Raw genomic sequence first — 55259 nt, 5'->3', positions numbered from 1 at the left:
CGGCGGCGGGCGGGCGCGGCGTGACCATCGAACGCACGGCCCATGGCATCGCCCACATCACGGCACCGGACTACGAAGGCATCGGCTTCGGCGTCGGCTACGCGTACGCGCAGGACAACGTCTGCCAGATCGCCGACCACCTGCTCACGGTACGCGGCGAGCGCTCGCAGTTCCTCGGACCGGAGGGCATCGGCCAGCTCGGCCTGGGCCGCATGCCGAACGCGCAGATCGATCTGTTCGTGCGCGCCCACATGGACGACGCCGCGCTCGCGCGCGCCGCGGCCACCGTCGACCCCGACGCGCAGGCCTCGTCGCGCGGCTACATCGCCGGCTACAACCGGTACCTGCAGGACACGGGCCCGAACGGCCTGCCCGAAGCCTGTCGCGGCAAGCCCTGGGTGCGGCCGATGGTGCCCACCGATCTGTGGCGCGGCACCGAGTTGTCGATGATCCAGGGCGGCCTCGGCGCGCTGGCCGGCGCGGTGCTCGCGGCCCGACCGCCGGCGCCGGGCACCCGAAGCGGCGAGGCACCGGTCGACCGGCAGCAGGCCGTCGCGGAGATCGGCCGCTACAGCTTCAACGCCAATCCCGAAGGCGGCGAGCTCGGCTCCAACGGCTGGGCCTTCGGCCGCAACGCGACGCCCGACGGCCACGGCGTCCTGCTCGGCAACCCCCACTTTCCCTGGACCGGCACCAACCGCTTCTGGGAAATGCACCTGATCATTCCCGGCAAGCTCGACGTGATGGGCGCGGGCATCGGCGGGAGCCCGATGGTGGTGATCGGCTTCAACAAGGACGTGGCCTGGACGCACACGGTCTCGACCGGCAAGCGCTTCACGCTGTACGAGCTGAAGCTCGACCCGAGCGATCCGACCACCTACATCGTCGACGGCCAGCCGCGCAAGATGACGGCGCGCACGATCAGCTTGCCCGCGGCCGCCGCAGCCGGCGGCGCGGCGCCGGCGCAAAAGACTTTCTACGGCACCGAATGGGGCCCGGTCCTCTCGCTGCCGCGCGCGGGCCTGGGCTGGACGGCCGCCAAGGCCTACGCGATCCGCGACGTCAACACGCTCAACGTGCGCTCGGCGCAGAGCTGGATGCAGATGGCGCTGGCGCACGACGTGGCCGAACTGCGCGCCGCCATGGACAACCAGGGCATGCCGTGGGTCAACACCATCGCCGCCGACCGCGACGGCCATGCGATGTATGCCGATCTCTCGGTGGTGCCCGATGTGTCGGCCGAGATGCTCAAGGCCTGCGCGCCCTCGCCCGCCGCGGCGGCGCTGCTCGACACCGGCCTCGCGGTGCTCGATGGCTCGCGCTCGGCCTGCGCCTGGCACCGCGACAGCGCCGCCGCGATGCCCGGTGCGATACCGCCCGCGCGCATGCCGGTGATCGTGACGCAGGACTGGGTGCAGAACAGCAACGACAGCTTCTGGCTCAGCAACCCGCACATCGCGCCGCCGGCCGGTATCTCGCCGCTGGTGGGCGCCATCGGCACGCCGCAGCGGCTGCGCACGCGCAGCGGCATCCTCGAGATCGAAGGCCGGCTCGCCGGCAACGACGGCCTGCCGGGCAATCGCATGGGCGCGGCCGAATTGCGCAGCGTGATCTTCCGCGACAAGAACCTGGCCGGCATGCTGGTGATGGACGACCTCGCCGCCGCCTGCGGCGCCGACGCCGCGGCGCTCACGCCCGACCAGACGCTGGGTTGCCGCGTGCTGGCCGCATGGGACCGCACCAGCGACAGCGCCTCGAAGGGCGCACCGCTCTTCCGCGAGTTCTGGCGCAAGGCCAAGGATGTGCCGAAGGTGTGGCGCGTGCCCTTCGACGCGGCGCGTCCGGTGGTCACGCCGGCCGGCCTCGACATGGCCACGCCGGCCACGCGCGATGCCGTCTTCAAGGCGCTCGGCGATGCGGTCGGCATCGTGCGCACCGCGGGTTTCGCGGCCGACGTGCCGCTGGCCGAGGTGCAGACGCGGATGGTGCGCGGACAGAAGGTCACGCTCCACGGCGGCGATGAATTCGAAGGCGTGCTCAACAAGGTCGAGAGCCAGGGCCAGTCGCTGATCCGGCCCACCGGCTACCAGGTCAACTTCGGCACCAGCTACATCCAGGCCGTGAGCTTCGACGACCGCGGCCCGGTGGCGCAAGCCCTGCTGACCTACGGCCAGAGCAGCGACCCGGCCTCGCCGCTCGCCTACGATCAGCTGCCGCTGTTCTCGGCCAAACAATGGCTGCCGCTGCCTTTCCATCGCGCCGACATCGACGCCCAGCGCGTGGGCGCGCCCCTCCACCTCGCCTATTGAAACCATGCACGACGGACTCCATGAACTCGTTCGGCTCGCAGCCCAGGTGCCGCTCGCACCGGCCTGCGACCACTTCTACTTCCTGCGCCACGGCCAGACGCCGCGCAATGCGCAGCGCATCTTCCAGCCCGTCGACGAGCCGTTGAGCGACCTCGGCCTCGCGCAGGCAGCGCGCGCCGCCGAGCTGCTGGCCGGCGAGCCGATCCAGAGCGTCGCGTGCAGCGATGCGAAACGCGCCTTCGACACCGCGCACACGGTGATGGGCCGCCATCGCAACCGCGCGCTAGCGCCGCTGGTGCTCGAAGGCCTGCGCGAACGCGACTTCGGCGCGCTGATCGGCACTTCTTCCGCCGCGCTCGACTGGGCCTGCGAACCCGAGGGCGGCGAGACGTTGGCCCGCTTCGTCGAGCGCAAGCGCGTCGCGCTCGACGCGGCGCTCGCGCTTCCCGCGCCGGTGCTGGTGGTGGCGCATGGCGGATCGCTGCTGGTGCTGGCGGCGATGCTCGGCGTGCCGATCGACTTCGGCGTGCTCGGCAATGCGCAGCCATTGCGTTTCGCGCGCAGCGGCCCCACATGGGGCGTGGCGGCGCTGCTCGCGCAAGCGGACGATGGCGCCGCCCTGGCCTGAACCGGCCACCACCTGCATACCCAAACACCATGGATTTCAAGGACTACTACAAGACCCTCGGCCTCGAGCGCGGCGCCTCGGAAGACGAGGTGCGCAAGGCCTACCGCAAGCTCGCGCGCAAGTACCACCCCGATGTCAGCAAGGAAGCCGACGCCGAAGTGCGCATGCGCGACATCAACGAAGCCAACGACGTGCTGCGCGACAAGGAAAAGCGCGCGGCCTACGACCAGCTCGCCGACCACGTCGCACGCGGCGGCAGCCCCGACGGCGGCTTCCAGCCGCCGCCGAACTGGGACGAGGGCTTCGAATTCCATCGCGGCCCGGGCCAGGGGCCGGCCGACCATGCGGACTTCAGCGAGTTCTTCTCGTCGGTGTTCGGCGCGGCCGAGCGGCGCAGCGCCGAGCGCCGCCACCACCGCGCGCGCGGCGAGGACCATCACGCCGCGATCGAGATCGCGCTCGAGGATGCGCTCAAGGGCGCCGAGCGCGAGATCACGCTGCGCTCGCAGGAGATCGATACCCAGGGCCGGTCCGAGTGGAAGACGCGCACGCTCAGCGTGAAGATCCCGCCCGGCGTGCATCCGGGCCAGTACATCCGCCTGGCCGGCCAGGGCATGCCGGGCATCGGCGGCGAAGCGGCGGGCGACATGTACCTCGAGGTACGCATCGCGCCGCACAAGCTCTACCGCATCGAGGACCGCGACATCTACATGACCTTGCCGATCACGCCGACCGAAGGCGCGCTGGGCGCGAAGATCGAGGTGCCGACGCCGGGCGGCGGCGTGGTCGAGGTCACCGTGCCGCCGAAGGCGCGCAACGGACTCAAGCTGCGCCTCAAGGAGCGCGGGCTGCCGGGCAAGCCGCCGGGCCATCTCTACCTGCTGCTGGAGATCGCATTGCCGCCGGCCGACACCGACGCCGCGCGCAAGGCCTACGAGCAGCTCGCGCAGGCCGCCCCCTTCAACCCACGCAGCCATCTGGGAGTGTGATGAGCATGGCCACCGTTTCCGTCACCACCACCGCACTGGGCGCCTCGCATCCGCTCGCGGCGCACGAGCTTGCGCACGCCTGCGGCGCGGAGATCGCCTGGGTCGTTCAACTGGTCGAGGTCGGCGTCATCGCATCGCGTGCGCCGGCCCAGCGGCCGGACGACTGGCGCTTCGAAAGCGCCGACCTGCAATGCGCGCTCACCGTGCGCCGGCTCGAACGCGATTTCGGCGTCGGGGTCGAAGCCGCAGCGCTGATCGTCGATCTGGAGCACGAGGTGCGGCGCCTCAAGGCCGTGCTGCGTGCGCAGGGGCTTGGCCGGGAGATCTGAACCCCGGCCGGGCGCCTTCAGGCTTCGTATTTCTTCTCCAGCGCATCGAGCGCCGGCTTGCCCACCAGCCGTTGCCGCTCGGCGAAGGACACGACCAGCGCCGGATCCTCGTCGATGCGCCGCGTGTCGCGCAGCACCGTGAGTGCCTTCTGCATGCCCGCCACCGCGCCCTGCAGCGCGGCGTTGGCATAGAGCACGATGCCGTAGCCGAGGCCGCCGAGTTCCTCGGCGCTGAAGATCGGCGTCTTGCCGCCGATCACCATGTTCATCAGCTGCGGCCGGTCCAGGCGCCTGGGCAGCGCGCGGATCTCGTCGGCCGTGGTGACGGCTTCGACGAACAGGATGTCGGCACCGGCCTCGCTGAACTGCTGCGCGCGCTCCACCGCGGCCTCGAAGCCGTGCACCGCGGCCGCGTCGGTGCGCGCCATGATCAGCAGGTCGGGATCGTGCCGCGCATCGACCGCGGCCTTGATCTTGCCGAGCATCTCGGCGGTGCCGATGACCTCCTTGCCCGAGAAGTGGCCGCAGCGCTTGGGGCTCACCTGGTCCTCCAGCTGGATGCAGTCGGCGCCGGCGCGCTCCAGCACGCGCACCGCGTGGCGCACGTTGAGCGCGTTGCCGAAGCCGGTGTCGGCATCAACGATCAGCGGCAGCTGCACTGCGTCGCGGATGCGGGCCGTATGGTCGGCGATCTCGTGCAGGCCCATGAAGGCCTGGTCCGGCAGGCCGAACCACATGTTGGTCACGCCCGCGCCGGTGACGTAGATCGCCTCGAAGCCGAGGTCTTCGATCACGCGCGCCGAGAGCGCATTGAAAGCGCCCGGCACCAGCACGCCGCGGCGCGCCTCTGCCAGGGTACGAAGGGTCTTGCGAGAAGTCATGGATTCAATTTTCATCAGATATCAGATGCGGAGTGTGCTGGCCCCTTCCAGAAATACAGCGGATCCGGCTCGGCCGGTCCGCCGGTATTGCCCCCGGCCGGGGGTTGGCGGCCACACGAAGTGGGCAAGCCTGGGGGCGAGCCTAATCCTCTTTCATGCCGGTGGCCTTGACCACGCCGCCCAGGCGTGCACGCTCCTCGCCGACGAACTTGACGAAGGAGGCGCGCGTGCCGCCGATGGGCTCGATGCCCATGCTCTTGAGGTGTTCGACCGTGGCCGGCGTCTTCATCGCGGCATCGATCGCGGACGCCATCTTGTCGAGGATCGCATCCGGCGTGCCGCGCGGCGCATGCACGCCGGCCCAGTGGGCGATGCGGATGTCGGGGAAGCCCTGCTCGACCGCGGTCGACAGGTCGGGGTAGGCCGAGATGCGCTGCGTCCAGGTGTCGGCCAGCGCCTTCAGCTTGCCGCTCTTGATGTAGGGCAGCACCACGATGCTGGCCTCGGAGGTGGCCTCGACCTGGCTGCCGAGCACTGCGGTGATCGACTCCGAACCGCTCTTGTACGGCACCAGGTCGAGCTTGGCGCCGTACTTGGTCGTGAGCAGGCCTTCGACGAAGTGCGGCGTGCTGGCGGTGCCGGCCGTGGCCCAATGGAAGCCGGTGGATGACTTCTTCGAGGCGGCGATGAATTCCTTCAGATCCTTGTAGGGCGCGTCGCCTGGCACCACGATGACGGAAGGCGCGAGGCCGATCATCGCGACCGGCACCAGTTGCTCGTCCTTGTAGGGCATGCTCTTGCGGACCATGCTGTTGGACACCACGCCGGCCGCGCTGACCAGGAAGGTGTAGCCGTCGGGCGCGCTCTTGGCGACGATCTCGGCGCCGAGCACCGTGCCCGCGCCGGGCTTGTTGTCGACCACCACCGGCTGGCCCAGCGCCTTCGACGCCCCCTCGGCCGCGGCGCGCGCCATCAGGTCATTGGCGCCGCCGGCCGAGAACGGCACGACCAGCCGGATCGGCTTGGTGGGCCAGGTCTGCGCGGCCGCGCTGCCTGCGGCGAAGGCGGCGGCAAGGCCGACGAGGAGTGAGAGGCGGCGGAATGAATGCATGCAATGTCTCCTGGTGTCCGATTCATGTCGAGGCGGCAATGATGCCACCGCGCCCATCGCCCGCGCCCGCCGCGCTCAGATCACGTAGAGATCGACGTACTCGTTCACCGGCATCGCCTCCAGCGCGCGCTGGTCGAGCGAGACGGCGAGGATCGCGTCCTGCTGCTTCTTCGGAAAGCGCCGCGCGAGGTTGGTGCGGAACTTGGCCTCGAGCAGCGGGATGCCGTCCCGGCGGCGGCGCTGGTGGCCGATCGGGTATTCGACCGCGAGCTCGGGCAGGCTGCTGCCGTCGTTGAATTCCACCGTCAGCGCGTTGGCGATGCTGCGTTTGTCGGGGTCGTGGTAGTCCGCGGTGTAGCGCGCGTCTTCCACGCAATGGATCTTCGCGCGCAGCACATCGATGCGCGGGTCGGCCGCGACGCCAGCCTCGTAGTCGGCGGCGGTGAGGCGGCCGAAGATCAATGGCACGGCGACCATGTACTGGATGCAATGGTCGCGGTCGGCCTCGTTGTTGAGCGGCCCCTGCTTGTCGATGATGCGGATGCAGGCCTCGTGCGTGCGGATGGTGATGCGCCGGATGTCCTCGACCGACTTGCCGGCCGCCGCGAGCTGACCGTGCAGCGTGACCGCGGCCTCGACCGCCGTCTGGCTGTGGAACTCGGCCGGGAAGCTGATCTTGAACAGCACGTTCTCCGCCACGTAGCTGCCGTAAGGCCGCTGGAAGCGGAAGGGCTGGCCCTTGAAGAGCACGTCGTAGAAGCCCCAGGTCTTCGCCGTGAGGGCCGAGGGATAGCCCATCTCGCCGGTCTGCGCGATCAGCGCCAGCCGCACCGCGCGGCTGGTGGCATCGCCCGCGGCCCAGCTCTTGCGGCTGCCGGCATTGGGCGCGTGGCGGTAGGTGCGCAGGCTCTGGCCGTCCACCCAGGCCAGCGAGACCGCGGCCAGCGTCTCGTCGCGCGTGAGGCCCAGCAGTTGCGAGACCACCGCGGTGGACGCCACCTTGACCAGCAGCACGTGATCGAGGCCGACCTTGTTGAACGAATTCTCCAGCGCGATGACGCCCTGGATCTCGTGCGCCTTGATGATGCCGGTCAGCACGTCGCGCATCACCATCGGCTTCCTGCCCGCGGCGATGGCCGTGCGGCTGAGCCAGTCCGCCACGGCCAGGATGCCGCCAAGGTTGTCGCTCGGATGGCCCCATTCGGCGGCGAGCCAGGTGTCGTTGAAGTCCAGCCAGCGGATCAGCGCGCCGATGTTGAACGCCGCCTGCACCGGATCGAGCTGGAACTGCGTGCCCGGCACGCGCGCCCCCTGCGGCACCGTGGTGCCCTTGACGACCGGCCCCAGCAGCTTGCAGGCTGCCGGGTACTCGAGCGCTTCCAGTCCGCAGCCCAGCGTGTCGATCAGGATGTTGCGGGCCGTGTCGTAGGCCAGGTCGGAGCGGACCTCGTAGCCGAGCGCGTAGTCGACGATGTCGACGATGACGGGGTCCCATTCGGGACGGATGTTGCTGACGTGGGTGGACATGCTTTCTCTCTGCATTCAGCGGCGCTCGGCGATCGGCACGAAGCTCAGATCCTCGGGGCCAGTGTAATTGGCGCTCGGCCGGATGATCTTGTTGTCGATGCGCTGCTCGATGATGTGCGCCGCCCAGCCGCTGGTGCGCGCGATCACGAACAGCGGCGTGAACATCGCGGTCGGCACGCCCATCATGTGGTAGCTCACGGCGCTGAACCAGTCGAGGTTGGGGAACATCCGCTTGGCGTCCCACATCACGGTCTCGACGCGTTCGGCGATGCCGAACATCCGGGTCGAACCCTCTTCCTGCGACAGCTGCCTCGCGACGCGCTTGATGACCTCGTTGCGCGGATCGGCCACGGTGTAGACCGGGTGGCCGAAGCCGATCACGACCTCCCTGGCCGCGACGCGGCGGCGGATGTCGGCCTCAGCCTCGTCGGGCGAGTCGTAGCGCTTCTGGATCTCGAAGGCCATCTCGTTGGCGCCGCCGTGCTTCGGCCCGCGCAGCGCGCCGATGGCGCCGGTGATGGCCGAGTACACGTCCGAGCCGGTGCCGGCGACCACGCGCGCGGTGAAGGTCGAGGCGTTGAACTCGTGCTCGGCATAGAGATTGAGCGAGGTGTGCATCGCGCGCTCGCGGCTCGCCGACGGTTTCTCTCCATGCAGCAGATGCAGGAAGTGCGCGCCGGTCGATTCGTCGTCGGTCTCGACCTCGATGCGCCGGCCCTGCGTCGACCAGTGATACCAGTAGAGCAGCATCGAGCCGAGCGAGGCCATGAGCCCGTCGGCGATGTCGCGCGCACCGGCCAGGCCGTGATCGTCCTTCTCCGGCAGCACGCAGCCGAGCGCCGAGACGCCGGTGCGCATCACGTCCATCGGATGGGTGCTCGCCGGCAGCTGCTCCAGCGCCGCCTTCACGCTGGCGGGCAGGCCACGCATCGCCTTCAGCCGGTTCTTGTAGGCGCGCAGCTCGGCCGCGGTCGGCAGCTTGCCGTGCACCAGCAGGTGCGCGATCTCCTCGAACTCGCAGACCTCGGCGATGTCGAGGATGTCGTAGCCGCGGTAGTGCAGGTCACGGCCGGTGCGGCCCACGGTGCACAGCGCGGTGTTGCCGGCCGTCACGCCCGAGAGCGCGACGGATTTCTTCGGCTTGAAGCCGGCCTGTGGAGTTTCGGTCATGCGGGTTCCTTGAAGGTGTCTTCGCAATTTACGCAATATCCGCTTCATAATGAAGACCTGAATTGGCGAATCATTGCGAATGGCGTCAACCGTTCTTGCGAATATTGCGAATATGAAAAAGACCTTCATGGGCGTGCGCCTGCGCCGCCTGCGCGAGGAGCGCGGCCTGAGCCAGGTCGCGCTGGCGCAGCGGCTCGGCCTGTCGCCGAGCTACCTCAACCAGATCGAGCAGAACCAGCGGCCGCTCACCGTGCCGGTGCTGCTCAAGGTCAGCGCGGCCTTCGACATCGACGTGCAATCTTTCTCGGACGACGAGGAAGCCCGGCTCGTGGCCGGCCTGCGCGAGGCGCTGGCCGACAACCCGGGCGGCGAGCCGGTCTCGCTCGCCGAGATGCGCGAGATCGCGACCCAGATGCCGATGGTCGGCCACAGCCTGATCGCGCTGCACCGGCGCCATCGCGACGCGATGGAACGCATCGAGGCCATGGCCGCCGGCCTCGGCGACGGACGCGGTGACCTCGCGCAGGACCGGCCGATGCCCTTCGAGGAAGTGCGCGACTTCTTCTTCGCGCGGCAGAACCACATCGCCGCGCTCGACGATGCGGCCGAGTCGCTCGCGGCCGAATGGCGGCTGCGCGAAGGCAGTCCCGGCGACCGGCTGGCGCAGCGCCTGCTGACGCAGCACGGCGTGCGCGTGGTGCCGGCCGAGGATGGTGCGTCGAACGACCAGCGCCGCTACGACCCCGCCACCAAGGTGCTGCGCCTGTCGCCCTATCTCGAGCCCGGCCAGTCCGCCTTCCAGCTGGCGACGCAGATCGCGTTCCTGGAGATGGATGAGGTGCTGCAGGACCTGGTGGCTTCGGCCAAGTTCTCCAGCCCCGCGGCGCGCGCGCTGGCGCGCATCGGCCTGGCCAACTACTTCGCGGGCGCCCTGCTGCTGCCCTACGCGGATTTCCTCGCGGCGGCCGAGGCGCTGCGCTACGACATCGACCAGCTCGCGCGGCGCTTCGGCGTCGGCTTCGAGACCATCTGCCATCGGCTGTCGACCCTGCAGCGGCCCGAGGCACGCGGCGTGCCCTTCTTCTTCGTGCGGGTCGACCGCGCGGGCAATATCTCGAAGCGGCAGTCGGCCACGCATTTCCATTTCTCCAAGATGGGCGGTACCTGCCCGCTGTGGAACGTGTACGAGGCCTTCGCGCAGCCGGGCCGCATCCTGCCGCAGCTCGCGCGCATGCCCGACGGCCGCGCCTACCTGTGGATCGCGCGCACCATCTCGCGCGGCCAGCTCGGCTATGGCTCGCCGAACAAGACCTTCTCGATCGGCCTGGGCTGCGACATCAGCCATGCGTCGCGGCTCGTCTATGCCAAGGGCCTGGACCTCGGCGACCCGGAGGTGCCGACGCCCATCGGCATGGGCTGCAAGGTGTGCGAGCGCGCGGCCTGTCCGCAGCGGGCCTTTCCGTTTGTCGGCCGCCCGCTCGATGTCGACGAGAATCAGAGCCGGTTCACGCCCTACGCGGTGGCACCGGCCAGAACCGACGGCACCCGGCGCCACGCAAAGTAGGCGCCGACCGGCAGACACCGGCGCAGCCGGTGTGCAGAGTCGCCGCACTGTATTGCCCAATCACCGGGAGCTGTTGGATGTCCGTGGTCTGTGCCGTGTGCAACACCGAGAATCGCGACAACGCCATGTTCTGTCATGGTTGTGCGGGCAGGCTGCCGGCCTTTGCTGCCACCGGACCCTCCGCGCTCGCGGCCATGCGCGTGAAAGGACCCGCGGGCGGCCCGGACAGCGAACACCCTCCCGCCCCCGAACGCATCGTGCTGCCGACCGAACAGCCCATCGTGTGGATCCGGGTCGGACTGCTGGCGTTCGCCGTGCTGCTCTGCTTTGTCGGCTGGACCGCGTACGTGACGCGCCGTGCACCAGCGCCGGCCGTGGTGCAGGCGACGGCACCCACCGCCCCGTTGCCTGCGGTGGTACCGCCCAAGGCGCCGGACCCGGTGCCGCTGGTCTCGTCGCTGTCTGCCGGCGAGGTGGTGGTCGAGCCCGGCGCGCCCGACCCGGTGGCGCCGGTCCCCTCGGCGCCCGAGCGCGCGCAGCCGCCGCGCGCCGCGCCACACGCGCGCGCGGAACCGATGGACCCGCGGCGCGGCTGCGAGAGCATGAACTTCATCTTCGCCGCGCGCTGCGAAGCCTCTCACTGCGACAACCCTGCGTACAGCCGGCATCCGCGCTGCGATCGGGTGCGCGAGGAGCGCCGGCGCGACGAGGCGCGGCGCAATCCGACGCTCGGCTACTGAGGGCCGCGCCTCGCGTGGCCGGCATCAAGCCGCCGCCAACTCCTCGCGCAGCTGACGCGCGGCCGCCACCATGTTCGCCAACGCCGCCTCGGTCTCATGCCAGGCGCGCGTCTTGAGCCCGCAATCCGGGTTGATCCAGAGCCTGTCGGGCGGCACCACCGCCGCCGCCTTGCGCATGAGGCGCACCATCTCGTGCGTGGCCGGCACGCGCGGCGAATGAATGTCGTAGACGCCGGGGCCGATCTCGTTCGGATAGGCGAAGGCGCCGAAGCCGCGCAGCAGTTCCATGTCGGAACGGCTGGTCTCGATGGTGATCACGTCGGCATCCATGGCGGCGATCTCGGGCAGGATGTCATTGAATTCCGAATAGCACATGTGGGTATGGATCTGCGTGCGGTCGGCCACGCCCGAGGCGCTGATGCGGAAAGCACGGGTGGCGCCGTCCAGGTAGGCCTGCCAGCCCGCACGGCGCAGCGGCAGCCCTTCGCGAATCGCCGGCTCGTCGATCTGCACGATGCCGATGCCGGCCTGCTCGAGATCGACCACCTCGTCGCGGATGGCCCAGGCGATCTGTTCGGCGGTTCGCGCGCGCGGCTGGTCGTCGCGAACGAAGGACCACTGCAGGAGGGTGACCGGCCCGGTCAGCATGCCCTTCATCGGCCGCGACGTGAGGCTTTGCGCATAGGCGGTCCATTCGACCGTCATCGGCGCCGGCCGCGCCACGTCGCCGTAGATGATGGGCGGCTTGACGCAGCGCGAGCCATAGGACTGGACCCAGCCGTTGACGGTGAAGGCGAAGCCGTCGAGCTGCTCGCCGAAGTACTCGACCATGTCGTTGCGCTCGGCCTCGCCATGGACCAGCACATCGAGGCCGAGCGCTTCCTGCTTGCGCACAGCGAGCGCGATCTCGGCGCGCATCTTCGCGCGGTAGCCGGCGGCATCGAGCGCGCCGCGCCGGAAGGCGGCGCGCGCGGCGCGGACCTGCGTCGTCTGCGGGAAGGAGCCGATGGTGGTGGTGGGCAGTGGCGGCAATGCGAAGCGTGCGCGCTGCACCGTCTGGCGCGCGGCGAAAGGCGTGGCACGGCGATCGTCGCCGGCCACGCGGCGCGCCAGGCGCAGCGCCACGTCGGCGCGGTGCACGCGCGGGCTGGCGCGGCGCGCGGCCACGGCGGCGCGTGCGGCCGCGAGTTCGGCTTGCACGCCGGCCTCGCCGCCATCGATCGCGGCGCACAGCACGCGCAACTCGTCGAGCTTTTCCACCGCGAACGCGAGCCAGGATTTCACCTCGGGATCGAGCCTGTCCTCGCCCGCAAGGCTGAACGGCACGTGCAGCAGCGAGCACGAAGGCGCGAGCCAGAGTTCGCCCTGGTGCTTGGCCGCGACCGGGCGCAGGCGCGCCAGTGCCGCATCGAGCTCGGTCCGCCAGATGTTGCGGCCGTCGACGATGCCGACGGACAGTACCTTGTGCGCCGGCAGCCAGTCGGCCACGCCGACGAGTTCATCGGGTGCGCGCACCGCGTCCACATGCAGACCCGCCACCGGCAGCTGGCAGGCCAGCCGCAGGTTGTCGGCGAGCGGCGAGAAGTAGGTGGCGAGCAGCAGCTTCGGCGCGCTGCGCGCGAGCTGCCAGTAGCTGCGCTCGAAAGCATGGCGCCAGGCATCGGGCAGGTCGAGGCCGAGGATCGGTTCGTCGATCTGCACCCATTCGACGCCCTGCGCCTTCAACCGCGCCAGGATCTGCTCGTAGACCGGGAGCAGCGCGTCGAGCAGCGTGAAGCGGTCGAAGCCGGCCTCCTTTTCCTTGCCGAGCCAGAGGAAACTCAACGGCCCGAGCAGCACGGCCTTGACCGCGTGGCCGGCCTGCTGCGCCTCTGCGACCTCGTCGAACAGCCGGAACGACCCCAGGCCAAAGCGCGTGGCCGCGCCGAACTCGGGCACCAGGTAGTGGTAGTTGGTGTCGAACCACTTGGTCATCTCGAGCGCGAGACTGCCGTGCCCGGCATGCGTGCAATCGCCTTCGTGTTCATGTGCGTGCGGCTCGGCCGCCACGCCGCGCGCCATCGCGAAGTAGCGCGAGAGCTCGGGCGCGTCGCCGCGGAAGTCGAAGCGTGCGGGCTCGCAACCCAGCAGCTGGATGTGGTTGGCGACATGGTCGTAGAACGCGAAATCGCCCACCGTCACCCGATCGAGCCCGGCGTCGCGCTGGGCCTGCCAGTGGCGCGCGCGCAGCCCGGCGCCGGCCGCTTCGAGCGCGTCGCGATCGAGCTCGCCGCGCCAGTGTTGTTCGAGGGCGAACTTGAGTTCGCGCTGCGCGCCCATGCGCGGAAAGCCGAGAGTGTGGATGCGTGTCATCCGGCAATGGTCGGCGTTTCGGCCCTATGATTCAAACGAAAGCTTTTGCCAGTCAACTTGAATTTCATTCATGGCTCCATCCATCCTCGAGATCCGTCACCTGCGCACGCTGATCGCCCTGCGCGACACGGGCAGCCTGGTGCGCGCCGCCCAGCTGCTCAATCTCACGCAGTCGGCGCTGTCGCACCAGGTCAAGCTGCTCGAAGATCGCTATGGCGCGGCGCTGTTCGAGCGCAAGTCGCTGCCGCCGCAGTTCAGCAGCGCGGGCCTGCGCCTGCTGCAGCTCGCCGATGCCGCGCTGTCGCTGGTCGAAGAAACGGAACGCGACATGGCGCGGTTGGCGCAGCGCGGCAGCGGCCAGCTGCGCATCGTGGTCGAATGCCACACCTGCTTCGACTGGCTGATGCCGGCGATGGACGCATTTCGCAGCCACTGGCCGGAGATCGAGCTCGACATCGTCTCGGGCTTTCATCCCGACCCGATCGCGCTGGTGCTGCAAAAGCGCGCCGAGGTGGCGATCGTCTCCGAGCAGGACACGGCCGAGTCGGTCGACTACCACCCGCTGTTCCGCTTCGAGATCATGGCGCTCCTGGCCAACGACCATCCGCTCGCGGCGCGCACGCATCTCACGGCGCGCCACTTCGCAGACCAGACGCTGATCACCTACCCGGTGCCGGACGACATGCTCGACATCGTGCGCCAGGTGCTGGCGCCGGCGGGCGTCGAGCCGGCGCGGCGCCGCACCACCGAACTCACCGTCGCGATGCTGCAGCTGGTGGCCAGCGGCCGCGGCATCGCGACCTTGCCGCTGTGGGCCGTGCAGGGCTACCTGGACCGCGGCTACGTCACGGCCCGACCCGTGGGTCGCAAGGGCCTGACCGGCGAGCTGCATATGGCCTGCACCGCGGCGACCTCGGCCCAGCCATGGCTGGAGGATTTCGTTCGCATCACGCGCGAATCCTGCTTCAAGAGCCTGCCGGGCATCGCGCTGCTGTGATGAATGCGCGCGCCCGCGCGGCGATCAGCCGCCGGCCTTCTGCACCAGCTTGATCACGCTCGAGAAATCGAGCGCGCCATGGCCGGCCAGGCTGTGCGCCGCATAGAGATTGCGCGCCAGGCCGCCAAGCGGCGTGGCGGCGCGCACGGCCGCCGCGTTCTCCTGTGCCAGGCCCAGGTCCTTGAGCATCAGGTCGGTGCCGAAGCCGCCGGCATAGCCCTTGGAGGCCGGTGCGGCCTCCATCACGCCGGGCAGCGGGTTGTACTTTTCGAGCGCCCAGTTGCCGCCCGAACTGCGCCGCATGATCTCGGACAGCACCTTGGGGTCGAGCCCGTTGGCGACGCCGAGCGCGATCGCTTCCGAGGTGCCGATCATGAGGATGCCGAGCAGCATGTTGTTGCAGATCTTCGCCGTCTGGCCTGCGCCCGCGGTGCCGGCGTGGAAGATGTTGGCGCCCATCTTCTCGAGCACGGGGCGCGCGCGTTCGAGGTCCGCTTCGGATCCGCCGACCATGAAGGTCAGCGTGCCCGCGACCGCGCCGCCGGTGCCGCCCGAGACCGGCGCGTCGATCACCGCCACGCCGCGCTTGGCGCCCGCCTCCGCCACCTTGCGCGAGGTCGCCGCGGCGATGGTGCTGCTGTCGATGACGAGCGTGCCGGGCGCGATCTGCTCGAGCAGGCCGCCCTGGCCGCCGTTGCCGAAATAGAGCGCCTCCACATGCTGGCTCGCGGGCAGCATGCTGATCACCACCTCGGCGCCGGCCAGCGTGGCGGCCGCCGAGCCGGCGATGGACACGCCGTCGGCCGCGAGCTTCTTGCAGGCTTCGGCCGACAGGTCGAAGGCGCTCAGCGCGTGGCCGGCCTTGTGCAGGTTCAGCGCCATGGGTCCGCCCATGTTGCCGAGGCCGATGAATGCGATCTTCATGTGTGTGTCTCCGTGGATGGTGTTCAGGTGAGTGCGGCCAGCGGGTGCGGTCCAGGGGTGCGCGGACGCAGATGGTCGTCGATGAATTCGTGCGTGACTTCCTCGAGCGTCGCGGGATTCCAGCGCGGGTTGCGGTCCTTCTCGATCAGCAGCGCGCGGATGCCTTCGCGGAAGTCGGCATGCGCGCAGGCGCCCAGCGACGCCCAGTACTCGAGGCGGAACACCTCGGCCAGCGACATGTGGTGCACGCGCTGCCACAAAGCGAAGGCCAGCGCGGCCGAACTCGGCGAGCCCTTGACGAAGGTCGCGGCGGCGGTCTGCAGCCACGCATCGTCGCTGTGCAGCGCGCGCAGCCGCTGCGCGATCGCGAGCAGGTCGTCGCCGGCCATCAGCGCATTGATGGTGTCGAAATGCGCGCGCACGACCGAACGCTGCGGCTCGGCGCTCGCCGCATGCGGTTCGAGCAGGCGCGAAAGCGTGGCGCGATCGGCCTGCGCGTCGCCCTGCCAGTGGACGCGGGCGATGGCGTCGAGCACCTGCGACTTGTGCTCATGTGCGATGCAGACGTCGGCCAGGCCGCAGAAGATCGCATCGGCCGCGTTCAAGGGCGCGGCCGTGAAGGCGAGGAACAAGCCCACGCGCCCCGGCATGCGCCGCAGGAACCAGCTGCCCGCGACATCGGGATAGAGGCCGATGTTGATCTCGGGCATCGCGAGCCGGCTCTTTTCCGTCACCACGCGGTGCGATGCACCGGCCATGAGGCCGATACCGCCGCCCATCACGATGCCGTGGCCCCAGCACAGAAAGGGCTTGGGGTAGGTGTGGATCAGGTAGTCGAGCTCGTACTCTTCGCCGAAGAAGCTTTCGGCGTAGGGATTGCGTTCGGCCCCGTACTGGCCCAGCGTCGCATACAGCGGGCGCAGGTCGCCGCCGGCGCAGAAGGCCTTCTCGCCCGCGGCCTGCAGCATGACGCCGGCGATGCCCGCATCCTTGGCCCAGGCGCGCAGCCGCGGCGTCAGCAGGCGCACCATGTCGACCGACAGCGCGTTGAGCGAGGCCGGCGTGTTGAGCGTGGCAATGCCGAAGCGCTGCCCGCCGGCGGTGTTGATTTCGTCGAAGAGGACTACGGCGTCGGTCATCGGATGTCGTTGTCGCTTTCCAAAAGCTTGCGCGCAATGATCACGCGCATGATTTCGTTGGTGCCTTCGAGGATCTGGTGCACGCGCGCATCGCGCACCAGCCGCTCCAGCGGGAATTCGCTCAAGTAGCCGTAGCCGCCATGCAGCTGCAATGCGTCGTTGCAGACGTTGAAGCCCGCATCGGTCGCAAAGCGCTTGGCCATCGCGCAGTAGGTGCTGGCGTCCGCATGGCCGGCGTCGAGCTTGCTCGCGGCGAGGCGCACCATCTGGCGCGCGGCGACGAGTTCGGTCGCCATGTCGGCCAGCTTGAACTGCAGCGCCTGGAAGCTCGCGAGCGGCTTGCCGAACTGCTGGCGCTCGTGCAGGTAGCGGCGCGCCGCATCGAGCGCGCCCTGCGCCGCGCCGACCGAGCAGGTCGCGATGTTGATGCGCCCGCCGTCGAGCCCCTTCATCGCGATGCGGAAGCCCTCGCCTTCGCTGCCGAGCAGGTTCTCGGCCGGCACGCGCACGTTGTCGAAGTTGATGGTGCGCGTGGGCTGGCTGTTCCAGCCCATCTTGTGTTCCTTCTTGCCGTAGCTGATGCCCGGCGCATCGGCCGGCACCGCGAAGGCCGAGATGCCACCCGCGCCGCCGGCTCCGGTGCGCGCCATCAGTACCAGCACGTCGGTCGCGCCGGCGCCGGAGATGAAGGCCTTGCCGCCGTCGATGACATACTCGCCGCCCTGCAGCTCGGCGCGCGTCTTGAGCGAGCCGGCATCCGAGCCCGCGCCCGGTTCGGTCAGGCAGTACGACGCCAGCTTGCGGCCGCTCGTGAGGTCGGCACCCCAACGCTCGCGCACGGCGGGGCCGCCCCAGGTGCCGAGCATCCAGGTCGCCATGTTGTGGATCGTGATGAAGGCCGTGGTCGACGGATCGACCGCAGCCATCTCCTCGAACACCAGCGCGGCATCGAGACGCGGCAACGCAAGGCCCTCGATGCTTTCGGGGGCATAGAGGCCGCAGAAGCCGAGTTCGCCGGCCTTGGCGATCGCCTCCTTCGGGAAGATCGCCTCCGCATCCCAGCGCGCCGCATGCGGCGCGAATTCGGCCAGTGCGAATTCGCGCGCCGTCTGCGCAAAGGCCCGTTGCTCTTCCGAGAGTTCGAAGTCCATGCGCCCGAGATTACTTCAGGCTGATGGTCGTGTTGAGGCCGTGCGCAGTGCTGTCATCGAACCAGCGCGCGGTCACCGTCTTGGTCTGCGTGTAGAACAGCACGACCTGCTTGCCGTACGGCCCCAGGTCGCCGAGCTTGGACGCGCGCGAACCGGTGAAGGAGAACATCGGCACCGGCACCGGGATCGGCACGTTGATGCCGACCTGGCCGACATCGATGTCTTCCTGGAAGCGGCGCGCCGCAGCGCCCGACTGCGTGAAGATCGCGGTGCCGTTGCCGTTCGGGTTGGCGTTGATGAGCTCGATCGCCTCGTCGATGCTGTCGGCGTTGGCCAGGCACAGCACCGGGCCGAAGATTTCCTGCTCGTAGATGGTCATGCCGGGCTTGACGTCGGCGAACACCGTCGGTCCGACGAAGTTGCCCTTCTCGTAGCCGGGCACGGTGGGCTTGCGGCCGTCGAGCGCCAGCGTGGCGCCGTCGGCCACGCCGCGTTCGATCAGGCCGTTGACGCGGTCGTAGGCCGCGCAGGACACCAGCGGGCCGACGTCGACGCCCTTCTCGATGCCGGCGCCGATCTTCAGCGTTTTCGCCTTGGCGACCAGGTCGGGCACCCATTTCTGCGCCTCGCCGACCAGCACCGCGACCGACACCGCCATGCAGCGCTGGCCCGCGGCGCCGAAGCTCGCACCGGCCAATGCGTTGAGCGTCTGCTCCTTGTTGGCGTCGGGCATGACGATGGCGTGGTTCTTCGCGCCCATCATGCATTGCACGCGCTTGCCGGCGAGCGTCGCACGGTTGTAGACGTGCGTGCCGACCTTGGTCGAGCCGACGAAGGAGATCGCCTTGATGTCCTTGTGGTCGCAGATCGCGTTGACCACGGCTTCGCCGCCATGCACGACGTTGAGCACGCCGGCCGGGATGCCGGCTTCGAGCGCGAGTTCGCACAGGCGCATGGTGACCATCGGGTCCTGCTCGGAGGGCTTGAGCACGAAGGTGTTGCCGGTGACGATCGCCATCGGGAACATCCACAGCGGGATCATGGCCGGGAAGTTGAAGGGCGTGATGCCGGCGCAGACGCCGAGCGGCTGCAGCAGCGTGTAGGTGTCGACACCGTTGGCCACGTTGTTGGCCATCTCGCCGAGCTGCAGGTTGCCGATGCCGGCGGCATGCTCGACCACCTCGAGGCCGCGGAACACGTCGCCCTCGGCGTCGGGCAAGGTCTTGCCCTGTTCGGCCGTGAGGATCGCGGCCAGCTCGGCCATGTTCTCGCGGATCAGCTGCTGGTACTTGAGGAAGATGCGCGAGCGCGCGCCGATCGGCGTCTTGCGCCAGGTCTTGAAGGCCTCCTTGGCGGAAGCCACGGCGGCATCGACCTCGGCCTGCGTGGCGAAGGGCACGCGCGCCAGCACCTGCTGGGTCGCCGGGTTGACGATGTCGCGCCACTCGCTGGTTTTGGATTCGACGAACTTGCCGCCGATCAGCAATTTGACGGTCGCGACCTTCGTCGCGGGGGTGGTGGTGGCGTCCATGAACTTGTCTCCTGAAGAAAGGGTGCAGAAGGCGATCCTAGCTTTGCAGTTTTGCGCAAGCAATAGACAAATACGCACCCGCGATCTGCATAATTGCAACGCATGGACTGGGACAACCTGCGCTTCTTCCTCGAGCTCGCGCGCTCGGGCACCCTGATGAGCGCGTCGCGCCGGCTCGCGGTCGATCACACGACGGTCGCGCGCCGCATCCAGGCCCTCGAAAAGGAGGTCGGTACGCCGCTCTTCTCCCGTGAAGCCGATGGGCATCGGCTGACCGAAGCCGGCCGCCGGCTGCAGCCACAGGCGGAGGCCATGGAAAGCGCCTTCCGCACCGTCGAGAGCGCGACGCCGGCTTCGCACGAGGGGCTGTCGGGGCTGGTGCGCATCGGCACCACCGAGGGCCTCGGCACGGTGGTGCTGGCGCCGCAGCTCGCGCTGTTCGCGCAGGCGCACCCCAAACTCGTGATCGACCTGCTCGCGATGCCGCGGCTGGTGCACCTTTCGCGCCGCGAGGCCGACATCGTGATCTCGCTCGAACGGCCGGCCCGCGGGCCGGTGGTGGTGACCAAGCTCACCGACTACACGCTGCGGCTCTATGCGTCGGCGCGCTATCTGGCGGCGCACCCGCGCATCGCCACGCGCGAGGATCTGCGCGGCCACACCTTCATCAGCTACGTGGACGACCTGCTCTTCAGCAAGGAGCTGCAATTCCTCGACGAGCTGTACCGGCCCGATTCGTTCGCCCTGCGCAGCACCAGCATCCTGGCGCAGCACCGAGCCACGGCGGCGGGCGCAGGCATCGCGGTGCTGCCGGCCTTCATCGCCGAGAGCGACAAGTCGCTGCGCCGCGTGCTGCCCGAAGAAGCCAACTTCACGCGCACCTTCTGGATGTCGGTGCCGGCCGAAACGAAGCACCTCGCTCGGATGCAGGCCACCTGGAACTTCCTGCGCGAGACGGTGGAGGCACAGCGCGCGCTGCTGCTGCCGGCGTCGGCGAGGTCATTGCCATCGGCGTCCAGGCAGCGCCGCCCGAAGGCGACTGAAACAGCGCCGTCCAAGGCGTGATCGGTCGGAGAGAGCCTCGCCGTTGGCCCGTCGTTGGCTCTCTGAACCTCTATGCACCGAGGCTCGAAAGGAGAACACTGCCACCCAGGTCAAGCATGCTGCCCACTCCGGCGCGGCGGCTGCGCCCCCCGATATCGTTTCCGTCCTGCGCTCATGCACGTCATCGATCATTCCACCCTGCCTCGGCTGCACGGAGTCGGCCGCCGGCGGTTTGCAGCCGCCAGCCGACAACTGGGCTCGGGCTTCGAACTCTGGATCGAAACACTCGACGTCAACGCGCGCGCGGACCTGGAGCCGCAACACAGCGATCGCGTGGTGCTGGTGCTGGCAGGGTACGGCAATCTCCATCTGGAGAGCGGCCCGCAACGCTTCCATGCGCCTTGCAGTCTGATCCTGCCTTCGGGTGCCGAATGCCAGCTGGTGAACATCGGCGCCGAACCGATGGAATACGTGATGGCCTTCGCGAGTCCGCCGCTGGCCCCGTCCGCGCAGCCCATGCCCGATCGCTGAGCCCAGCGCTCGCCGATACCGGGTGCCCCCGTATTGGCCCACGGCGGATGTGCCGCTTGGCTCCTCTGGGCGATGTGCAATTCAGCGCCGCCGCGAATACTTCATCCATGCGCACCAGCGCCCATCGACCGGAGTATCACGTGAGCCACGCCGCCGCCATTTCGATCCAGGATTCGGGTTTCGTACCGGTGCCTCGTGCGACCGCGCCCGCGAAGCTGGTCTCGCCGGACGCAGCCGCGAAGCGCAGCCCGCTGGGCCTTTCCATCACGGCACTCCCGCAGAGGCTGTCGCGCCGAACCCGGGTCGTCTCGATCGGACTGCTGATGGTGGCCACGAGTTTCGGCCTGTCGATGCTGATCGTCGCCATCGGCTCACTCTGAGACGCATCGCGCGCCCCGCAACTCAAGGCCACACAGGCGGATCACTTCCCGGCGGCATCGAAGGACGCGGCCATGCGGCCGGCGTACGCGACAGCTGGGCGCTGTGACGCATTGCACGCAATTCACCGAATCCCGAGGTCGAGGTCTCGAGCCAGGGCGCGAAGTCGGGCCGCGCCACCGCGAGTCCGTGCGGCACCCGGCCCAGGCCGCGCAACCAGTGCCCCGTCTGCGCGAGGGAGACCTGCACGTGCCAGCTGCCGCCTTCGCGCAATTGACGCCACAGCGCCGCCGACGCACCCATTGCGATCAGGTAGCCGGTCGCCTGGTCGAGGATCTGCATGGGCAAGGGACGGGGCTTGCCGTCGCCCGCGGCTTCGCCTTCGGCATGATTGAAACCCATCGCGGTCTGCACCAGCGAATCGAATCCGCGCCGCCCGGTCCAGGGCCCCTCGGTGCCGTAAGCCGTAAGGGACACGCAGACGATCCCCGGCCGTGCCCGCGCCAACGCCTCGGGACCGAAGCCGCGCGCCGCGAGGCCACCCGGCCGATAGCCCTGGACGAAGACATGCGCCTCGCGCAGCAGCCCCGCCAGCGCGTCGCGGCCCTCCTGGGTTTCGAGGTCCGCATGCGCCGACAGCTTGCCGCGGCTGGTGTCGGCGATCGACACGATATTGGGAAGCCTGGGCGAATTGATCAGCATCACGTCCGCACCGTAGGCCGCCAATGCGCGCCCGCCCACCGGACCGGCCAGGATGCGGGTGAGGTCGAGCACGCGCACGCCGGACAACGGCCGTGCCTGCGGCCCGAGCGCGGGCAGGATCTGCGGCGGCGCATCACCGATGCGCTCGATACGAAACAGCGGCAGCGATGCCACCGCGCGGCCCTGGGCCGTGGCATCCCATTGGTCGAAGCTGCGCAGCGCGGTGGCGACCATCCCGGCGGCCGCTGCCGCATCCTCGAAGTCGAGTGCGCGCCAATGGCGCATCGCGGTCTCGGCGTCGGCCCGCCGGGCGGCGGCCGGGTCGAGGCCCAGCAAGCGCAGCGCACCATCGCGATGGTGCGCAAAATTGGCATGGACGCGCACCGCGCCATCCGTACAGCGATAGAGCCCCGAGAACGCGTCCCACGGATTGGGTGCCTGGCCATCGATGCTGAACCAGCCCACGCATTCGAGCGCGGCATGCAGCATGTCGACGCCGACCTCCTGCCGCGGCGCACCCCGCGTGTGGCCCAACTCGCAGGCGGCCAGCGCAGCCGCGGCGATGGTGCTCTGCGCGGCCGTGCCGACGGCGAACGACGAGGGCAGCACCGGCTCCGAGCCGCTCAGCCGGGCATGCGCCAGCGCTTCGGGCGGCAAGCCAGCCTGCCGCCAGATCCCGTCCAGCGCCTGCATCGCGTCCATCGTCAGGGCCGCCTCGCGGTCAATGGATCAGCTTGGTCCCGGTCTTGGCCTGCAGCGCCTCGAAACTCACGCCCGGCGCCATCTCGACCACCTTCAGGCCCTCGGGCACGACGTCGAGCACGGCGAGGTCGGTGATGATGCGGTCGACCACGCCGACGCCGGTCAGCGGCAGCGTGCATTGCTCGAGGATCTTCAGGTCCTCGGTGCCGTCCTTCTTCTTCGCCACGTGTTCCATCAGGATGATCACGCGCTTGACGCCGGCGACCAGGTCCATCGCGCCGCCCATGCCCTTGACCATCTTGCCGGGGATCATCCAGTTGGCCAGATCGCCCTTGCTGCTGACCTGCATCGCACCGAGGATCGAGAGGTTGATCTTGCCGCCGCGGATCATCGCGAAGCTGTCGTGGCTGCCGAAGATCGCCGATCCGGGAATGGTGGTCACGGTCTGCTTGCCGGCGTTGATCAGGTCGGCGTCGACCTGGTCTTCGGTCGGGAACGGACCGATGCCGAGCATGCCGTTCTCGCTTTGCAGCCAGACCTCCTTGTCGCCGACGAAATTCGCGACCAGCGTCGGGATGCCGATGCCGAGGTTGACGTAGAAACCGTCTTCGAGTTCTTGCGCGGCGCGGGCCGCCATCTGGTCCTGGGTCCAGGGCATGTCAGGCTCCTTTTTTGTTGACCGGCACCTTCGGCACCGGGACTTCGCTGCCGACCGCGGCTTGCGCGATGGCGGCCTGTGCCTCGACCTTGGCGGCCGCGGCATCGACTGGCGCTGCGGCACTCACGGTGCGTTTCTCGATGCGCTTTTCCGGCGTGCTGTTGAGCACGATGCGGTGCACGTAGATGCCCGGCAGATGAATGTCGTCCGGCGCGAGTTCGCCGACCTCGACGATCTTCTCGACCTCGACGATGCAGATCTTGCCCGCCATCGCCGCGGCCGGATTGAAATTGCGCGCCGTGAGACGAAAGCGCAGATTGCCCGACCTGTCGGCCACGTCGGCCTTGACCAGCGCCACGTCGGGCACCAGCGAGCGTTCCATCACGTAGGTCTCGCCGTCGAACTCGCGCAGTTCCTTGCCTTCGGCCACCTGCGTGCCGACGCCGGTCTTGGTGAAGAAGGCCGGGATGCCGGCACCGCCGGCGCGAAGCTTCTCGGCCAGCGTGCCCTGCGGCGTGAATTCGAGCTCGAGTTCGCCGGCGAGGAACTGGCGTTCGAACTCCTTGTTCTCGCCGACGTAGCTCGCGATCATCCGCTTGATCTGGCGCGTGCCGAGCAGCTTGCCGAGGCCGAAGCCGTCGACGCCCGCGTTGTTCGAGATGCAGGTGAGGTTCTTCACGCCCGAGTCGTGCAGCGCGTCGATCAGCGCCTCGGGAATGCCGCACAGGCCGAAGCCGCCGACGGCAAGCGTCTGGCCGTCGGCCACGACGCCCTTGAGCGCCGCGTCGGCGGAGGGGTAGATCTTGTTCGCCATGTTTCCTCGTTCGGTTGGTTGGGTGGATGCAGAGTCAGGACGATACTACGTATAAACATACGTAGTATTTCGTAATGGCGACACCCGACCCCGGCGCGGCCCTCATCGACTACCGGCTTGCCTTCGAGCATGCGCCGGTGGGCATGGTGGTCTCGCGCTATCGCACCATCGTCGATTGCAACGCGCGCCTGTGCGAGATGTTCGGTGCCGCCCGCGATGCGCTGATCGGCCAGTCGTTCCGCGTGCTGTACCCGAGCGTCGCCGAATTCGAGCGCATCGGCAAGCGCATGGAGCCGATCCTCAATGCCAACGGCCGCTATGCCGACAGCCGCATGATGCAGCGCGTCGGCAACCTGCACGGCGCCTTCGCCGGCGAAACCTTCTGGTGCCATGTGAGCGGCCAGGCGCTCAACCGCGCGGCGCCGCACGAAGCCGGCATCTGGATCTTCGAGGACCTCGGCTCGCGCCGCAGCGCCAAGGCCGAGCTCACGCCGCGCGAACGCGAAGTGGCGGCGCAGGTGATGCAGGGCCTGACCTCCAAGGAGATCGGCCGCGCGCTGGCGATCAGCCATCGCACCGTCGAACTCCACCGTGCTCGCCTGATGCGCAAATATGCGGCCGCGACGACCGCCGAGCTGGTGCAGAAATTGATTGCAGGATGAGCCAATGACCCTTGACGCCGACCCGCCCAAACCGCATCACCGCGCCCGTGGCTTCCAGAACAACTACACCGAGTTCAAGACCAAGAGCCTGTCCGAACTGCTGCGCTGGCGCCGGCAGGCCGCACGCGCCGGCCTGCCACGACCGCCGCTCGTGCCAACGCCGCGGATGACGCCGGACCTGGAATGGCTGCATGCCAATGCCGGGGCCGGCGCGCGGATGGCGCCCGCGGTGACCTGGATCGGTCATGCCACGGTCCTCGCGCAGGTGGGCGGACTCACCGTGCTGACCGATCCGATGTTCTCGCAACGTGCATCGCCGGTGCAGTTCGCCGGACCGAAGCGGCATGTGCCGCCGGGCATCGCACTGTCCGATCTGCCGCACGTGGACTTGGTGCTGATCTCGCACAACCACTACGACCATCTCGATACGGGCTCGGTCGCGGCATTGAACCAGCAGGCCGGCGGGCCGCCGCTGTTCGTCGTGCCGCTCGGCCTCGCGTCATGGATGGCGGCGCACGGCATCGCCCATGCGGTGGAGCTGGACTGGTGGGATCGGCATCCGGTGCCGACGCCGCACGGCGAAGTCGAAGTGACACTGGTGCCGGCGCAGCACTGGTCCTCGCGCAGCCCGCGCGATGCGCTGGCCACGCTGTGGGGCGGCTTCGCCGTGCTCGCGCCCGAGTGCCATCTGTTCTTCGCCGGCGACACCGGCTATTCGCGCGATTTCGGCGACATCCGCCGGCACTTCGAAGACCGGCAGTCCGCGGCCCGAGGCGGTGGCTTCGACATCGCGCTGATTCCCATCGGCGCCTACGCACCGCGCTGGTTCATGCGGGAGCAGCATGTGGACGTCGAGGAAGCGCTGCAGATCCATGCGGACCTCGGCGTCAAGCGCTCGCTCGGGATCCACTGGGGCACCTTCGAGCTGACCGACGAATCGCTCGACGAGCCACCGCGCCGGCTGGCCGCCGTGCGCGGCGAGCGGGGCCTGCCGGACGACAGCTTCTTCGTGCTGCCGATCGGCGGGACGCGCACGATCGCGCCGCGCGAGAAGGCCTGAAGCCGCGCGACCGGCCGCCTGCCTGTCAGCGCGCCTTGCGGAAGGTCAGGTTGATGCGGCACGCGCCCATGAACGGATGCCACGCATCCTTCAACGGCAGCACGCCGTGATGGTGCAGCCGCGCCGGCCCGCCCCACACCACGACATCGCCGTGGCCGAGCGGAATGCGCTGCGTGGTGTCGGCCCGCTTCGCACCGCCGAACAGGAACACCGCGGGAATGCCGAGCGACACCGAGACGATGGCCTGCCGCAGATCGCGCTCATCGCGGTCCTGATGCAGGGACAGCCGCGTGCCGGGTTCGTAGCGGTTGATCAGGCAGGCGTCGGGCGCGAAGCCTTCGAAGCCGGCCGCGGCGGCGGCCTGGGTCGCGAGCTGCATGAACGAGGCCGGAAGCGGCGGCCAGGGCCGGCCGCTGTCGGGGTCGATGGCGTCGTAGCGATAGCCCGTGCGATCCGACACCCAGCCCAGCGCGCCGCAGTTGCTCATCGCCACCGACATGCGAAAGCCGCCGGGCGTGACGAGGTGACGCAGCGGCGCCTCGGCGATGACCCGCATCAAGTCCGCGTACAGGGTCGTCGCATGCGGTCCTGCGAACCCGCGCAGCAGCACCGCGCCGGGCTCGATCGGCACGGTGCCCTGGAACTCGACAGGCGATTCGAACAGGTCAGGTGTCAAAGCATTCATCGCAAAGAACTACGACATCCCTTTCGGGAAACACCGCGGACCCGGCTCCGCCGGGCCGCAGGTGTTGCCCCAGGCAGGGGGTTGGCGGTCACACGAAGTAGGCAAGCTTGGGGGCGAGTTTCATTCAGCGTCGTGAAAGATGATGCCGGCGGTGTGCCGCAAGCCCGATCGCACACAACTCACGCCATGCCGCAGATTGACGCGGTAGACCCCGCGCGTGCCCTGCACCGGCCGGTGGTGCACCGCGATCACCGCCGCATCGCCCTGCCGCAGCGGCAGCACCATGGGACGCGATTGCATGCGCGGCCGCTGCTCGGTCAGCATGAACTCACCGCCGCCGAAATCGCGGCCGGGCTCGGACAGCAGGATCACCAGCTGCAACGGAAACACATGCTCGCCATACAGGTCCTGGTGCAGGCAGTTGTAGTCGCCGGTCTCGTACTGCAGCAGCAGCGGTGTCGGGCGCAGTTGCCCCGCCGCGTGGCAGCGCGCGATGAAGTCGGCATGTCGCTCCGGATAGCGGACGTCGATGCGCATGAGCTCGTTCCATCGGTTGGCGATCGGCACCAGCCGCGGATAGATCGCCTCGCGAAGTCCGGCCACGAGGCCAGGCAAGGGATAGGCGAAGTACTTGTACTCGCCCCGGCCGAAGCCGTGCCGCGCCATCAGCACGCGGCTGCGAAAGCGCGCGTCTTGTGCATAGAGCGCGGCAAGCGACGCGCATTCGGACGGCGACAGCAGGCCTTCGATCACGGCGTTGCCTTCCGCATCGAGATCGTCGCCGACGCGCATCCAGTCGATCGCATCGACACGCTGTTCGACGTCGTTCGCCGTCGTATGGCGCGCGACCGGCATGCCCATGTCCCGCGCGTTCATGCGCCCTTGGCCTCCCGCTGCAGCAACGCGCTCTTGCGCTCCACGCCCCAGCGGTAGCCCGACAGATGGCCGTCGCTGCGCACCACGCGATGGCACGGAATCGCCACCGCCAGATGATTGGCACCGCAGGCCTGCGCCACCGCGCGCACCGACTTCGGCGCGCCGATGCGCCGCGCCACGTCGGCATAGCTCGCCGTGCTGCCCGCGGGGATCTCGCGCAGTGCCTGCCACACCCGCTGCTGGAAGGCCGTGCCGCGCACGTCGAGCGGCAGATCGAGCCCCAGACCGGGCGCCTCGACGAAGCCCACCACCCGGGCGACCAGCTGCTCGAAGCGCGCGTCGCCGCCGAGAAGCCGGGCCTGCGGAAACTGGTCCTGCAGATCGCGCACCAGCGCCTCGGGGTCGTCGCCGAGCGCGATCGCGCACACGCCGCGTTCGCTTTGCGCGACCAGGATCGCGCCGAGCGCGCATTCGCCGATGGCGAAGCGGATGTCGGTGCCCGCGCCGCCCGCGCGCCAGGTGGTGGGCGTCATGCCCAGCACCTCATTCGAGTTTTCGTAGAAGCGGCCGTTGGAGTTGTAGCCGGCGTCGTAGATCGCACCGGTCACCGTCTCGCTGCGCCCGAGCTCACGGCGCACGCGCCGGGCACGGTGCGCCGCTGCATAGGCCTTGGGCGTGAGGCCCGTGATGTCCTTGAAGACCCGGTGCACGTGATAGCTGCTGAGGCCCGCGCGCTCTGCCAGCGCATCGAGCGTCGGCGGCTGGTCGGCACCTTCGATGAAGCGGCACAGTTCGGCCACCATGGCCGCATGCTGTTCGGCCAGTGCGGGCTGATCCGGCTTGCAGCGCTTGCAGGGACGAAAGCCCGCGCGCTCGGCTTCCGCAGCGGTGGCGTGGAAGGCCACGTTCTCGGGCCGTGCCGGCCGCGCCGCGCAGGAAGGCCGGCAGTACACGCCGGTGGTGCGCACCGAATAGAAGAAGCGGCCGTCGGCAGCCGGGTCACGCGCCGCAACGGCCGCCCAGCGTGGATCGCTCACCGTGGCGAGGGCACGCATTTCGTTGAGACTATTCATGTTCATCTTGCATCCTTGAAGGGGTCGATGGCGTCACTTTAGGGATGACCTGCCGTCGGCGCACTCCGGGTCTTGCTTTCGAATTCAGTCATCGGCCTACGGGACACACTGCAAGGGCTCGCTACCATTCTGGGCAATGATCGATCGTCGCTCACTTCTTTTCGCCGGTGGCGCCTCCGCGGCGCTTGCCGCCCTCGGCATTCCCCTGAATGCGCTCGCAGCGGCCGGACTCCAGCTCGGCGAGCCCCGGCCCTTTTCCTTCGAACGTCTTGTGGCGCGCGCGAAGTCGCTGGCCGGCAGGCCCTACGTGGCCGACAACTCCTTGCCTGCGGACGTGCTGCAGCAGATCGACTACGACGCGCACGGCAAGATCAAGTTCAACACCGACAACGCGCTGTTCCGCGAGGGGCCGGGCGCCTTTCCGGTCACCTTCTTCCATCTGGGCCGCTATTTCCAGACGCCGGTCCACATGCACGTGCTCGAGATGGCGAGCGGCGATGGTTTCGCGCGCGAGATCGTCTACGACGCTTCGTACTTCAGCATGCCGGCCGACAGCCCCGCGCGCAAGCTGCCCGACGGCGCCGGCTTTGCCGGCTTTCGTCTGCAGGAGAGCCGGCTGGGCGATCAGAAGAAGCTGCCCTGGGAAACGAACGACTGGGTCGCCTTCCTCGGCGCCTCGTATTTCCGCGCCATCGGCGAGCTCTACCAGTACGGCCTGTCGGCGCGCGGCATCGCGCTCGATGCCGCGATGCCCGATCGGCCGGAGGAGTTTCCGAGCTTCACCCGCTTCTACTTCGAGCCGCCGAGTTCGGATTCGTCCGCGATGACGGTCTATGCACTGCTCGAAGGGCCGAGCATCACCGGTGCCTACAAGTTCGTCATGCAGCGCGGCCGTGCGGTGCTGATGGACATCGACGCGCGCCTCTTCCTGCGGCGCGATGTCGGCCGGTTCGGACTGGTGCCGCTGACGTCGATGTACTGGTACTCCGAAACGGTCAAGCCCACCGGCATCGACTGGCGCCCCGAGGTGCACGACTCGGATGGCCTGGCGATGTGGAACGGCGCCGGCGAGCGCATCTGGCGCCCGCTCAACAATCCCACCCAGACCCGCGCCTCTTCCTTTGCCGACAAGAGTCCGCACGGCTTCGGCCTGCTGCAGCGCGATCGCGTCTTCGACCACTACCAGGACGGCGTCGGCTACGAGAAGCGCCCGAGCCTGTGGGTGGAGCCGATCGGCGACTGGGGCGAAGGCGCGGTGCAGCTCATCGAAATACCGACCGATGACGAGATCCACGACAACATCCTCGCCTGCTGGGTGCCCAAGGCGCCGGCCACGGCGGGCAGCAGCTACAGCCTCAAGTACCGGCTGCATTGGGCGGCGGACGAGCCCTTCCCTTCGCCGCTCGCACGCTGCGTCGCGACGCGCCTTGGGCGCGGTGGCCAGCCCGGCCAGCCGCGGCCGCAGGGCGTGCGCAAGTTCATGGTCGAGTTCATCGGCAAGCCGCTCGAAGCCATTCCCTTCGGCGTCAAGCCCGAGCTCGTGCTGACCGCATCGCGCGGCAAGTTCTCGTACATCTTTTCGGAAGCGGTACCCGACGGCATGGCGGGTCATTGGCGCGCGCAATTCGACTTCGCGGCCGAGGGCAACGATCCGGTCGACATGCGCCTGTTCCTGAAGCTCGGCGATCAGCCGCTGACGGAGACATGGCTGTACCAATATCAGCCGTTCTGAGCGGTTCGACCCGCAACTTCACGCGGAGGGCGCAGGCGCCTTGCGTCAAGATAACGAATTGGGCCTGTCGTAAGCTAGATTCTTTACAAAAGACCGTATTGGGACTTTTCTGGGATCTCTTATCACTTGCAATAAGAGACCCAAATAGGTTCATAATTGGCAATACCATAAATCTATAGGCCTAAATAGGTCTTTTATGGACTCTCTCCCGATTCGATCCAAATCCATCAGGAGCACCCGTGCCAAGCTATCAAACGACAGCCGACCTCGAAGCAAGCCTTGGCGCCAGTCTGCGCGCGCTGCGCCTCGATCAGAACATCGACCAGAAGACTGTCGCCGAACGTGCGGGCGTCAGCCTGCACGCGCTCAAGAATCTCGAGGGCGGCCTGGGTTCGAGCATCAGGACGCTGGTTTCCGTGCTGCGCGCGCTCGGCCGTGAGGACTGGCTCAAGACCATCGCGCCGGTCGCCACCATCAATCCGCTCACGCTGACCCGGGCCGCCGCGCCACGGCAGCGTGCGACGACGCGCAAACCTGCGCCGACCTGAGCCATGGCCACCCGCAAGCCGAGGACCACCGGCTACAAGCACGTCGACAGCGTCGAGATCCACCTGTGGGGCGAGCGCGTCGGCGTCGTTGCACTCGATCCGGGCTACGGCTTCTACGCCTTCCGCTACACGCCGCAGTTCCAGGCCGGCCGCATCGAGCCTTCGCCCCTGCAGATGCCGCTGGCCGCCGACCGGACCTTCCTGTTCACGGACCTGCCCGTGGAAACCTACAAGCGCCTGCCGGCCATGCTCAACGACGCGCTGCCCGACGACTTCGGCAACGCGCTCATCAACCGCTGGATGGCCGACCGCGGCATCTCGCCGCAGGACATCACGGCCCTGGACCGGCTCGCCTACATGAACAACCGCGCGATGGGCGCGCTCCAGTTCAAGCCGGCGCGCGGCCCGGCGACCCAGAAGCCGATGGCGATCCAGTTGAGCCGGCTGGTCGTCGAGGCGCGCAAGGCGGTCGCCGGTTCGCTCGAGAACGACGACCATGCCAACGCCGCGTTGCGCAGCATCATCGAGGTCGGTACCTCCGCCGGCGGTGCCCGCGCCAAGGCTGTGATCGCCTGGAATCGCGAGAGCGAGGAAATCCGCGCCGGCCAGCTCGAGGCGCCGCCCGGATTCGAGCACTGGCTGCTCAAGTTCGACGGCATGGGGATGGACAACGAACTCGGCACCTCCCAGGGCTATGGCCGCATCGAGTACGCCTACCACCTCATGGCCCGGGAAGCCGGCATCGACATGACCGAATGCCGCCTCCTGCAAGAGAACGGCCGCGCCCACTTCATGACGCGCCGCTTCGACCGCGAGGATGCGGACGTGCGCCACCACATGCAGACGCTGTGCGCGATGGCCCACCTGGACTACAAGAAGAAGGGCACGAACTCCTACGCCCAGCTGTTCGACACGATGAACAGGCTCGGCCTCCCCTACGAGGACAAGGAGGAAGCCTTCCGGCGCATGGTCTTCAATGTCATGGGCCGCAACTGCGACGACCACACGAAGAACTTCTCGTTCCGGCTTCGCCAGGGCCATCCCTGGGAGCTTTCACCGGCCTACGACCTCAACTTCGCGCACAACCCGAAGGGCGAGTGGACCTCCCAGCACCTCATGGCCGTCAACGGCAAGTTCAAGGACTTCACCGAGGACGACCTGCTGGCGGAAGCCGAGCGCTTCGGCATCGGCACGGCACCGCGCGTCATCGACCGGGTCCGCTCGGCGATCGGGGCATGGCGTTCCTTCGCCGCCCAGGCGCAGGTCGGCGCCGAACAGGTCGAGCAGATCGGCAGCCTGCTGCTGCCGCTGAAATAGGCCGGCTCAGCGCCCCTTGACCGAGATCAGCTCGACCTCGAAATTCAACGTCGCATTGGGCGGAATCACGCCGCCTGCACCGCGCGCGCCGTAGGCGATCGAAGGCGGGCAGGTCAGCCTGGCCTTGCCGCCCGGCTTCATCTTCTGCACGCCCTCGGTCCAGCACGGGATCACGCCGCTGAGCGGGAACTCGATCGGCTCGCCACGCTGGTAGGAGCTGTCGAATTCCTTGCCGCTGTCGGGAAAGGTGCCGCGGTAGTGAACCTTGACGGTGTCGGCGGCGGTGGGCGAGGCGCCGGTGCCCTCCTTCAGCGACTGGTAGACGAGCCCGCTCGGGGTGGTGACGGGCGCACTCTGGGCCCAGGCAGCAGGCAAGACGCAGAAGGACACGAGGGCCGCACAGAAGAAGGATCGCACGAGATTTCCTGAATGAATGAAAAACAGGCCATTATTGCGAGCTCATGCGCTACCGGACCACGATCGATTCGCAAGTCTTCGGCTTCGACGACCTCAGGCAGGTCATGGCCATGGCGAGCCCGGCGCGCTCGGGCGACGAGCTCGCGCAGATCAGCGCCGCCACCGCGCAGCAACGCATGGCGGCACGCCATGTGCTGGCCGAGACGCCGCTCAGGCAATTCCTCAGCGAAGCCCTCGTTCCCTATGAGGACGACAACATCACCCGGCTCATCATCGACGGCCACGATGCGCAGGCCTTCGCGCCGGTTTCGCACCTGACGGTCGGCGATTTTCGCAACTGGCTGCTGTCGGAACGCGCCGGCACCGCCGCGCTGACGGCGCTCGCGCCCGGACTCACGCCCGAGATGGTGGCCGCGGCCTCGAAGCTGATGCGCAACCAGGACCTGGTCGCCGTCGCGCGCAAGTGCAGCGTGGTCACGCGCTTTCGCGACACCATCGGGCTGCCGGGGCATCTGTCGGTGCGGCTGCAGCCCAACCATCCGACCGACGACCTGCGCGGCGTCGCTGCTTCCACGCTCGACGGCCTGCTGATGGGCGCGGGCGATGCGGTGATCGGACTCAACCCGGCCTCCGACAGCACGCCGGTGCTGGGCGATCTGCTGCGCATGCTCGACGAGCTGATCCAGCGCTTCGAGATACCGACCCAGAGCTGCGTGCTGACGCACGTCACCCGGACGCTGAAGCTGGCGGAGACAGGTGCGCCGATCGACCTCGTGTTCCAGTCCATCGGCGGCACCGAGAAGACCAACCGTTCCTTCGGCGTGACGCCCGAGCTGCTCGACGAAGCGCAGGCTGCCGCGCTGTCGCTCGGACGCGGCACCCTCGGCGACAACCTCATGTACTTCGAGACCGGCCAGGGCAGCGCGTTGTCGGCCGATGCCAACTTCGGCGTCGATCAACAAACCTGCGAGGCACGCGCCTATGCGCTCGCGCGGCGCTATCGGCCGCTGCTGGTCAACACGGTGGTCGGCTTCATCGGACCCGAGTACCTCTACGACGGCAAGCAGATCATCCGCGCCGGGCTCGAGGACCATTTCTGCGGCAAGCTGCTCGGCCTGCCGCTCGGCTGCGATGTCTGCTACACCAACCATGCCGAGGCCGACCAGGACGACATGGACACGCTGCTGGTGCTGCTCGGCACCGCGGGCATCAACTTCATCATGGGCGTGCCCGGCGCGGACGACGTGATGCTCAACTACCAGAGCACCTCCTTCCACGATGCGCTGTTCCTGCGCGAGACGATGGGATTGAAGCGCGCGCCGGAGTTCGAGGCATGGCTGCAGCGCATGCGGATCACCGATGGCGCGGGCCGGCTCCTGACGCCCTCGTCGCAGCACCTGCTTGCCGACATGCATGCGTTGAAGGCGCTCGCGCGATGAACACGAAGGACGACATCGTCACCGCCAGCCCATGGCGCGAATGGCGCGCGGCCACGCCGGCCCGCCTCGCGCTCGGCCGTGCCGGCGCGGGCATGCCGACCGACGAAGTCCTGCGCTTCGGCTGGGCGCATGCGATGGCACGCGACGCGGTGCACGCCGCGCTCGATGTCGCATCGCTCGAAACTGCATTGCGCGCCGAGGGCTGGACCACGATGCAGGTGCACAGCCGCGCCGCCGATCGTGCGACCTACCTGCGCCGCCCCGACCTGGGCCGGCAGCTCGATGCGCAGGACGCGCAGCGCCTGCGCGCCGACACCGCTGCGCGCGATGTCTGCATCGTGATCGGCGACGGCCTGTCCGCGCTCGCGATCGAGCGGCACGCGATGCCGCTGCTGGCGGCACTGCGGCCACAGCTGTCTGCCGCGCTGTCGCTGGCGCCGATCGTGATCGCATCGCAGGCGCGCGTGGCGCTCGCGGACGAGGTGGGCGAGCTCTTCGGCGCACGGCTGTCGGTGATGCTGATCGGCGAGCGGCCGGGCCTGAGTTCGCCCGACAGCCTCGGCGTCTACCTCACGCATTCGCCGCGCCGCGGGCGCAGCGACGCCGAGCGCAACTGCATCTCCAACGTGCGGCCCGAAGGCCTGGCCTGCCCTGCCGCGGCGTTCAAGCTCGCATGGCTGATGCAGGCGGCGCTGGCGCGCGGTCTCACCGGCGTGGCGCTCAAGGACGACAGCGAGCTCGCGCTGCGCGCGCCGCACGCGCATGCCGCGTCCCTGCCAGACGCGCAGCGCCACGATTGAGGCTCAGGGCGTCTTCGCGGCGACCGGCTGCGGCAGCGCCTTGCGCACCGCGGCCACCTGGGCCGCGCTCACGGCATCGCCCTGGTTGCCCCAGCTCGAGCGCACGAAGTTCAGCACGTCGGCCACGTTGGCGTCGGTCAGGCGCCAGCCGAAGTCCGGCATCGCGATGGCCGACGGCGCCTGGACGGTGCTTGCCATGGCCGAGCCGCCGAGCACGAGCCGGATCAGCGAGGTCGGATCCTTGACGTTGACGACGCTGTTGCCGGCCAGCGCGGGAAAGGTCTTCTCGGCGCCGATGCCGCTTGCGCGATGGCAGGCCGCGCAGTTGTTCATGTAGACCATCGCGCCGCTGTTGCCGGTGATCGCGCCGGCCTGCAGTGCCTTCGTGCTGGGATGGTTGACCGCGGCTGCGAGGACGCTCGCCTGCGTCACCGCGGGCGGCGCATCCGGCTTGGCCCCGACCGACTGCAGATAGGCCGCGACGGCCGACAGATCTTCCTTCGACATGTGCTGCGTGCTGTTCTCCACCACCTGCACCATCGGGCCGAAGGCTGCGGTCTCGCCGGTGCGGCCGCTCTGCAGGTAGTTCACGATCTGCTCGGTCGTCCATTGCGACACGCTCGGCTGGCCGGTGTGGCGCAGCGGCTGCGCGTACCAGCCGTCGATGATCGTGCCCGAGAGATAGGCATCGCCGTCCTTCTCGCTCTGCGCCTTCACGCCGCCGGCGATGCTGCGCGGCGTGTGGCAGTCGCCGCAATGGCCCAGGCCCTGCACGAGGTAGGCGCCGCGGTTCCATTCGGCGCTGCGCGCGCTGTCGTCCACGTAGACGCCCTTGTCGAGGTAGAGCCAGTTCCAGCCCACCATCAGGAAGCGCATGTTGAAGGGAAAGGACAGATGCGTCGGCGGCGCCTTCTCCGCGACCGGCTTCACGCCCTTCTGGAAGAAGGTGTAGAGCGCATGCATGTCGTCGTCGCGGATGCGCGCGAACGAGGGATAGGGCATGGCGGGGTACAGATGAAAGCCGCCCTTGCCGACACCCTCGCGCACGGCGCGCGCGAAGTCGGCCTCGCTGTAGTCGCCGATGCCACCCTGCGGATCGGGCGTGATGTTCGTCGAGACGATGGTGCCGAACGGCGTCTTCATTTTCAGGCCGCCGGCAAAGGGCGCGCCACCGGGTGCGGTGTGGCAGCTGACGCAATCGCCCGCCTGTGCGAGATAGCGGCCGTGTTCGAGCAGGCCATCGGCCGGCTTGTCCTGCGCGAGCGCCGGCAGCACGACGTACGCCGCCACCAGCGCCATGCCCTGAAGTGCGCGAAGACTGGGGCTGAGGCCAATCATGCCAACGCTCCCGGGTTCTTCAGATATGTCTCCCGGATCGCCTTGGCCGACCAGTACGCGAGCGCACCCACCATGCCGGTCGGGTTGTAGCCGAAGTTCTGCGGAAAGGCGCTGGCGCCCATCACGAACACGTTGGGCACGTCCCACACCTGCAGGAAGCGATTGACCGCGCTGGTCGACGGATCGGTGCCCATCGGCGCGCCGCCGGTGTTGTGGGTGGACTGGTAGTAGCGCACGTCGTAGTGAGCGCCCTGCTTCTGGAAGCCCATGCTCATCATCTTCGGCCCCATCGCACGCGCGATCTGTTCGACCTTGGTGCCGATGAACTCGGTCATCGCAAGGTCGTTGGGCTTCCAGTCGAAGGTCATGCGCAGCAGCGGCTGGCCGTGAACGTCCTTGTAGGTCGGATCGAGATCCAGGTAGTTGTCCCGATACGCCATGACCGAACCCTGGCTGCCGACGCTGGCCTGGAACAGGTAGTTTTCCTTCACCGCCTTCTTCCATTCCGCACCCCATTTCGGCACGCCCGGCGGAATCGCCATCTGCTGGATCGGCCGCCCGCCGGTGTTGATGCAGTTGATGCTCGCGCCGCCCACGAAACCCAGCGGGCCATGGTCGAAGTTGTCGCCGTCGAAATCGTCGAGCACATGCCCGCTGGCACCCGCGCCGACGAAGGGATTCATCGGCTGCTCCTTGTCGAAGAAGAGTGTCGCGCCGCCGTTGAGCTGGTAGGCGTAGTTGCGACCGACCACGCCCTCGCCGGTGGCCGGGTCGTACTTCTTGCCGATGTTCGACAGCAGCAGGAGCCGCACGTTGTGGAACTGGTAGGCGCACAGCACGACCAGGTCGGCCGGCTGCTCGACCTCATTGCCTTCGGCGTCGATGTAGGTCACGCCGGTGGCATGCTTGCCGTCGGGCGCCATGTTGACGCGCAGCACCTGCGAACGCGTGCGCAGCTCGAAGTTCGGGCGCTTCATCAGCGTCGGCAGCAGCGTGGTCTGCGGCGAGGCCTTCGAGTACATGTAGCAGCCGTAGCGCTCGCAGAAGCCGCAGAAGTTGCACGGCCCGAGCTGCGCGCCATGCGGGTTGGTGTAGGCGCGCGAGGCATTGGCCGCGGCCTGCGGGAACGGGTGGTAGCCGAGTTCGCGCGCCGCCTTCTCGAACAGGCGGGCGCTGTTGGGCGAGGCCAGTGGCGGCAGCGGGAATTCGTTGGCGCGCGCGCCCTCGAAGGGATTGCCGCCGGGCTGGATCTGGCCGCGCAGGTTGCCGGCCTTGCCGGAGGTGCCGCAGATCTTCTCGAACTGGTCGAAGTGCGGCTCGAGCTCCTCGTAGCTCACGCCGAAGTCCTGGATGGTCATGCCCTCGGGGATGAATTTCTTTCCGTAGCGCTCTTCGAAGCGGCTGCGGATGCGCAGGTCGTCGGGCAGTGCGCGCCAGTGATGGCCGTTCCAGTGCACGCCCGCGCCGCCGACGCCGTCGCCGGGCAGAAACGACGCCAGCTGCCGATAAGGCACGGCCACGTCCGCGGGCGTGTGGCGGATGGTGACGGTCTCGCGCGAGAGGTTCTGGAACAGCTTGCCGCGGATGCCGTAGGTGAGTTCGTCGGTGATGCGCGGATAGGCGAAGTCGGGTTGCGTGTCGCGCGCTTCGCCGCGTTCGAGCGCCAGGACCTTGAGCCCCGCCGCGGTGAGTTCCATGCCCATGATGGCGCCGGTCCAGCCGAAGCCGACCAGCACCGCATCGACGCCGGGCTTCTTGATGTTGGCCATGCGCTGCCTCTCAGCCCTGCGGCCCGGCGATGCTGACGGGCGGCAGGTTGTAGCGCGCGCCGGGCTTGTCGACCCAGTCCGCGAAATCGGCGCGCGCACCCGGAAACCCGATCATCTTCCAGGCCTCGGCATTCTTGTTGCCGCCGTGGATCGGATCGCTGAAGTAGCCTTCCTTGGTGTTCTGCAGCAGGTAGCCGAAGAAGTCCGTGGCACCCACGCCTTCCAGCGCGAAGCTGCCGACCTCCAGGCCCTTGAGCACCTCGTCCTGCTGCGCGGCGCTGAGCTGCGCGAAGCCCTTGTCCGCATACTGCTTGCGGCAGCGCGCGTCGGTCGCCGCGATCCCGGCGCGATAGACCTCGCGCGGGACCATCTTGCCCTGGTAGCCGAGCAAGGGAGAGGCCTCGAGGAAGGGGCCTTGCGTGTACCACGTCGAGGCATGGCCGAACGCACCTTCCATCTGCCGGTCGATGAACTCCGGCACGCCCGCCTCGATCGCGCCCGGGCCGGTGTCGTCCGACGGAATCAGCCGCGCCACCGCGGCCTTCACGAAGGCCCATTCGCTGGCGTTGAAATAGACCGGCGAGTAGTTCGACGGCGAACGGCTGCCCTGTGGCGATCCACCCGGCAGAGACGATGACGGCGACGATGAGGGAGGACTTTGCGCGGACCCGATGCTGGCCGTGAGACCCGCCGCGGCGGGGACGATCGCTATGGAGCGGCGCAGAAAACCACGCCGGTCCGGATGGGACGCTTCGCTCATCGCGTTGGTGGGCGGTCGGGCCGCCTTTTGTTGTGCGAGCGCCTATCGTGCCGTCGAAAAACAACGCCGCCTGTAGGCGAAGACGCCATCGACCTGACGCGCACAGTCAGTTCTGCCGTCTGCCTATGATCCAGGACTCGCATCGCACCGCTGCACAAGGAGACACCGATGACCGCGCGATACCCCTTGGCCGAGATGGCCGACCTGCCCGAGGACATCCGCACCGCCGTGCTCGCGGTGCAGGAGAAAGCCGGCTTCGTGCCCAACGTCTTCCTCGCGCTGGCACGCCGGCCGGCCGAGTGGCGCGCTTTCTTCGCCTATCACGACGCGCTGATGCTGAAGGAGGAAGGCTCGCTCACCAAGGGCGACCGCGAGATGATCGTGACGGCCACCAGCGCGGCCAACCAGTGCCTCTACTGCGTGGTCGCGCACGGCGCGCTGCTGCGCATCTACGAGAAGAAACCGCTGGTGGCCGACGAGGTCGCCGTCAACTGGCGCAAGGCCGACGTCACGCCGCGTCAGCACGCGATGCTCGCCTTCGCGATGAAGGTCTGCGAACGCGCGCACGAGATCGACGACGGCGATTTCGCGCCGCTGCATGCGCACGGCTTCAGCGACGAGGACATCTGGGACATCGCGGCCATCACGGCCTTCTTCGGCCTCTCGAACCGCATGGCCAGCTTCGCCGGCATGCAGCCGAATCCGGAGTTCTTCCTGATGGGCCGTCTGCCGCGCGAGAAGAAATAGCGGCTAGCCGCGGCAGGACGCCAGCGCGTCGAGCGCGGGCTTGTAGGTCTTGTTGTGGACGTCCATCAGGCCGAGCACGGTGTGATAGAGATTGTCCTGGGTCAGCGGCGCATCCAGGTCTGCATCCAGGCAGGGCCGCGACAGCTTGCGCCGCGCGCTCATGCCGGCGTCGAACCACATCACCATCGGGATGTGCTTCTGCACCTCGGGCGCGAAGCTGTAGGGCGCGCCGTGCAGGAACAGTCCGTATTCGCCCAGCGATTCGCCGTGGTCGCTCAGGTAGAGCAGCGCCGTGTCGTAGTGCGTCGACTGGCCCTGCAGCCAGTCGATGGTCTTGCCGAGGAAGCGGTCGGTGTAGGCGATCGAGTTGTCGAAGGCATTGATCAGTTCACTGTGGCTGCACTCGGCCAGCGCGTTGGTCGTGCATTCCGGCATGAAGCGCTTCACGTCGGGCGACGAGCGCTTGTAGTAGGCCGGGCCATGGCTGCCCATCTGGTGCATCACCAGCACCACGCCCTTGCTGCGGCGCTCGGCCGGCAGCGCGGCCAGCCGCTCGTCCAGGCCTCTGAGCATCACGTCGTCGAGGCATTCGTCGCCGTCGCACATCGTCTTCTTCACGGCCGCATCGAGCGGACTGAAGGCCGACGCGTGCGGGATCCGGTCGCACACGCCTTTGCAACCGCCCGGCTGGTTGTCGAGCCAGAACACCGCGAGGCCGGCGGCCTGCAGGACATCCATCAGGTTCTCGTAGTCGTCCTTGCGCGCCTCGAAATCATGCTTGCCGAGCGGCGAGAACATGCACGGCACCGAGGCTTGCGTGTTGGTGCCGCAGGAATGCACGTCGCGAAAGCTCAGCACGTGACGCGCGGCGAGTTCGGGCGTGGTGTCGCGCGCGTAGCCGTTGAGCGCGAAGTGATCGGCGCGCGCCGTCTCGCCGACGATCAGCACGAACAGCGGCGGCCGCGCCTGCGCCGCATAGCTGGCGCCGAGCGTGGTGCCGGCCGTCACCGGAATCAGCTTGCGGCTGTGCCGGAACATGGGCTTGACCACCGCCGCCACCGCCGAATAGACGCTGGCCAACGGATTGATCATGTAACGCAGATGGACGTTGTTGCGCATCAGCGGCGCGAGTTCGCGGTTCATGACGAGCATGCCGCCGACCGCCAGCGCGACCGCGACGATCAGCAGCACCGCATTGCGCCAGGCTTGCGACACGATGTGCTGGGGCGCGATGCGCATGCGCCAGAGCGCCCACGCCGGCACGACGGCAACCAGCAGCACGTCGAGCAGCAGTCCCCAGCTCAGCAGGTCGCGCACTTCGTCGGGATCGGTCTGCACGGCATTCGCGACCATGCTGGGATCCATCACGATCCGGTAGCTCAGCATGTAGTGCTGCACCACGGCCGCCAGCAGCACGACGGCGAACCACAGGGGCTTCATCCAGCGCGACCACGCGGTGAAGGACAGCATCGCCACCGTCCCGCACACCGTGAGCAGCGCCATCAGTGCGACCGTCGGCATGTAGACGCTGGGCGCACCGCCGATGCGCGCCAGCTCGTTCCACAGCGGCCAGTTCGCGGCCAGCGTGAGATACAGGCTCAGCCAGACGACGACCGTGCGCGCCGAACGCGGCCGCGCGATCCACCGGTCGAGGCGAGACCACGGCGAACCGGGGGGACCGGAAGGGTTGAGTGGAAGGGGTGAAATAGGCGCGGAGGAAGCTTGCAGACCGGACATCGGACCATCGCTGAATGAGGTATCAGGAGCCATTCAGATTCGGTCACGCGGGTGGCATCGCCGGCGGGACCGGCAACGCTTCGCCGCGCGGGCGCGGCATCCGACGCACCAGCGCGTCGATGATCAACGCGACCGCCCAGCATATCCAGGCAGTCCAGAGTGTATGGCTCATGTAGTGCGCGCCGCGAAGCTGCTGGCTGAGCCCCAGGATCAGCCCGGCCGCCAGCGCCACGCCCAGCCACACGCGGGCCACACCGGGCGCGCTGCGCCGGAACGCGAAGTAGCCGCCGAGGTAGGCAAAGGCCGCGGAGGCATGGCCGGCCGGGAAGCACTTGCCGCCGCCGCCGTCCTTGACGCCCCAGGACCAGTGCGACACGTACCGCGCCGTGCCGCCGAAGGCCTGCAGATCCCACGGGCAGCTGGTGGCGCTGCTGTGCTTGATCAGCGAGATCACCAGCACCGAGACCATGGTCGTCACCGCGAGCTGCGCGCGTTCGCGCACCGAGAGCCGCCGCAGGATGCCGACCGGCCAGCGGATGCAGACGAACAGGCCGATGACCAGCACCCAGCTCAGCGACTTGGCGCCCTCGTGCATCACCTTGACCAGGAACCATTCGTCGCGCCAGGGGAAACCGGCGGGCGTCGCGAACAGGCGCGCGAGCACCAGATCGAGGGATGTCGAGTCCCAGGCGATCAGCAAGGCCAGGGCAACGAGGGTCAGGACGAGCGGTCGGTAGGCAGCGGAACGGGCCATGGATGGGGCAAGCCGCAAGCGGCGCCGGTTGGAGTAACGGCCGAGGCGGACCGAGGGAATAGCGGCCGGAGGCTACGTCCGCATTCTTAACGAAGTCTGAAGCCGCACTAGACTTGCTGTCTTTGAAAGGATGGCGACGTGCGCATACTGCTGGTCGAAGACGATACCGCGTTGGCGGATGCCGTGTGCAGCTATCTCGTGGCCAAGGCCTTCGTCGTCGACGTCGCCCCCGGCCTGGCGCAGGCCCGTGCCGCGCTGGTGGCCGTGCAATACGCGGCGGTGCTGCTCGACCTGCACCTGGGCGACGGCGACGGCCTGTCGCTGCTGCCGCACGTGCGAGTCCTGCGCGACCGCCCGATCGTGATCGTGCTGACGGCGCGCGACCAGGTCACCGACCGCATCCGCGGACTCGATGCCGGCGCCGACGACTACCTCATCAAGCCCTACGACCCGGCCGAGCTGCTGGCGCGGCTGCGGGCGGTCGAGCGCCGCCGCAGCGCCAGCCATTCGCCCGTGCTGCAGCTGGGCACCCTGGAGATCGACCTGGCGCGCGACCTGGTGCGCAAGGATGGCGTGCCGGTCACGCTGACCCAGAAGGAATGGGCGCTGCTGCGCGTGATGGCCACGCGCCCGGAGCGCATCCACACGCGCGACAACCTGGCCGACGCGCTTTACGGTTTCGGCGACGAGGCCGACAGCAACACGCTCGAGGTGTTCGTCAGCCGACTGCGGCGCAAGCTCGGGCGCAGCCACATCCAGACCCTGCGCGGCCTCGGCTATCGGCTGTCCTTCTCCCCGGACGAGGACGAATGAAGCGGCTGCAGCCGGCCGGCGCCGACCCCGACCGGCGCGATTCGCTCGCGGGCCGCCTGACGCGCACGCTGATCGTCTGGGTCGGCGGCGTCTGGATGCTGTGCGTGCTCGGCGTGGTCTGGTACGTGGACCGCGAGATCAACCACAACTTCGACAACGAGCTGGTGGAAGTCTCGCATCGCATGTTCGAGATGGCGGTGCAGGAACTCCACACGCTCCAGCGCGAGCAGGGCACGACCCACGGCACGCTGATCGCGCCGCCGCAGCTGTTCTCGGATGCCGCGGTGATGTACCAGGTGGTCGACACGCACGAGCGCGTGCTGCTGCGCTCCACCGAGGCGCCGCAGGAAGCCTTCGACGTGCCGCTGGCGCCGGGTTTCGCCAACGCCGCGCCCTGGCGCATCTACACGGTGCGCCATCCCACGCTCGACCTCTTCCTGCAGGTCGCCGATCCGCTGCGCGATCGGCGCCGCGCCCTCAACCGCACGCTGCTCGGGCTCATCATCCCGCTCGGTGCCGTGCTGCCGCTGCTCGCGCTCGTGCTGCGCAACGTGGCGCGCACCGAACTGCGCGTGCTGCAGCGGCTGGCCGAGGAGATCGAGAAGCGCAGCGGCACCGACCTGCGGCCGATCGGGCTGCCGGGACTGCCGCGCGAACTGCGCACGGTCGGCGATCACGTCAACCGGCTGCTCGAACGCCTGTCGCAGGCGCTCGACGTCGAACGCGCACTGGCGGCCAATGCCGCGCACGAACTGCGCACGCCGCTGGCCGCCGCGCGCCTGCGGCTCGAGACCGCGTTCGAGCACGAGCTGCGTCGCGAGGACGTCCAGGCCGCGCTCGACGCGCTGCAGATGCTGAGCCACCGCAGCGAGAAGCTGCTCCAGCTGTCGCGGGCCGAGTCCGGCGCCTCGCTCGCGCGCGCGAGGATCGACCTGGTCCAGCTCGCAGGCACCGTGGCGCAGGAGTTCTGGCAGCATGCCCGCACGCGTGCGCAGCTCGCGTTGAAGGTGCCGGACACCGAGGCGCCGATCGCGCTCGGCGACGTCGACGCGCTCGCCATCGCGCTGCGCAACCTGGTCGAGAACGCCCTGCGCTACAGCGGCGGCAGCCGCGTGGTGATCGAGGTGATGGCGCCCTGCACGCTCGCGGTGCGCGACTTCGGCCCCGGCGTCGACGCGCAACGGCTGGGCACGCTCAGGCAACGCCATGCGCGCCACGGATCCGACCGCACCGGCTACGGACTCGGCCTGTCGATCGTCGCGACCATCGTCGAGAAGCACGGCGCGCAGCTCGTGCTGTCGTCACCGCCGCCCGGCGCGACCAGCGGTTTCGAAGCCCGCATCGTGCTGGCCCGCGCCTGACAAGCTCAGGGCGTGACCATCGCGCGCAGCCAGTCGGGCAGCGGCATCGCCTTCTTCTTCGGAAAGTCCAGCCAGATGGTGGTCGCGCCGCCTTCCGCGCAGATCACGTCGGGCGCGTCGTCACGCGCCAGCGTGCCCCAGGTCTCGAAGGTGGTGCGGGCCGGGTCGCTCGCGTACATGCGCAGCAGCACCGTGCCCGGGTATTCGATCTGCTGATAGAAGTTGCAGAAGGCATTGATGATCACCATGCCCTCGCCGCCGGGGTCGGGCGCGAAGCCGATCGATTGCATCCAGTCGATGCGCGCCGTCTCGAGGTAGCGGAAATAGCTGGCGTTGTTGAGATGGCCCATCGCGTCCATGTCGCCCCAGCGGATGGGAATGGACATCTCGTAGATCAGCTTCTTCTTTTCGGGGACCAGGATTCTCATCGGTGTGCTCGGATGGATGCGAGGATGCCAAGGACGAACAGCAGCGCGGCGGCCATCTCGCCCGCACGCGGCCAGCGCCCGTCCCACAGGAAGGAATAGAGCAAGGCGAACAGCGTCTCGCTCACGATCAGCTGCCCGCACAGGCTGGCGGAAAGCCGCTGGCTCGCGACGTTCCACAGCACGGTCGCAAGCCAGGTCGAACCGATGCCGCCGGCCAGTGCGATCACGGTGAACAGCGCGACGTCGGGCTGCGCCCGCAGGGTGCCGATGTCCGATCCGGCCGCCAGCCACAACAGCAGCGCGCCGAGCCCGGTCGCGATGCCGAGCCAGTTGGCCCAGTCGGCGGCGTGGACGTCGGGATGGCGCTGCAGCCAGGCGGCGTTGAGCAGGCCGAAGGCGGTCCAGCTCGCCATCGCGAGCAGCGCCAGTCCCAGGCCCCACGTGAAGTGAATGCCGCCGGCGCTCTCTCCTGGCCACGCACCGGCGACCATCAGCGCGATGCCTGCGGCCGTGAGCAGCAGCCCCGGCAGCAAGGCCTGCATGCGCAGGCCGGCGGGTCGCCCGAGCAGCATCATCCAGACGGGGATCGTGCCGATGATCAGGCTCGGCACCGCCGTGCCTGCGGCCGCGATCGAGAAGGCCAGCAGCAGGTAATAGCCCGTGAAGCCCAGCACGCTGAGCCCGAGCGCCGCGACACCCTGCCGCACGCGCGGCCAGCGCACGCCGGCCGGCCGCGATCCGAGCGCGAGCGCCGCGGCCGCGCCGAAGACCACGAAGCGCGCGGCCGTGATGTCCACCATGCCGAAGTTGCCCACCATGCGCGGTGCCACGAACACCAGGCCCCACAGCGCGCCCGCAGCCAGGCCGGCCGCGATGCCGCCGGCCGCGCGTGGCGTCAAAGGGCGAAGCCGTCGTCGGCCGCGATCACCGCGCCGTTGACGAAATGACTTTGCGCGCTGGCCAGGAGCACGATCAGCCCATCGAGATCATCCGGTTTGCCCACGCGCTTGCGCGGCAGCATGTTGACGAGCTTGACGCCACCGTCGGTGACCCAGTGCTCCTCGTTGATCTCGGTCGCGATGTAGCCCGGGCACAGCGCGTTCACGTTGATGCCGAAGCGGCCCCACTCGAGCGCCATCGCCTTCGTCATCTGCACGACCGCGGCCTTGCTCATGCAGTAGACGCCGATCTGCGGCATCACCTTGAGCGCTGCCACCGAGGCGATGTTGATGATGCGCCCACCGATGTAGGTGCCGGGCGCCGCGCCCTTGGCGCGCGCGAGCATGCGCTTGCCGATCTCCTGCGCCACGAAGAAGGAGCCCTTGACGTTGGCGTCGAAGATGAAGTCGTAGTCGTCGGGCGTCACGTCCTGCAGGCGCTGCGTGGTGCTCACGCCCGAGTTGTTGATCAGGATGTCGATCGGGCCGACCTCGGTTTCGGCGCGCGCGACGGCGGCCTTGATGCTGCCCTGGTCCGTCACGTCGAGCTCGACCACGTGCGCGTCGCCGCCCTCGCCCTCGATGCGGGCGCGCAGCTCCTTGAGTTTCTCGATGCGGCGGCTGGCCAGCACCACCGCCGCGCCGGCGCGCGCCAGCGTCTTGGCGAACTGCGCGCCGAGACCGCTCGACGCGCCGGTGATGAAGGCCACGCGGCCGGAAAGATCGATGCTGTAAGCCATGAAAGATGTCCCTGCTGGAGTCGCCGGCGGGGCGGCCCGGAACACGCGCGAGCGCCGCATAAAATGATTCGGCCCGACGCGGTGCCTCGCACCCCCAAAAACATTATCGACGAGACCCAGATGACGCACGACGAAATACTTGCCAAGTTCGGCCCGAGGGAAGCCATGGAATACGACGTGGTCGTGGTCGGTGCCGGCCCCGCCGGCCTCTCGACCGCGATCCACCTGAAGCAACTGGCCGCATCCCACGGCAAGGAGATCTCGGTCGTCGTGCTCGAGAAGGGCTCGGAGCCCGGCGCGCACATCCTCTCCGGCGCCATCATGGATCCGCGCGCGCTGTTCGAACTGCTGCCCGACTGGGAAGAACTCGGCGCGCCGCTCAACCAGCCCGTCACCCGGGACACCTTCCTCATGCTCAGCGAGAAGGGCGCGACGCGCACGCCCAACTTCATGCTGCCGCACAACTTCCACAACGAAGGCAACTACATCGTCAGCCTCGGCAATGTGGTGCGCTGGCTGGCGCAGCAGGCCGAGGCGCTCGGCGTCGAGATCTTCCCGGGCTTTCCGGCGGCCGAGGTGCTCTACACCGACGACGGCAAGGTGCGCGGCGTCGCCACCGGCAATCTGGGCATCGGCAAGGACGGCGAGCCGACCGACAACTTCCAGCTCGGCATGGAGCTGCACGCCAAGTACACCGTGTTCGCCGAGGGCGCGCGCGGCCATCTCGGGCGCCAGCTGATCGCGAAGTACAAGCTGGACGAGGGCAAGGATCCGCAGGCCTACGGCATCGGCATCAAGGAACTGTGGGAGATCGATCCCGCGCGCCACGAGCCGGGCCTGGCCATCCACACCGCAGGCTGGCCGCTGCCGTCGGACACCTATGGCGGCTCCTTCGTCTACCACGCCGAGAACAACCAGCTGATCATCGGCTACGTGGTCGGGCTCGACTACCAGAACCCCTACATGAGCCCCTTCGAGGAGTTCCAGCGCTTCAAGACGCATCCCAACATCCGCTGGTATTTCGAAGGCCAGGACAAGGGCCTCAAGGCGCCCAAGCGCCTGAGCTACGGCGCACGCGCGATCACCGCCGGCGGCCTGCTCTCGCTGCCCAAGACGGTGTTCCCCGGCGGCGCGCTGGTCGGCTGCGAGGCCGGCTACCTGAACGCGAGCCGCATCAAGGGCAGCCATGCCGCCATCAAGACCGGCATGCTGGTGGCCGACGCGGCCTACGAGGCCGTGATGGCCGGCCGGCAGCACGACGAACTCACGGCCTACCCCGCGGCCTTCGAGAAGAGCTGGCTGCGCACCGAACTCAACAAGGCACGCAACTTCAAGCAGTGGTTCAAGAAGGGCCTGGCGGTCGGCACGGTGATGACCGGCATCGAGCAGTTCGTGCTGCGCGGCCACATCCCATGGACGATTCACCGCACCGAGGCCGATCACCAGCGCCTCAAGCGGGCATCGGCCAGCAAGAAGATCGCCTACCCGAAACCGGACAACAAGCTCACCTTCGACCGGCTGTCGTCGGTCTTCGTGAGCAACACCAACCACGAAGAGAACCAGCCCGCGCACCTGACGCTCAAGGACGCGACGGTGCCGACCCGGATCAACCTGCCCGACTACGCCGGCCCCGAGAGCCGCTACTGTCCCGCCGGCGTGTACGAGTTCGTGCCGGATGAGGGCGGCAAGGAGCGCCTGCAGATCAATGCGCAGAACTGCGTGCATTGCAAGACCTGCGACATCAAGGATCCGACGCAGAACATCGTGTGGGTGACGCCCGAGGGCGGCGGCGGGCCGAACTACGTCGGCATGTGACGGGCTTTCTCCCTCCTCCTCTGGGGGAGGGTTGGGGTGGGGGCACCGGGCCTTTGAACTGTGCGTTGCGCGTGACGTGAGGCCGGAGCCGGGAATTCGCCCCGGCCGACAGCCTCAACAGAAATCGCACCCTTCGAATCACCCATTCACAAAGCCGTCACACCCACCCCCGATGCTGCAAGGCTCGCCCGCAAGCCAGCATCCCATGTTCCTCATCAAGACCGACAAGGCCCATCAAGAACTCCAGCCCGGCCGCCGGACCCTCGGCCAGCGTGAGCGCGCCCTGCTGCTGATGGCCAACGGCCATCGCTCGGTGACCGACTTCGGCGAGCTCTTCGGCGGCCGCGAGCAGGCCAGCCGCGTCGCGGCCCAGTTGATGGACACCGGCTATCTGCAGCACCGCCAGCCGGCCCCGCAGCCCGAACCCGCCGTGGCCGTCGCCGCCGATGTCTTCGACGGCAAGCGGTCGCTCGCCACCACGCGGATGTTCCTGTTCGACCTCTGCGAGCGCATGTTCGTGCGGCGCGACCCGCCGCTGGCCGAACGCTTCCGTGAGGCCTTGCGCGCAGCGCGCGACCGCGAATCGATGCTGGCGACGGCCAACGCCATGCTCGAGGCGATCGAGCAGGCCGCCGGCGCCGAGCGCGCCGAATCGATCCGCGAGCGCATCGACAAGCTGCTGCCCGCCCTGCCCCTGCATTGAACCGATCGGCGGCGCCGGGCGCCACCGATCCCTTACACTCACCAGGGTCAGGAGAGAGCCCCGCCCCGCGGAGCCGCCGAAGGCGCAGGTCCCACCGATCCACGGGCCCGAACGCTCAGGCAAAAGGACTGACGAAGCGCCGATCTTTTTCGCGCGTTTCCTTGCTGGAGAGAGCCGGCCCGCCGCGCAAGCGCAGGGCCGTCCACCGAAGGAGCAAACCCCGATCGTGGGGCGAATCTCTCAGGTAAAGCGGACAGCAGGGGTGGCCCATGGCTCGCGCCATGGAACGAGACTGCCCCTTTTGGAGAGTGCCTTGGCCTCCTCATCCGCATCCGCATCCGGTGACGATCTTCAGAAGACACCGCTGTACGACCTGCACGTGGAACTCGGCGCACGCATGGTGCCCTTCGCCGGCTATTCGATGCCCGTGCAGTACCCGGCCGGCCTGATGGCCGAGCACAAGCACACGCGCAGTGCCGCCGGCCTGTTCGACATCTCGCACATGGGCCAGCTCCGGCTGGTCGGTCCCGACGCCGCGGCCGCGTTCGAAACCCTGATGCCGGTCGACGTCGTCGGGCTGGCGGCCGGCCGGCAGCGCTACGGCCTGCTGCTGAACGACGACGGCGGCATCCTCGACGACCTGATGTTCTTCAACGAAGGCAAGGATTCGCTCTTCGTGATCGTCAACGGCGCCTGCAAGAAGGCCGACATCGCCCACATCACCGTGAAGATCGGCGCACGCTGCCAGGTGCAGCCCCTGCCCGACCACGCCCTGCTGGCGCTGCAGGGGCCACAGGCTGCGGCGACGCTGGCGCGGCTGTCGCCAGGGATCGAGCGCTTCGTCTTCATGACCGGCGGTGCGGTGCAGATCGGCGGCATCGCCGCCTTCGTCACGCGCAGCGGCTACACCGGCGAGGACGGCTTCGAGATCTCGGTCGCCGCGCAGGACGCCGAGGCGCTGGCCCGCCTGCTGCTCGCGCAGGCCGAGGTCAAGCCCGTCGGCCTGGGCGCACGCAATTCGCTGCGGCTCGAAGCGGGGCTGTGCCTCTACGGCAACGACATCGACGAGACGACCACGCCGGTCGAGGCCTCGCTCGGGTGGGCGATGCAGAAGGTGCGCCGCGCCGGCGGCGCGCGCGAGGGCGGCTTTCCCGGCGCCGCGAAGGTGCTGGCGCAACTCGTCGCCGCCAGCGGCACGGCCGGCCACCTCGACCACCACACGCTCAAGCGCAAGCGCGTCGGCCTGGTGGCGCTGGAACGCGTGCCGGTGCGCGACGGCACGCTGCTCGAATCCTTCGAAGGCCAGCCGATCGGCCACGTGACCAGCGGCCTGCTCGGCCCCACGGTCGACCGGCCGGTCGCGATGGCCTATGTGGCGCTCGCCTACGCCGAACCCGGCACGCGCATCCAGGCCATGGTGCGCGGCAAGGCGGTGCCGATGGAAGTCAGCACCATGCCCTTCGTGCCCGCCCACTACTTCAGAGGCTGAGCCTCGACCCGATTCCTTCCATTCAAGCGGCCCATTTTTTCCAGGAGATTCCTTCATGACCATCAAGTACACCAAGGACCACGAATGGGTCCAGCCCGGGGACGGCAACACCGCCACGGTCGGCATCACGCTGCATGCGCAGGATGCGCTCGGCGACGTGGTCTTCGTCGACCTGCCCCCGATCGGCAAGACCTTCGCGCAGGGCGAGATCGCCGGCGTGGTCGAGTCGGTCAAGGCCGCGGCCGACGTGTTCATGCCCGTGTCGGGCGAGATCACCGAAGTCAACGAAGCGCTGCGCGCCGACCCTTCGCTGGCCAACAGCGACCCGACCGGTGCCGGCTGGTTCTTCAAGGTGCGCCTCGGCGAGCCGGCGCAGCTCGACGCGCTGCTCGACGCCACGGCCTATCAGAAATTCGCCGACGAAGCCTGATTCGCCCCCTCCCTGCCCGACCGCACGACTGCCCTCCATGCCGACGCCCGTCCAGACCTCCTTACCCTCGCTGCGCTATCTCGAGAACGCCGAGGAATTCATTGCCCGCCACATCGGCATCGAAGCCGCCGACGAGGCACCCATGCTGTCCGCCATCGGCTCGAAGTCGCGCGCCGAACTGATCGACGGCATCGTGCCGCCGGCCATCCGCCGCCGCGCACCGATGCGTCTGCCGGCGCCGGCGACGGAGGCCGACGCGCTGGCCGAGCTCAAGGCCATCGCGGTCAAGAACAAGGTGGCGCGCAGCTTCATCGGCCAGGGCTACTACGGCACCCACACGCCCGGCGTGATCCTGCGCAACGTGCTGGAAAACCCCGCCTGGTACACCGCCTACACGCCCTACCAGGCCGAGATCTCGCAGGGCCGCATGGAGGCGCTGCTCAACTTCCAGACCATGGTCTGCGACCTCACGGGCATGGCGATCGCCAACGCCTCGATGCTCGACGAGGCCACCGCGGCGGCCGAGGCGATGACGCTGGCGCGGCGCAGCGTCAAGAGCAAGAGCAACGTGTTCCTGGTGTCGGGCGACTGCCACCCGCAGACCATCGAGGTGATCCGCACGCGCGCCGTGCCGCTCGGCATCGAGGTCCGGGTCAGCACGGTGTCGGAAACCCTGCCGCACCTGATGGCCAGCGGCGCCTTCTTCGGCGTGCTGGCGCAGTACCCCGCCACCACCGGCCAGGTGCATGACCTGCGTCCGCTGGCCGGCCATGCGCACCAGTGCGAGGCCGCCTTCTGCGTTGCGGCCGACCTGCTGGCGCTCACGCTGCTGGCGCCGCCCGGCGAATGGGATGCCGACATCGTCTGCGGCACCACGCAGCGCTTCGGCATGCCGATGTGCAACGGCGGCCCGCATGCGGCCTACCTGGCCTGCCGCGACGCGTTCAAGCGCTCGCTGCCCGGCCGCCTGGTGGGCGTGAGCGTCGATACGCACGGCCAGCCCGCCTACCGGCTCGCGCTGCAGACGCGCGAGCAGCACATCCGGCGCGAGAAGGCCACCTCCAACATCTGCACGGCACAGGTGCTGCCCGCGGTGGTGGCCAGCATGTATGCGGCCTACCACGGGCCCGATGGGCTGCGCCGCATCGCGCAACGCGTGGCCGCGCTCACCGCCGTGCTGGCGACCGGCCTCGAGCAGATGGGCCGTGAACTGGTCAACGGCAGCGCCTTCGACACCCTCACCGTCAAGATCGGCGACGACGCGCCGAAGATCCTGGAGCGCGCGCACGCCGCCAGCATCAACCTGCGTCAGGGGCTGCAGCATCACCTGGGCATCTCGCTCGACGAGACCACCACGCGCGCCGACATCGAGACGCTGTGGGCGCTCTTCGTGCCGACGGGCACGCCGATGCCGCGCTTCGACGAACTCGCGGGCTCGGTCGTCTCGCGCATTCCCGAGGACCTGCGCCGCACCAGCGCCTTCCTCGTGCATCCGGTGTTCAACACCCACAAGAGCGAGACCGCGATGCTGCGCTACATCCGCAGCCTGAGCGACAAGGATCTCGCGCTCGACCGCAGCATGATCCCGCTCGGCAGCTGCACGATGAAGCTCAACGCGACCAGCGAGATGATCCCGATCACCTGGCCCGAGTTCGCCAACATCCATCCCTTCGCGCCGGCCGAGCAATTGCAGGGCTATGCGCAGCTCGACGCCCAACTGCGCGCCTGGCTCTGCGAGGCGACCGGCTACGCGGGCATCAGCCTGCAGCCCAACGCCGGCTCGCAGGGCGAATACGCCGGCCTGCTGGCGATCAAGGCCTTCCATGCGGCGCAGGGGGACAGCCATCGCGACATCTGCCTGATCCCCTCCTCCGCCCACGGCACCAACCCGGCCAGCGCGCAGATGGCCGGCATGCAGGTGATCGTGACCGCCTGCGACGCGCAGGGCAACGTCGACATGGACGACCTGCAGCGCGCCTGCGAGAAGCACGCCGCCAGACTGGCCGCGGTGATGATCACCTACCCCAGCACGCACGGCGTGTTCGAGACGCGCGTGAAGGAGCTCTGCGAGCTCGTGCATGCGCACGGCGGCCGCGTCTACGTGGACGGCGCCAACATGAACGCGCTGGTCGGCGTGGCCGCACCGGGCGAGTTCGGCGGCGACGTGAGCCACCTGAACCTGCACAAGACCTTCTGCATTCCGCACGGCGGCGGCGGGCCGGGCGTGGGCCCGGTGTGCGTGGTCGAAGACCTCGTGCCCTATCTGCCCGGGCATGCGACCGGCGGCATCTCGTCGCACGGCGTAGGGGCCGTATCGGCTGCGCCGCTCGGCAATGCGGCCGTCCTTCCGATCAGCTGGATGTACTGCCGCATGATGGGCGCGAGCGGCCTGCAGGCCGCAACCGAGACCGCGATCCTGAGCGCCAACTACATCAGCGCGCGCCTCAAGGAGCACTACCCCACGCTCTATGCGAGCCCCAACGGCCACGTGGCGCACGAATGCATCCTCGACCTGCGCTCGCTCAAGGACACCAGCGGCGTGACGGCCGAGGACGTGGCCAAGCGGCTGATCGACTACGGCTTCCATGCGCCGACGCTGAGCTTCCCGGTGCCGGGCACGCTGATGGTCGAGCCGACCGAGAGCGAGCCGCTGGCTGAACTCGACCGCTTCATCGACGCGATGATCGCGATCCGCGGCGAGATTCGCCGCATCGAGGAAGGCGTCTGGCCGAAGGACGACAACCCGCTCAAGCACGCGCCGCACACCGCGGCCAGCCTGTTGGGCAGCGAATGGACGCGGCCCTACTCACGCGAGCTCGGCGCCTTTCCGCTGGCCAGCCTCAAGGCAGGCAAGTACTGGCCGCCGATCGGCCGTGTCGACAACGTCTACGGCGACCGCAACCTGTTCTGCAGCTGCGTGCCGATCGGCGCCTACCCGACGAACTGAAGCCGGGCCGCGCGGCGAACCGCGCTTCGGCGCGCTATTCGCGCCGGGCCAGATCGTCGCGGAAGAAAGCGTTGAGTTCTCCGCCGGGCGCGGCATCGGCAAAACCGTCGAAGCGGCCTTCGTCGGCGATGAGCCGGGCCGCGCGAATGAACCCGCCCCAGGCCGCGCGCGCCAGCGCGCCGCCGACACTCACACGCCGCACGCCCATCTCGGCGATGTCCTTCATCGTCAGTTCGCTGCTCCAGCCGACCAGCAGGTTGAAGGGCTTGGGCGCGACCGCGGCGACGACGGCGGTGATCTGCTCTCGCGTGCGGATGCCCGGCGCATAGAGGCAGTCGGCGCCGGCCTGCGCATAGGCCTGCAGCCGCGCGATCGCTTCGTCGAGGTCCGGCCGGCCATGCAGGAAGCCCTCGGCGCGCCCGACCAGCAGCGTGTCGCCGCCGGCCTTGTCGATGGCGCCGCGCGCCGCGCGAATCCGTGCGACGGCCTCGTCGATGGTGTAGAGCGGCGCGGCCGCGTCGCCCGTCGCGTCCTCGATCGACAGGCCGGCCACGCCGGTCTCCACCGCCAGCCGCACGCTCTGCGCGACGCCGGCCGGATCGTGCGCGAAGCCGCTCTCGAAATCGGCGTTCATCGGCAGATCGGTCGCGGCGACGAGCGTGCGCAGGTGCTCGAGCACCATGTCCCGCGGCGCCGCGCCATCGGCGCGCCCCTGCGACCAGCCGAAGCCCGAGCTGGTGGTCGCCAGCGCCTTGAAGCCCATGCCCTGCAGGAAGCGCGCGCTGCCGATGTCCCAGGGGTTGGGGATGACGAAGCAGCCGCTGTCGTGCAGCTGCCGGAAGGTGCGCCGCTTGTCGGCGACGCCGGGTCTGGTTTCGGCCATGGTGGCTCCTGGAAAAAAGATTGCGGATGCGCCTGCCGCTAGGCGGCCGGCTTGCGGCCGCGGCGTGGCGGCTCGCGCCATTCTGTCTCGTCCACGGTGCGCGCGAAATGGCGGAAATAGCGCCCGAACTCCGGCGCGACCCGATGCAGCTCGCGGCGATGCTGGATCGCCAGCTGATTGAGCACCATCTTGCCGCGCGCGGTGAGCTCCACCCGCACGCTGCGGCGATCGTCTTCGCACGAGCGTCGCACGACCAGGCCCAGCTGCTCGATGCGATCGACCAGGCCGACGGCGCTGTTGTGCTTGATGTTCAGCTTCTGCGCGAGCACCTTCAGCGTGAACGGCACGGCGCCCTCGTCGCCCAGGGTGACGAGCAGCGCCTGGTATTGCTGCGAGGTCAGGCCGAGCTTGCCCGACACCTGCTCGCTGAAAAACTCGAACTGCCGCAACGCCACCCGGAAAGCGGCCAGCCGGCGCAACTCCGCTTCAAGCACTTGAATCACCTCCTGTCGGTTCGATCAGGTTCCTGCGCATGCAAATTCGTTCGCTCATTAGGTGTTTTCACTCAAGGCGAGTCCATTGACGTTGTATCGTGACACGATGTAAATTAAATAAGATGTCGTAGCACGATATATCGAGCCTCAGCCACTGTCTACAAGGAGAGTCCTCATGAGCGAGTCCGAAGATGTAAACGGCGCCAGCAGTATCCACCGAAGGGGGATCCTGAAGGCAGGGGCCGCGGCGGCAGCCGGTGCGCTGCTTCCCGGCATGGCGATGGCCGACGACTATCCGGCACTGGCCAACTACCCCGCAGGCGTCGCCGGCGA

General features: G+C 68.6%; 52 protein-coding genes and 2 riboswitches (2 of these 54 only partly in view). Of the genes, 26 read left to right on the top strand and 26 right to left on the bottom strand.

The features are described 5' to 3' along the window. The 4 genes in view from WDLP6_RS10925 to WDLP6_RS10910 are tightly spaced (at most 29 nt apart) and all read left to right on the top strand, a layout consistent with a single transcriptional unit that may run on beyond the window. On the top strand, positions 1 to 2309 hold the 3' portion of the coding sequence (locus WDLP6_RS10925) for a penicillin acylase family protein (protein ID WP_162592353.1). Its footprint begins 85 nt before the window's first position; 2309 of the gene's 2394 nt are visible here — the last part of the coding sequence; its start codon lies off the left edge, out of view; its stop codon occupies positions 2307 to 2309. Positions 2310 to 2313: 4 nt separating this feature from the next. Further along, the gene (locus tag WDLP6_RS10920; RefSeq protein WP_162567022.1) at positions 2314 to 2937 is read left to right on the top strand and encodes a histidine phosphatase family protein; all 624 of its coding nucleotides are present in this window, start codon (positions 2314 to 2316) and stop codon (positions 2935 to 2937) included. Positions 2938 to 2966: 29 nt separating this feature from the next. Then, positions 2967 to 3926 (top strand): DnaJ C-terminal domain-containing protein, encoded by a 960-nt coding sequence (locus WDLP6_RS10915; protein WP_162592352.1) that lies wholly within the window; start codon positions 2967 to 2969, stop codon positions 3924 to 3926. A gap of 5 nt (positions 3927 to 3931) precedes the next feature. Beyond that, complete coding sequence (locus WDLP6_RS10910) at positions 3932 to 4255, top strand: chaperone modulator CbpM (protein ID WP_162567020.1); 324 nt, start codon at positions 3932 to 3934, stop codon at positions 4253 to 4255. A gap of 17 nt (positions 4256 to 4272) precedes the next feature. On the opposite strand, the gene WDLP6_RS10905 is transcribed toward WDLP6_RS10910, so the two are convergent. The 4 genes from WDLP6_RS10905 to prpC form a co-directional block, all read right to left on the bottom strand. Further along, entirely contained in the window at positions 4273 to 5136 is an 864-nt protein-coding gene (locus tag WDLP6_RS10905) for an isocitrate lyase/PEP mutase family protein (protein ID WP_162592351.1), read from the bottom strand. A gap of 142 nt (positions 5137 to 5278) precedes the next feature. Beyond that, positions 5279 to 6247 carry a Bug family tripartite tricarboxylate transporter substrate binding protein gene (locus WDLP6_RS10900; protein ID WP_162592350.1) on the bottom strand — a complete coding sequence of 323 codons (969 nt, stop codon included), beginning with the start codon at positions 6245 to 6247 and terminating at the stop codon, positions 5279 to 5281. Positions 6248 to 6322: 75 nt separating this feature from the next. Then, positions 6323 to 7774, bottom strand: a complete 1452-nt coding sequence (locus tag WDLP6_RS10895; protein WP_162592349.1) for a bifunctional 2-methylcitrate dehydratase/aconitate hydratase — start codon at positions 7772 to 7774, stop codon at positions 6323 to 6325. A gap of 15 nt (positions 7775 to 7789) precedes the next feature. Further along, entirely contained in the window at positions 7790 to 8944 is a 1155-nt protein-coding gene (prpC, locus tag WDLP6_RS10890; RefSeq protein ID WP_162592348.1) for a bifunctional 2-methylcitrate synthase/citrate synthase, read from the bottom strand. Positions 8945 to 9056: 112 nt separating this feature from the next. Between prpC and WDLP6_RS10885 the strand changes: the two genes are divergently transcribed. Together WDLP6_RS10885 and WDLP6_RS10880 are read left to right on the top strand one after the other, a co-directional pair. Further along, positions 9057 to 10508: a short-chain fatty acyl-CoA regulator family protein gene (locus tag WDLP6_RS10885; protein WP_162592347.1), complete on the top strand. Its 1452-nt coding sequence runs from the start codon at positions 9057 to 9059 to the stop codon at positions 10506 to 10508. A 77-nt stretch (positions 10509 to 10585) separates the two neighbouring features. Further along, positions 10586 to 11248 (top strand): hypothetical protein, encoded by a 663-nt coding sequence (locus WDLP6_RS10880; RefSeq protein ID WP_162592346.1) that lies wholly within the window; start codon positions 10586 to 10588, stop codon positions 11246 to 11248. A gap of 24 nt (positions 11249 to 11272) precedes the next feature. Here WDLP6_RS10880 and metE read toward each other — a convergent pair whose 3' ends face one another. Then, entirely contained in the window at positions 11273 to 13600 is a 2328-nt protein-coding gene (metE, locus tag WDLP6_RS10875; RefSeq protein WP_162592345.1) for a 5-methyltetrahydropteroyltriglutamate--homocysteine S-methyltransferase, read from the bottom strand. A 70-nt stretch (positions 13601 to 13670) separates the two neighbouring features. On the opposite strand from metE, the gene WDLP6_RS10870 reads away from it, so the two are divergent. Further along, on the top strand, positions 13671 to 14597 hold the full coding sequence (locus WDLP6_RS10870) for a LysR family transcriptional regulator (RefSeq protein ID WP_162592344.1): 927 nt from the start codon (positions 13671 to 13673) through the stop codon (positions 14595 to 14597). Positions 14598 to 14621: 24 nt separating this feature from the next. Here the strand turns inward: WDLP6_RS10870 and mmsB are convergent, their stop codons facing one another. Genes mmsB through WDLP6_RS10850 form a run of 4 tightly spaced genes read right to left on the bottom strand, consistent with a single transcriptional unit; the run spans position 14622 to position 19342 of the window. Further along, positions 14622 to 15521 (bottom strand): 3-hydroxyisobutyrate dehydrogenase, encoded by a 900-nt coding sequence (mmsB, locus tag WDLP6_RS10865; protein ID WP_162592343.1) that lies wholly within the window; start codon positions 15519 to 15521, stop codon positions 14622 to 14624. 23 nt (positions 15522 to 15544) lie between these two features. After that, complete coding sequence (locus WDLP6_RS10860; protein ID WP_162592342.1) at positions 15545 to 16660, bottom strand: enoyl-CoA hydratase/isomerase family protein; 1116 nt, start codon at positions 16658 to 16660, stop codon at positions 15545 to 15547. Then, positions 16657 to 17811, bottom strand: a complete 1155-nt coding sequence (locus tag WDLP6_RS10855; RefSeq protein ID WP_162592341.1) for an acyl-CoA dehydrogenase family protein — start codon at positions 17809 to 17811, stop codon at positions 16657 to 16659. Before WDLP6_RS10855 ends, WDLP6_RS10860 begins: the two co-directional genes overlap by 4 nt. Positions 17812 to 17821: 10 nt before the next feature. Then, positions 17822 to 19342, bottom strand: a complete 1521-nt coding sequence (locus WDLP6_RS10850) for a CoA-acylating methylmalonate-semialdehyde dehydrogenase (RefSeq protein ID WP_162592340.1) — start codon at positions 19340 to 19342, stop codon at positions 17822 to 17824. Positions 19343 to 19444: 102 nt separating this feature from the next. Between WDLP6_RS10850 and WDLP6_RS10845 the strand changes: the two genes are divergently transcribed. From WDLP6_RS10845 to WDLP6_RS10835, 3 genes are all read left to right on the top strand, one after another. After that, complete coding sequence (locus WDLP6_RS10845) at positions 19445 to 20407, top strand: LysR family transcriptional regulator (protein ID WP_162592339.1); 963 nt, start codon at positions 19445 to 19447, stop codon at positions 20405 to 20407. A 153-nt stretch (positions 20408 to 20560) separates the two neighbouring features. After that, complete coding sequence (locus WDLP6_RS10840; protein ID WP_162592338.1) at positions 20561 to 20917, top strand: cupin domain-containing protein; 357 nt, start codon at positions 20561 to 20563, stop codon at positions 20915 to 20917. A gap of 107 nt (positions 20918 to 21024) precedes the next feature. Continuing rightward, positions 21025 to 21297 (top strand): hypothetical protein, encoded by a 273-nt coding sequence (locus WDLP6_RS10835; protein ID WP_162592337.1) that lies wholly within the window; start codon positions 21025 to 21027, stop codon positions 21295 to 21297. Between the two features lie 22 nt (positions 21298 to 21319). Here the strand turns inward: WDLP6_RS10835 and WDLP6_RS10830 are convergent, their stop codons facing one another. The 3 genes from WDLP6_RS10830 to WDLP6_RS10820 are packed head-to-tail and all read right to left on the bottom strand — an operon-like array spanning position 21320 to position 24171. Continuing rightward, on the bottom strand, positions 21320 to 22699 hold the full coding sequence (locus tag WDLP6_RS10830; RefSeq protein WP_162592336.1) for a CoA transferase: 1380 nt from the start codon (positions 22697 to 22699) through the stop codon (positions 21320 to 21322). Between the two features lie 19 nt (positions 22700 to 22718). Beyond that, positions 22719 to 23357 carry a 3-oxoacid CoA-transferase subunit B gene (locus tag WDLP6_RS10825; protein ID WP_162592335.1) on the bottom strand — a complete coding sequence of 213 codons (639 nt, stop codon included), beginning with the start codon at positions 23355 to 23357 and terminating at the stop codon, positions 22719 to 22721. A gap of 1 nt (position 23358) precedes the next feature. After that, entirely contained in the window at positions 23359 to 24171 is an 813-nt protein-coding gene (locus WDLP6_RS10820) for a CoA transferase subunit A (RefSeq protein WP_162592334.1), read from the bottom strand. Between the two features lie 74 nt (positions 24172 to 24245). Between WDLP6_RS10820 and WDLP6_RS10815 the strand changes: the two genes are divergently transcribed. Next, complete coding sequence (locus WDLP6_RS10815) at positions 24246 to 24833, top strand: LuxR C-terminal-related transcriptional regulator (RefSeq protein ID WP_162592333.1); 588 nt, start codon at positions 24246 to 24248, stop codon at positions 24831 to 24833. Positions 24834 to 24837: 4 nt separating this feature from the next. Further along, entirely contained in the window at positions 24838 to 25893 is a 1056-nt protein-coding gene (locus WDLP6_RS10810) for an MBL fold metallo-hydrolase (RefSeq protein WP_162592332.1), read from the top strand. Positions 25894 to 25918: 25 nt separating this feature from the next. Here the strand turns inward: WDLP6_RS10810 and alkB are convergent, their stop codons facing one another. From alkB to ada, 3 genes are all read right to left on the bottom strand, one after another. Beyond that, a complete protein-coding gene (gene alkB, locus WDLP6_RS10805) occupies positions 25919 to 26569 on the bottom strand; it encodes a DNA oxidative demethylase AlkB (protein ID WP_443083453.1) in 651 nt (216 codons plus the stop codon). Positions 26570 to 26698: 129 nt separating this feature from the next. After that, positions 26699 to 27439 carry a 2OG-Fe(II) oxygenase gene (locus WDLP6_RS10800; protein ID WP_162595051.1) on the bottom strand — a complete coding sequence of 247 codons (741 nt, stop codon included), beginning with the start codon at positions 27437 to 27439 and terminating at the stop codon, positions 26699 to 26701. 11 nt (positions 27440 to 27450) lie between these two features. Then, the gene (gene ada, locus WDLP6_RS10795) at positions 27451 to 28527 is read right to left on the bottom strand and encodes a bifunctional DNA-binding transcriptional regulator/O6-methylguanine-DNA methyltransferase Ada (RefSeq protein ID WP_162592330.1); all 1077 of its coding nucleotides are present in this window, start codon (positions 28525 to 28527) and stop codon (positions 27451 to 27453) included. A gap of 136 nt (positions 28528 to 28663) precedes the next feature. On the opposite strand from ada, the gene WDLP6_RS10790 reads away from it, so the two are divergent. The 3 genes from WDLP6_RS10790 (at position 28664) to WDLP6_RS10780 (ending at position 32124) form a co-directional block, all read left to right on the top strand. Continuing rightward, complete coding sequence (locus tag WDLP6_RS10790; protein WP_162592329.1) at positions 28664 to 30259, top strand: glucan biosynthesis protein; 1596 nt, start codon at positions 28664 to 28666, stop codon at positions 30257 to 30259. Between the two features lie 239 nt (positions 30260 to 30498). Further along, a complete protein-coding gene (locus WDLP6_RS10785) occupies positions 30499 to 30807 on the top strand; it encodes a helix-turn-helix domain-containing protein (RefSeq protein ID WP_162592328.1) in 309 nt (102 codons plus the stop codon). A gap of 3 nt (positions 30808 to 30810) precedes the next feature. Further along, on the top strand, positions 30811 to 32124 hold the full coding sequence (locus WDLP6_RS10780) for a type II toxin-antitoxin system HipA family toxin (RefSeq protein WP_162592327.1): 1314 nt from the start codon (positions 30811 to 30813) through the stop codon (positions 32122 to 32124). Positions 32125 to 32130: 6 nt separating this feature from the next. Here the strand turns inward: WDLP6_RS10780 and WDLP6_RS10775 are convergent, their stop codons facing one another. Continuing rightward, positions 32131 to 32514, bottom strand: a complete 384-nt coding sequence (locus WDLP6_RS10775; RefSeq protein ID WP_443083452.1) for an FKBP-type peptidyl-prolyl cis-trans isomerase — start codon at positions 32512 to 32514, stop codon at positions 32131 to 32133. Positions 32515 to 32585: 71 nt separating this feature from the next. On the opposite strand from WDLP6_RS10775, the gene WDLP6_RS10770 reads away from it, so the two are divergent. Then, positions 32586 to 33980 carry an ethanolamine ammonia-lyase subunit EutB gene (locus tag WDLP6_RS10770; protein ID WP_162592325.1) on the top strand — a complete coding sequence of 465 codons (1395 nt, stop codon included), beginning with the start codon at positions 32586 to 32588 and terminating at the stop codon, positions 33978 to 33980. Then, the gene (eutC, locus tag WDLP6_RS10765; protein ID WP_162592324.1) at positions 33977 to 34780 is read left to right on the top strand and encodes an ethanolamine ammonia-lyase subunit EutC; all 804 of its coding nucleotides are present in this window, start codon (positions 33977 to 33979) and stop codon (positions 34778 to 34780) included. The genes WDLP6_RS10770 and eutC overlap by 4 nt, the downstream gene beginning before the upstream one ends. Before the next feature lie 3 nt (positions 34781 to 34783). On the opposite strand, the gene WDLP6_RS10760 is transcribed toward eutC, so the two are convergent. From WDLP6_RS10760 to WDLP6_RS10750, 3 genes are read right to left on the bottom strand one after another with little or no spacing between them, the layout of a single operon-like run. Continuing rightward, the gene (locus tag WDLP6_RS10760) at positions 34784 to 36118 is read right to left on the bottom strand and encodes a c-type cytochrome (RefSeq protein WP_162592323.1); all 1335 of its coding nucleotides are present in this window, start codon (positions 36116 to 36118) and stop codon (positions 34784 to 34786) included. Continuing rightward, on the bottom strand, positions 36115 to 37887 hold the full coding sequence (locus WDLP6_RS10755; RefSeq protein WP_162592322.1) for a GMC family oxidoreductase: 1773 nt from the start codon (positions 37885 to 37887) through the stop codon (positions 36115 to 36117). The genes WDLP6_RS10760 and WDLP6_RS10755 overlap by 4 nt, the downstream gene beginning before the upstream one ends. A gap of 10 nt (positions 37888 to 37897) precedes the next feature. Continuing rightward, positions 37898 to 38647, bottom strand: a complete 750-nt coding sequence (locus WDLP6_RS10750) for a gluconate 2-dehydrogenase subunit 3 family protein (protein ID WP_162592321.1) — start codon at positions 38645 to 38647, stop codon at positions 37898 to 37900. A gap of 168 nt (positions 38648 to 38815) precedes the next feature. Here WDLP6_RS10750 and WDLP6_RS10745 point away from each other — a divergent pair, with 168 nt between their 5' ends. Then, entirely contained in the window at positions 38816 to 39394 is a 579-nt protein-coding gene (locus tag WDLP6_RS10745) for a peroxidase-related enzyme (protein WP_162592320.1), read from the top strand. A gap of 3 nt (positions 39395 to 39397) precedes the next feature. Here the strand turns inward: WDLP6_RS10745 and WDLP6_RS10740 are convergent, their stop codons facing one another. After that, positions 39398 to 41131, bottom strand: coding sequence for a phosphoethanolamine transferase (locus WDLP6_RS10740; RefSeq protein WP_162592319.1), 1734 nt, complete (start codon positions 41129 to 41131; stop codon positions 39398 to 39400). 43 nt (positions 41132 to 41174) lie between these two features. After that, positions 41175 to 41885, bottom strand: coding sequence for a phosphatase PAP2 family protein (locus WDLP6_RS10735; RefSeq protein WP_162592318.1), 711 nt, complete (start codon positions 41883 to 41885; stop codon positions 41175 to 41177). Positions 41886 to 42023: 138 nt separating this feature from the next. Here WDLP6_RS10735 and WDLP6_RS10730 point away from each other — a divergent pair, with 138 nt between their 5' ends. Next, positions 42024 to 42698 (top strand): winged helix-turn-helix domain-containing protein, encoded by a 675-nt coding sequence (locus WDLP6_RS10730; RefSeq protein ID WP_162566986.1) that lies wholly within the window; start codon positions 42024 to 42026, stop codon positions 42696 to 42698. Then, complete coding sequence (locus WDLP6_RS10725; protein WP_162592317.1) at positions 42695 to 44059, top strand: ATP-binding protein; 1365 nt, start codon at positions 42695 to 42697, stop codon at positions 44057 to 44059. Before WDLP6_RS10730 ends, WDLP6_RS10725 begins: the two co-directional genes overlap by 4 nt. 5 nt (positions 44060 to 44064) lie before the next feature. On the opposite strand, the gene WDLP6_RS10720 is transcribed toward WDLP6_RS10725, so the two are convergent. From WDLP6_RS10720 to WDLP6_RS10710, 3 genes are all read right to left on the bottom strand, one after another. Beyond that, positions 44065 to 44487, bottom strand: coding sequence for an acyl-CoA thioesterase (locus WDLP6_RS10720; RefSeq protein WP_162592316.1), 423 nt, complete (start codon positions 44485 to 44487; stop codon positions 44065 to 44067). Then, a complete protein-coding gene (locus WDLP6_RS10715) occupies positions 44484 to 45305 on the bottom strand; it encodes a DMT family transporter (protein ID WP_162595050.1) in 822 nt (273 codons plus the stop codon). The genes WDLP6_RS10720 and WDLP6_RS10715 overlap by 4 nt, the downstream gene beginning before the upstream one ends. 77 nt (positions 45306 to 45382) lie before the next feature. Next, positions 45383 to 46165 carry an SDR family oxidoreductase gene (locus WDLP6_RS10710; RefSeq protein ID WP_162566983.1) on the bottom strand — a complete coding sequence of 261 codons (783 nt, stop codon included), beginning with the start codon at positions 46163 to 46165 and terminating at the stop codon, positions 45383 to 45385. A 120-nt stretch (positions 46166 to 46285) separates the two neighbouring features. Here WDLP6_RS10710 and WDLP6_RS10705 point away from each other — a divergent pair, with 120 nt between their 5' ends. The 5 genes from WDLP6_RS10705 to gcvP all read left to right on the top strand — a co-directional run bounded on the left by WDLP6_RS10705 (position 46286) and on the right by gcvP (position 53549). Then, complete coding sequence (locus WDLP6_RS10705) at positions 46286 to 47980, top strand: electron transfer flavoprotein-ubiquinone oxidoreductase (RefSeq protein ID WP_162592315.1); 1695 nt, start codon at positions 46286 to 46288, stop codon at positions 47978 to 47980. A 205-nt stretch (positions 47981 to 48185) separates the two neighbouring features. Beyond that, a complete protein-coding gene (locus WDLP6_RS10700; RefSeq protein WP_174259860.1) occupies positions 48186 to 48683 on the top strand; it encodes a hypothetical protein in 498 nt (165 codons plus the stop codon). Between the two features lie 38 nt (positions 48684 to 48721). Next, a riboswitch (glycine riboswitch) is annotated at positions 48722 to 48820 on the top strand. 17 nt (positions 48821 to 48837) lie between these two features. Then, positions 48838 to 48950: riboswitch (glycine riboswitch) on the top strand. Between the two features lie 46 nt (positions 48951 to 48996). Further along, positions 48997 to 50172 (top strand): glycine cleavage system aminomethyltransferase GcvT, encoded by a 1176-nt coding sequence (gene gcvT, locus WDLP6_RS10695; protein ID WP_162592313.1) that lies wholly within the window; start codon positions 48997 to 48999, stop codon positions 50170 to 50172. A gap of 55 nt (positions 50173 to 50227) precedes the next feature. Continuing rightward, positions 50228 to 50602 carry a glycine cleavage system protein GcvH gene (gcvH, locus tag WDLP6_RS10690; RefSeq protein ID WP_162566979.1) on the top strand — a complete coding sequence of 125 codons (375 nt, stop codon included), beginning with the start codon at positions 50228 to 50230 and terminating at the stop codon, positions 50600 to 50602. Positions 50603 to 50639: 37 nt separating this feature from the next. Beyond that, the gene (gcvP, locus tag WDLP6_RS10685) at positions 50640 to 53549 is read left to right on the top strand and encodes an aminomethyl-transferring glycine dehydrogenase (protein ID WP_162592312.1); all 2910 of its coding nucleotides are present in this window, start codon (positions 50640 to 50642) and stop codon (positions 53547 to 53549) included. A 34-nt stretch (positions 53550 to 53583) separates the two neighbouring features. On the opposite strand, the gene WDLP6_RS10680 is transcribed toward gcvP, so the two are convergent. Further along, complete coding sequence (locus tag WDLP6_RS10680; RefSeq protein WP_162592311.1) at positions 53584 to 54432, bottom strand: isocitrate lyase/PEP mutase family protein; 849 nt, start codon at positions 54430 to 54432, stop codon at positions 53584 to 53586. A gap of 38 nt (positions 54433 to 54470) precedes the next feature. After that, entirely contained in the window at positions 54471 to 54935 is a 465-nt protein-coding gene (locus tag WDLP6_RS10675) for a MarR family transcriptional regulator (RefSeq protein WP_162592310.1), read from the bottom strand. A gap of 166 nt (positions 54936 to 55101) precedes the next feature. On the opposite strand from WDLP6_RS10675, the gene WDLP6_RS10670 reads away from it, so the two are divergent. Continuing rightward, positions 55102 to 55259, top strand: partial view of a substrate-binding protein gene (locus WDLP6_RS10670; RefSeq protein ID WP_162592309.1) — the 5' end (the start) only. It continues 1186 nt past the right edge of the window; the window shows 158 of its 1344 coding nt (coding positions 1-158); the start codon lies at positions 55102 to 55104; its stop codon lies off the right edge, out of view.

This window comes from Variovorax sp. PBL-E5, assembly GCF_901827185.1.
In the GTDB taxonomy this organism is placed as follows: domain Bacteria; phylum Pseudomonadota; class Gammaproteobacteria; order Burkholderiales; family Burkholderiaceae_C; genus Variovorax.
Note: the sequence above shows the minus strand (reverse complement) of the source record. Positions and strands in the feature narration are given on the sequence as shown.

Excerpts from the sequence above, each read along its gene's own strand:
- WDLP6_RS10920 (WP_162567022.1), top strand. The coding sequence starts at position 2,314 with ATGCACGACGGACTCCATGAACTCGTTCGGCTCGCAGCCCAGGTGCCG.
- WDLP6_RS10915 (WP_162592352.1), top strand. The coding sequence starts at position 2,967 with ATGGATTTCAAGGACTACTACAAGACCCTCGGCCTCGAGCGCGGCGCC.
- WDLP6_RS10910 (WP_162567020.1), top strand. The coding sequence starts at position 3,932 with ATGGCCACCGTTTCCGTCACCACCACCGCACTGGGCGCCTCGCATCCG.
- WDLP6_RS10905 (WP_162592351.1), bottom strand. The coding sequence starts at position 5,136 with ATGACTTCTCGCAAGACCCTTCGTACCCTGGCAGAGGCGCGCCGCGGC.
- WDLP6_RS10900 (WP_162592350.1), bottom strand. The coding sequence starts at position 6,247 with ATGCATTCATTCCGCCGCCTCTCACTCCTCGTCGGCCTTGCCGCCGCC.
- WDLP6_RS10895 (WP_162592349.1), bottom strand. The coding sequence starts at position 7,774 with ATGTCCACCCACGTCAGCAACATCCGTCCCGAATGGGACCCCGTCATC.
- prpC (WP_162592348.1), bottom strand. The coding sequence starts at position 8,944 with ATGACCGAAACTCCACAGGCCGGCTTCAAGCCGAAGAAATCCGTCGCG.
- WDLP6_RS10885 (WP_162592347.1), top strand. The coding sequence starts at position 9,057 with ATGAAAAAGACCTTCATGGGCGTGCGCCTGCGCCGCCTGCGCGAGGAG.
- WDLP6_RS10880 (WP_162592346.1), top strand. The coding sequence starts at position 10,586 with ATGTCCGTGGTCTGTGCCGTGTGCAACACCGAGAATCGCGACAACGCC.
- metE (WP_162592345.1), bottom strand. The coding sequence starts at position 13,600 with ATGACACGCATCCACACTCTCGGCTTTCCGCGCATGGGCGCGCAGCGC.
- WDLP6_RS10870 (WP_162592344.1), top strand. The coding sequence starts at position 13,671 with ATGGCTCCATCCATCCTCGAGATCCGTCACCTGCGCACGCTGATCGCC.
- mmsB (WP_162592343.1), bottom strand. The coding sequence starts at position 15,521 with ATGAAGATCGCATTCATCGGCCTCGGCAACATGGGCGGACCCATGGCG.
- WDLP6_RS10860 (WP_162592342.1), bottom strand. The coding sequence starts at position 16,660 with ATGACCGACGCCGTAGTCCTCTTCGACGAAATCAACACCGCCGGCGGG.
- WDLP6_RS10855 (WP_162592341.1), bottom strand. The coding sequence starts at position 17,811 with ATGGACTTCGAACTCTCGGAAGAGCAACGGGCCTTTGCGCAGACGGCG.
- WDLP6_RS10850 (WP_162592340.1), bottom strand. The coding sequence starts at position 19,342 with ATGGACGCCACCACCACCCCCGCGACGAAGGTCGCGACCGTCAAATTG.
- WDLP6_RS10845 (WP_162592339.1), top strand. The coding sequence starts at position 19,445 with ATGGACTGGGACAACCTGCGCTTCTTCCTCGAGCTCGCGCGCTCGGGC.
- WDLP6_RS10840 (WP_162592338.1), top strand. The coding sequence starts at position 20,561 with ATGCACGTCATCGATCATTCCACCCTGCCTCGGCTGCACGGAGTCGGC.
- WDLP6_RS10835 (WP_162592337.1), top strand. The coding sequence starts at position 21,025 with ATGCGCACCAGCGCCCATCGACCGGAGTATCACGTGAGCCACGCCGCC.
- WDLP6_RS10830 (WP_162592336.1), bottom strand. The coding sequence starts at position 22,699 with ATGGACGCGATGCAGGCGCTGGACGGGATCTGGCGGCAGGCTGGCTTG.
- WDLP6_RS10825 (WP_162592335.1), bottom strand. The coding sequence starts at position 23,357 with ATGCCCTGGACCCAGGACCAGATGGCGGCCCGCGCCGCGCAAGAACTC.
- WDLP6_RS10820 (WP_162592334.1), bottom strand. The coding sequence starts at position 24,171 with ATGGCGAACAAGATCTACCCCTCCGCCGACGCGGCGCTCAAGGGCGTC.
- WDLP6_RS10815 (WP_162592333.1), top strand. The coding sequence starts at position 24,246 with ATGGCGACACCCGACCCCGGCGCGGCCCTCATCGACTACCGGCTTGCC.
- WDLP6_RS10810 (WP_162592332.1), top strand. The coding sequence starts at position 24,838 with ATGACCCTTGACGCCGACCCGCCCAAACCGCATCACCGCGCCCGTGGC.
- WDLP6_RS10800 (WP_162595051.1), bottom strand. The coding sequence starts at position 27,439 with ATGGGCATGCCGGTCGCGCGCCATACGACGGCGAACGACGTCGAACAG.
- ada (WP_162592330.1), bottom strand. The coding sequence starts at position 28,527 with ATGAATAGTCTCAACGAAATGCGTGCCCTCGCCACGGTGAGCGATCCA.
- WDLP6_RS10790 (WP_162592329.1), top strand. The coding sequence starts at position 28,664 with ATGATCGATCGTCGCTCACTTCTTTTCGCCGGTGGCGCCTCCGCGGCG.
- WDLP6_RS10780 (WP_162592327.1), top strand. The coding sequence starts at position 30,811 with ATGGCCACCCGCAAGCCGAGGACCACCGGCTACAAGCACGTCGACAGC.
- WDLP6_RS10770 (WP_162592325.1), top strand. The coding sequence starts at position 32,586 with ATGCGCTACCGGACCACGATCGATTCGCAAGTCTTCGGCTTCGACGAC.
- eutC (WP_162592324.1), top strand. The coding sequence starts at position 33,977 with ATGAACACGAAGGACGACATCGTCACCGCCAGCCCATGGCGCGAATGG.
- WDLP6_RS10760 (WP_162592323.1), bottom strand. The coding sequence starts at position 36,118 with ATGATTGGCCTCAGCCCCAGTCTTCGCGCACTTCAGGGCATGGCGCTG.
- WDLP6_RS10755 (WP_162592322.1), bottom strand. The coding sequence starts at position 37,887 with ATGGCCAACATCAAGAAGCCCGGCGTCGATGCGGTGCTGGTCGGCTTC.
- WDLP6_RS10750 (WP_162592321.1), bottom strand. The coding sequence starts at position 38,647 with ATGAGCGAAGCGTCCCATCCGGACCGGCGTGGTTTTCTGCGCCGCTCC.
- WDLP6_RS10745 (WP_162592320.1), top strand. The coding sequence starts at position 38,816 with ATGACCGCGCGATACCCCTTGGCCGAGATGGCCGACCTGCCCGAGGAC.
- WDLP6_RS10740 (WP_162592319.1), bottom strand. The coding sequence starts at position 41,131 with ATGTCCGGTCTGCAAGCTTCCTCCGCGCCTATTTCACCCCTTCCACTC.
- WDLP6_RS10735 (WP_162592318.1), bottom strand. The coding sequence starts at position 41,885 with ATGGCCCGTTCCGCTGCCTACCGACCGCTCGTCCTGACCCTCGTTGCC.
- WDLP6_RS10725 (WP_162592317.1), top strand. The coding sequence starts at position 42,695 with ATGAAGCGGCTGCAGCCGGCCGGCGCCGACCCCGACCGGCGCGATTCG.
- WDLP6_RS10720 (WP_162592316.1), bottom strand. The coding sequence starts at position 44,487 with ATGAGAATCCTGGTCCCCGAAAAGAAGAAGCTGATCTACGAGATGTCC.
- WDLP6_RS10715 (WP_162595050.1), bottom strand. The coding sequence starts at position 45,305 with ATGGTGGGCAACTTCGGCATGGTGGACATCACGGCCGCGCGCTTCGTG.
- WDLP6_RS10710 (WP_162566983.1), bottom strand. The coding sequence starts at position 46,165 with ATGGCTTACAGCATCGATCTTTCCGGCCGCGTGGCCTTCATCACCGGC.
- WDLP6_RS10705 (WP_162592315.1), top strand. The coding sequence starts at position 46,286 with ATGACGCACGACGAAATACTTGCCAAGTTCGGCCCGAGGGAAGCCATG.
- WDLP6_RS10700 (WP_174259860.1), top strand. The coding sequence starts at position 48,186 with ATGTTCCTCATCAAGACCGACAAGGCCCATCAAGAACTCCAGCCCGGC.
- gcvH (WP_162566979.1), top strand. The coding sequence starts at position 50,228 with ATGACCATCAAGTACACCAAGGACCACGAATGGGTCCAGCCCGGGGAC.
- gcvP (WP_162592312.1), top strand. The coding sequence starts at position 50,640 with ATGCCGACGCCCGTCCAGACCTCCTTACCCTCGCTGCGCTATCTCGAG.
- WDLP6_RS10680 (WP_162592311.1), bottom strand. The coding sequence starts at position 54,432 with ATGGCCGAAACCAGACCCGGCGTCGCCGACAAGCGGCGCACCTTCCGG.